This is a genomic window from Longimicrobium sp., from assembly GCA_036377595.1.
Taxonomy (GTDB): domain Bacteria; phylum Gemmatimonadota; class Gemmatimonadetes; order Longimicrobiales; family Longimicrobiaceae; genus Longimicrobium.
In genome coordinates this window covers 1-55,923 of sequence record DASUYB010000145.1, presented here as the reverse complement: position 1 = coordinate 55,923, position 55,923 = coordinate 1, and the positions used below count along the sequence as shown (strand labels likewise).

Genomic DNA, 55,923 nt, shown 5'->3' with positions numbered 1-55,923 from the left:
GCGCGCCTGGTGGAGCGCGGCGACCGGCCGACCACGACCAAGACGCGCGTGGTCGCCAAGCACCAGCAGGTGGTTCGCTTCGACCGCGAGCACGCCGACGAGCTGCCGGACGACTGCGCGGGCGAGCTCTGCGACGCGGTGCGCGCGGCGGTCGAGGCGAGTGACGCGCTGGTGCTGGAAGACTACAACAAGGGCGTGCTGGCGCCGGCGGTGATCCGCGCCGCGCTCGCCGCCGCGTCGGAGCGGGGCGTTCCCAGCGTGGTCGACCCCAAGTTCCGCAACTTCATGGAATTCGGCGGGGCCACGGTGTTCAAGCCCAACGCGCTGGAGCTGGGCGCCGCGCTGGGCGCGCGGGTGCGGCCGGACGACGACGCGTGGCTGGAGGACGCCCGCCGCCGCGTCGGCGCGCGCCACCTGCTGCTGACGCTGGGCGAGGAGGGGATGGCGCTGCGCTCCGAGGGCGCGCCCGCCACCTTCCGCATCCCCACCGTGGCCCGCGAGGTGTTCGACGTCAGCGGCGCGGGCGACACGGTGACGGCCTTCGTCGCCGTCGCCCTGGCCGCGGGCGCGAGCATCGAGGAAGCCGCCGTGCTCGCCAACCTCGCCGCGGGGATCGAGGTCGCCAAGCCCGGCGTCGCCGTCGTCACCCCCGACGAGCTCCGCGCGATGGTGGCGGATTGAACCAACGTCGCGGGCTCACGCGAATGCCGCGTCGGCTACCTCTCCCGGTACGGGAGAGGTGGCGAGCCTAAGCGAGCCGGAGAGGGCGCGATGGTGGCGGAGTAGCAGCAAAACCGCGACTGCCGGGGGTGAATCCGCCCGGCTCGCGAAGATTTGCGTGGCCGCGGGCAGGCCCCCTCCCCCGGCCCCTCCCCCGCTGCGCAGGGGAGGGGAGCACACAGCGCGGGGAGCGGATCTCCCACCCTCTCCCGTTATCGGGAGAGGGCGAGCTCCAAGGCGCGGGGTGAGGGCCTCCGCGCGGATGCAGGATCAGCAGACGTCCATCAACCCGGGGAAATCTCCGTCATGGCATCGTATCTCGAGCAGGTCCAGACCGACCAGGCGCCCGCGGCCATCGGCCCCTACAGCCAGGGGATGATCGCCGGCGGGCTGGTGTTCACCGCGGGGCAGATCCCCCTCGATCCGGCCACCATGCAGCTGGAGGACGGCGACATCGCCGCGCAGACGGAGCGGGTGATGCAGAACGTGGCCGCGGTGCTGCGGGCCGCGGGCGCCGACCTCTCCACCGTGGTAAAGACGACGGTGTTCCTGCGCGACATGGACGACTTCGCGGCCATGAACGAGGTCTACGGCCGCCACTTCGGCGACCACAAGCCGGCGCGCTCCACCGTGCAGGCCGCCCGCCTCCCGCGCGACGTGGCGGTGGAGATCGAGGCCATCGCCGTGGTGCGCAACAGCTAGCCCGGCGACGAGACGGGCGCCTTCCCGCCGCCGGGAGGGCGCCCCTTGCTTTTTTCTTTCGAGATTGGAACCTGGGATGGTCAATCCGCACATCTTCCGGCAGTACGACATCCGCGGCGTGGTGGGCACCGACGTCACGCCCGAGGTGGCCGAGTCCATCGGCCGCGGCTTCACCACGCTGGTGCGGCGCAAGCTGGGGACGGATTCGCCGGTCCTCGCCCTCGGCCGCGACAACCGCCTGAGCAGCAACGAGCTGGCCGACGCCGTCCGCCGCGGGATGATTGCCGCCGGCGCGCAGGTCATCGACGTCGGGCTCGTCCCCACGCCCGCGCACTCGTTCGCCATGGCGCACTGGGAGACCGACGGCGGGCTGCAGGTGACGGGCTCGCACAACCCGCCGCAGTACAACGGGTTCAAGATGGCCATCCGCGGCGGCTCCATCTACGGCGAGATGATCCAGGAGGTGCTGCGGATCATCCAGCAGGACGACTACGAGACGGGCGAGGGGCGCGCCGAGAACCGCGCCGTGCTGGAGACGTACGTGCGCGAGCTCGCCGCGAAGTTCCGGATCGCCCGGCCGGTGAAGGTGGTGGTCGACTGCGGCAACGGCACCGGCGCCGTCGTCGCCGTAGACCTTCTGCGCGCGCTGGGCGAGAACGTCGAGGTGGTCCCCATCTTCTGCGAGAGCGACGGGACGTTCCCGAACCACCACCCCGACCCCGTGGTCGACAAGAACCTCGCCGACATCATCGCGAAGGTGAAGGAGACGGGCGCGGACCTGGGCGTGGCGTTCGACGGCGACGCCGACCGCATCGGCGCCATCGACGACCGGGGCCGCATCGTGCGCGGCGACACGCTGCTGCTGCTGTACGGGCTGGACCTGCTGGAGAAGCGCGGGGCGGGGCAGAAGGTGGTGTTCGACGTGAAGTGCACGCAGGCGCTTCCCGAGGTGCTGGAGGCGCACGGCGGCGTCCCCGTCCTCAACGCGACCGGGCACTCGCTGATCAAGAAGCGGATGAAGGAGGAGCACGCGCTGCTGGCCGGCGAGCTCTCCGGCCACATCATGTTCGGCGACAACTACTACGGCTTCGACGACGCGCTGTACGGCGCCCTTCTGCTGATCGACATGGTGGCGCGGCGGCAGGGGACGCTTTCGGAGTGGGTCGACACCTTCCCGAAGTTCGTCTCCACCAGCGAGCTGCGCTATCCGGCCACGGAGGAGACCAAGTTCCCGATCGTGGCGCGCGCGGTGGAGCACTTCCGCCAGGGGCACGAGGTGATCGACGTCGACGGCGCGCGCGTGCTGTTCGGCGACGGCTGGGGGCTGATCCGCGCGTCGAACACCGAGCCCGTCCTCGTCGCCCGCTACGAGGCGCGCACCCCCGAGCGTCTCCAGCAGATCCGCGCGGAGATGGAGGGGTGGCTGCAGTCGCAGGGGATCGGCGGAGCCAGCGTGGGGCATTGAGACCGAATCCGCGGATTGGTTGTGCAATCGGACCAACAGAATGACTCACACGGAGGGAACGGAGGAAACGGAGATGATGAGCAAATCCTCCGTTTCCTCCGTTCCCTCCGTGTGAGACTGTTCTCATCAGATCCAATCGAGCGCACAGCCATTCGTATGATATGAGACGCGGGCCCGGCGGCTCGCGCGGGACGCGAACGAAGCGCGCCGGGCGGCGAGGGCCGCCCGGCGCGTCCTGCGCCGCGTGACGCGGGGACGCCGCTACCGGTAGGCGGGGTCCAGGCGCGAGAGCGGGGCGCGCATCGACGACCAGGCGCCCTGGACCTGCTGCGAGGTGCGCGAGCGCTGCATGGCGGCGTCGACCCGCCGCGCCGCCGAGACCAGCGCCGCCCCCGCCGCCTCGGACGCCTCGGCGTTCCCGGAGACGCGGACGAGCTGCTCGTACAGCGAGGCGTTGTCCGCGAAGCCGGAAAGCGCGAACCACAGCTCGATCTCGTCCGCGCCGTAGCTCCGCCGCGCGTCGAGCCGCCCGGTGGCGCCGACCGCCAGCTCCTGGCGGTAGCGCCCCACCAGGGCCTGCGCCGCCCGGCGCAGGAGAGACGCTTCCTCGGCCGAGAGGACCGCGCCGTCCGCGGCGCCCGCCCCGCCGGAGATGCCGAGCGCCTCCGCGGTCCTGCCGTCGAGGTTCCCGGTGGCCATGATCCCCCGGTCGACCTGGAACTCGAACAGGGCGCGCTGCGTGGCGTCGTCGAGCTGGCCGGTGAGCGGGCCGCGGTAGTAGTTCAGCCGCGCGAGCGCCTGCTGGGCCGCGCGGATCCGGTCGGCCGCGGTATAGAGGGTAAAGGCGTCGGGCGCCCGCGCGGCACCGCGGCGATTCAGCACCAGCTGCTGTTCCAGCTGCACCGCCAGCGGAGTGCCGGCCGGCACCCGGACGTCGCGGCCCTGCGAGAGCATCGTGCCCAGCGCCGCCAGGATCCCCGAGGCGGGGCTCCGCTCGGAGCCGGCGCCGGCGATCGCCGCGCCCACGCCGCCGCGCCCGCCCACCAGCACCACCCGCGGGTCGCCCTGCGCCTCGATCTGGCGCCGCTCGGCGGGGTCGGTGCTGGTCAGCTTCCCGCGCAGGGCGTACACCGTTCCGTTCGGCAGGGTCAGCCGGTCGAAGTCGACCTCCATGACGCCCGAGCGCTGCGCGTCCGCGGCCTGGGTGAAGGTCACCACCCCGCGGATCCGGCTTCCCGCCGGGATCACGGTGTAGTTGTCGACGCCGACGGAGTCGGCCACCACCGTCTCGAACGTGTTTCCGACCCGCGCCGTGCCCGATTCCAGCGGCGAAGTCGTCCGGACGATGATGACGCTGCCCGCGGGGAGGACGGCGCGTACCTGCGCAGCGAGGGTGGTCGCCGGGAGCGCCGCCAATACCAGGGCGCCCAGGCATCGCCACGCGGCCGAGGTTGGTCTGGCTCGCATCGAAAACTCCTTCCTTCAGGGTAACCAGTCTGTGATTTCCGCGGCCCCTGATAGCATCATCTGTTCCGCGAGCACATTTCCGTCTGTCGACGCGGAGGTGAGCACGCGGGTGGCGGATCGCGTTAGATTCCCATCGCCATCCGTTCCACGCCGCCCACCGCCACCGGCCGAGCGATGCGATCTCCCGCCAGCAGCCTCCACAACGTCCTCGGGTCCATCCTCCTGGTCCTCCCGCTGAACACCATCGCCTTCCCGGGGAAGCTCACCAGCAGCTGGGACATGCGCATCCTGGACGAGGCGCGCACACTGGCGGCGTCGTTCGCGGCGGGGAGGTGGGGCGCGGCCGTGGCGACGGCGGGTGCGTCATGAGACGGCTGACGCCGCTGGGCGGCGCCGGCCTGGTCTTCGCCGTGGCGTTCTTCGTCGCGGGCGTGGGCCGGGCCCTGTACGGCTTCGGGGTGATCGGCGGCCCCCGCGCGCCCGGAGACGTCACGGTGGACGACAGCCTGGGGATCATGATGGCGGTCTTCGGCATCGTGATTGGCTCGCTGTCCATCAACCTTTCGCCGGAGCCCCCGAGCCGCGAGCCGCCCCGCAACGCGGGCCCGGTGCTGGCGGAGTGGACGCTCGCGCCGGACGAGTGGCGCGCGTACAACGACCACGGCGCGAGGTTCATGCGGTCCAGGGCGGGATACAACACGCTCGTCGCCGCGACCCTCGCAGGGCTGCTCCCGTATCTCCTGCAGGTGCCATGGAAGATCTCGATCGCCAGCGGCGCGCTGCTGGGCCTGATCGCCTGCGTGTGGACGCTGGTCGACGCGCGCCGCTGGCAGACGCGGGTCCCGCGAAGCGGCGCGCACGTCGTCATCCGCCACGGCGCGGTGCAGGTCGACGGCGCGACGCGCGCGCTGAACGGTGACGGGAGCTGGCTCACCGCCGCGCGCCTGCGCGACGACCTGCCGGTCCCCGAGTTGGAGCTCGTGCGGCGGACCGCGTGGACCGTGCAGGGCAAGACGAGCACGATCGACCACCGCATCCACGTCCCCGTCGCGCGCGGCCGCGAGGCCGAGGCGCTGCAGGTGGCGGAAGCGCTGGTTCGCAAGGTGCCGAACAAGGGTGAGGAGGCGCCGCGGGCGCTGGGCGCGCACGATGAAAAGGGCGAGGATGAGTGAGGCGTTGAAGACGCTGGTCCGCCGCGTTCCCGCGCTGGTGGTGCTGTTCTGCATCGCGCTGTTCGTGGCGGGCGCGGGGACGGCGCTGTTCGGCTTCTTCGCCATCGGCTACGACGAGCCGCTGCGCGTGACCGCGGGCTTCATCACCGCGGGCGCGGTGCTGATGGCCGCCTCGATCGCGCTCACCGTCGCCATCGAGCGCCAGCTGCGGGCGGACGAGAAGCGCGCGCTCGCCGGGCAGGAGGCCACGGCGCCGAAGGTCGCGCGGAAGCCGAAGAAGCACGCCCCCATCCGCGCCGACGCGCTGCTCGGCGAGTGGACGCTGGCGCCCGACGAGTGGCGCGCGTTCGTGGAGCAGGAGGCCGACCGCCGCAGGCGCGGCGCGTGGGAGCCGGCGCTGCTCGGCGCGGCGTTCGGCGGCGTGGTCCCGTGGATCTTCACAGGATCGTGGCGCTACTCGCTGATCGGCGCGCCGCTGATCGCCGCGATCGCGTTCGCGGTGGCGCTGGTCCTGGCCGCGCGGATGCGGAAGCGCGTGCCGCAGGCGGGCGGCCGCGTCATCGTCCGCCGCAACGCGGTGGAGATCGACGGCGACGTGCGGCAGCTGGGGAGCGACAAGGGGTGGCTGACCGGCGCGAGGATGTTGACCGATCTCCCGCTCCCCGTGATGGAACTGACGGTGAGCAGCGTGCGTTACGAGCGAAACGGCAGCCGTCGCGCGATGGCAGGCGTCATCCGCGTCCCCGTCTCCCGCGCCCGCGAAGCCGACGCGCGCCGCATCTGCGACGAGCTCAGAAGCGGCATCGTCGATCACGACGAGGTGTGAATCGCGGCAGGATGACTGGGCCCGGAGTCCGCGAAGGCGGACTTCCCGAAGTTCCAGCCCCGGGTTTCAACCCGGGGACCTCAGTCGGCGCGGGTAGATTTCGGTTCTCGCGCAGATCTCTCCTGGGAGTCCGCGAAGGCGGACTTCGGGCCGTGGTTGCCGCGAATTCCATTCGCCCGACCCCGCCGACGGGTCCGACCCGTTCGTTTGCGAACCCCTCGCGCCGAGGCCGGGCGAGGGGTTCGCGTTGGAATGGAGATGGAGATTGGCTCAGATCAGGGCCTGAGCGTGATCAGCACCACGCCGTTGACCGCCTCGATGCCGTAGCGTTCCGTCGCGGAGGGACCCTTGATGATCTCCATGTTCTCGATCTTCGCGGGATCGATCGCCATGGCGTGGATGTCGTTGTGCGAGACCTTGCGGCCGTTCACCACGTACAGGGGCGGGTGCTCGGGCACCATCTGGACGTAGTTGCAGATCCGGATGCGCGCACCCGAACCCTTCGCCTGTTCCCTCACCTGTACCGAGGACACGCGCGCCTGCAGCAGTTCGGCGATGGACGAGGGCCGCGGCTTGGAGTCGGCGGCGGTCATGCGGTCGGCGCACGCCGCCGCGGCCAGCGGGAGCAGCACCAACCCGGCACGACAGGTCAGACGCTTCAGGGTCATGGGTTCATCCTCACGCTGCGGGGTGACCGGACGTCGGTACGTGCACTGGAAACGTTCCGCGCGCGGGGCCTATGACACATCGGGCGCATGGGCTAAGCGCTTGCTACGAATTCGGCTTGCCGCCCTCGCGGGGGCGGCTTAGAATGTCGCCCTCATTTTCACCCGGAGATCCGTGGCGGACGAGCACACCATCGTGATCGCGCTGGGCGGCAACGCGCTGGCGCAGCCGGGAGAGGAAGGGACCATCACCCAGCAGTTCCGGCACACGCGCGAGAGCCTGGGCGCGGTGGTGGAGCTGGCGCGCGACGGGTGGCGCATCGCCATCGTGCACGGCAACGGGCCGCAGGTAGGGAACGCGCTGATCCGCAACGAGCACGCGCGCCACCTCGTTCCGCCGCTCCCACTGGGCGTGCTGGTGGCGGCGACCGAGGGGTGGATCGGCTACATGATCCAGCAGTCGCTGCAAAACGCGCTGCGCCGCGCCGGCGTCGACCGCCAGGTGGTGAGCATCGTCACCCAGGTTCTGGTCGACCCGCGGGACCCCGAGTTGGAGCGGCCGACCAAGCCCATCGGCCGCACGATGGACGAGGAGACGGCGCGCGCGCTGGCCGCCGAGATGGGCGGCGACGTGGCGGAGGTGAAGGGCGGCTGGCGGCGCGTGGTTCCCAGCCCGCGGCCGCTGGAGATCGTGGAGCGGCCGATGATCCGCTCGCTCGTCGCCGAAGGTCATCTCGTCATCGCGGCCGGCGGCGGGGGATGCCCCGTCTACGCCGACCCGCGGTGGGGCGGGGGGCTGGAGGGGGTGGACGCGGTGGTCGACAAGGACCGCGCCGCCGCCATCCTGGGCCGCGACATCGGCGCCGCGGTGCTGGTGATCCTCACCGACGTCGACGCGGTCTACGCCGGCTGGGGGACGGAGCGCCAGCGCGCCCTCCGCCGTCTCACCGTGGACGAGGCGGAGGAGCTGCTCCGCGCCGGCGAGCTGGGCGAGGGGAGCATGGCGCCCAAGGTCGAGGCCGCGGCTGCGTTCGTGCGCAGCGGCGGCCGCCGCGCCGTGATCGCGCGGCTGGACCAGGGGCGGGAAGCGGTGGCGGGGGAGGCGGGGACGGAGATTTACAGTCCTGAGTCCTAAGTCCCAAGTCCTGAGTTGGTTCGGCGCATGCCAAAGCGCACCAGCGCGGCGGACGGACCGAAACCACTTAGGACTTAGGACCCAGGACTTAGGACTTCACTTCACTTTCAGCGCGGACGCAGAATCGCGTGAACATCCACGAATACCAGGCGAAGGAGCTGCTCGTCGCCCAGGGGATCCCCGTCCCCATGGGCGAGGTGGCCACCACGCCCGAAGAGGCCGAGGCCGCCGCCCGCAGGCTGGGCGGCACCGTCGTCATCAAGGCGCAGGTGCACGCCGGCGGCCGCGGCAAGGCCGGCGGCGTCAAGCTGGCCAGGAGCCCCGAGGAGGCGAAGGAGAAGGCCGCCGCCATCCTCGGCATGCAGATCAAGGGGCTCACCGTCCACAAGGTGCTGGTCGCCCCCGCCGAGGAGATCGCCTCCGAGGCCTACGTCGGCATCATCCTCGACCGCGCCACCAAGGCGCCGGTGTGGATGGTGTCGGCCGCCGGCGGCATCGACATCGAGGAGGTGGCGGCCAAGGAGCCGGAGAAGATCACCAAGCTGGCGGTCGACCCGCGCTTCGGCTTCCTCCCGCACCAGGCCTACTATCTCGCCACGCGGCTGTACGACGACGCCAGGCAGCAGCGCGCCGCCGCGCAGATCCTGCAGCAGCTCTACAAGGCGTTCGTGGAGGCCGGCGGCTCGCTGGCCGAGATCAACCCGCTCATCACCACCCCCGCGGGCGAGGTGAAGGCGATCGACGCCAAGTTCAACATCGACGACAACGAGCTCTTCCGGAAGCCGGCCATCGAGGCGCTGCGCGACGAGAGCTCCGATCCGCCGGCCGAGGTGATGGCGCGCGACGCTGGGCTCACCTTCATCAAGCTCGACGGCGACGTGGGGTGCGTGGTGAACGGCGCCGGGCTGGCGATGGCCACCATGGACCTGGTGAAGTACTACGGCGGCGAGCCGGCCAACTTCCTGGACATCGGCGGCTCGTCGAACCCCGAGAAGGTGGTCAACGCGCTCCGCATCATCACCGGCGACCCCAACGTGAAGGTGATCCTGTTCAACATCTTCGGGGGGATCACGCGGACGGACGACGTGGCCAACGGGATCGTGACGGCGATGGGGCAGATCCACATCGACGTGCCCATCGTCATCCGGCTGACGGGGACCAACGAGGAGATCGCGGTGAAGATCCTGGCCGACGCGGGCTTCACCGCGCTGACCGACATGGACGAGGCGGTGGAGAAGGCCGTCGAACTGGCGAAGGGAGCGCGCGCCTCGTGAGCATCTTCATCGACAACTCCACGAAGCTGGTGGTGCAGGGGATCACGGGCCGCGACGGCTCGTTCCACGCGAAGCAGATGATCGAGTACGGCACGCAGGTGGTCGCGGGCGTCACCCCGGGGAAGGGCGGGCAGACGTTCGAGGGGCAGGTGCCGATCTTCGACACCGTGGCCGACGCGGTGAAGGCCACCGGCGCCAACACCTCCGTCATCTACGTTCCCCCCGCCTTCGCGGCCGACGCGATGTACGAGGCGGCCGACGCGGGGGTGGACTTCATCGTGGCCATCACCGAGGGCGTGCCCGTGCTCGACATGACGCGCGTCCGCCCGTACGTGATGGAGAAGGGCGCGCGGCTGCTGGGCCCCAACTGTCCGGGCCTCATCTCCCCCGGCAAGAGCAAGGTGGGGATCATCCCCGGCCACATCACCGAGCCCGGCCCCGTCGGTCTGGTCTCGCGCTCGGGGACGCTCACCTACGAAGTCGTCTTCAAGCTCAAGCAGGCGGGGATCGGCACCACCACGTGCGTGGGGATCGGCGGCGACCCGATCAACGGCACCAACTTCATCGACTGCCTGGCCGCGTTCGAGGCCGATCCCGAGACGAAGGCCGTCGTGATGATCGGCGAGATCGGGGGGACCGACGAGCAGGACGCGGCGCGCTACGTGAAGGAGAACCTGAGCAAGCCCGTGGTCGGCTTCATCGCCGGGCAGACGGCGCCCCCGGGGCGGCGGATGGGCCACGCCGGCGCCATCATCTCCGGCAGCGCGGGAACGGCGGAGGAGAAGATGCAGGCCTTCCGCGACAACGGCATCGGCGTGGCGCGCCGGCCGCTGGACGTCGTGGGGCTGATCCAGGAGGCACTCTGAGCGAGGGCGGCGGTCCTCCCCCGCGGGGGCGCGAGATCCGGCTGACGGAGGTCCTCCGCGCGGAGCACGTGGTGGCTCCCCTTCCCGCCGACACCGTGCAGGCCGCGGTGTCGGCGCTCGCGCAGCGGCTGATCGACACCGGCGCGGTGGCCGACCCCGAGCGGCTGGCCAGGCTGTTCTCCGAGAGCCGCATTCGCGACCTGATCCACGTGGGCGACCGGGTGCTCCTCCCGCACGTGCGCACCGACGCCGTGCGCGAGCTGGTGGTCGCGCTCGGCGTGGCCTCCGTCCCGCTGGCGACCGCGACGGCGGGGGACGAGCCGGCGGCGCAGGTGGTGGTCCTCGTCCTGGCCCCGCCCTCGGCGACGGGGGTGTACCTGCAGACGGTGGCGGCGCTCGCGCGGGTGCTGCGCAGCGACGAAGTGGTCGACGCGATGCTGGCGGCGCGCTCGGCGGAGGAGATCCTGGCCATCCCCGGGGTGCGCGAGATCACCATCCAGCCGCGCCTGACCGTGCGCGACGTGATGACGCAGCGCGTGCACCGCGTGGGCCCCACGGCCACGGTGCGCGAGGTGCTCGACCTGGTCGCCGACCACAAGCTGCGCGCGGTGCCGGTGGTCGACGACGAGCGCGGCGTGCTGGGGATGGTGACCGACCGCGACCTGATGCGCTTCTTCCTCCCGGTGGTGCAGAAGACCACGGGGGAGAGCCCGGCGTCGCTCAAGGACACCCCCGTGCGCGAGGTGATGAGCCGCTCGGTGATCTGCGTGAGCGAGGACCAGGCGCTCACCGAGGTGATGTCGATCATGGTCAGCAAGGACATCGAGCGCCTGCCCGTCGTGAGCGAGGGCAAGCTCACCGGCTTCCTCACGCGGGGCGACATCCTGCGCAAGCTGTTCGCGTTCCCATGAAGAGAAGTCCTGAGTCCCAAGTCCTGAGTCCTAAGTGAAGTGCTTTTCAACTTAGGACTTAGGACCCAGGACTTAGGACTTCTCTTCCCAACTTTCAACCGAGACGAACCATCCGATGTCCCGTACCTTCGCCATCATCAAGCCCGACGCCGTGCAGAACGGCCATGCCGGGAAGATCATCGCCCACCTCCAGGACGCCGGCTTCCGCATCCTGGGGATGAAGCTCACGCAGGTCTCCATGCCGCAGGCGCGCAAGTTCTACGAGGTGCACGCGCAGCGGCCGTTCTACGGCGAGCTGACCGAGTTCATGTCCAGCGGCCCGTCCGTCGTGCTGGCGCTGGAGGCGGAGAACGCGGTGCAGAAGTGGCGCGACACCATCGGCGCCACCGACCCCGCCGAGGCGGCCGACGGCACCATCCGCAAGCTCTACGCGGAGAGCAAGGGCCGGAACGCCGTCCACGGCTCCGACAGCGACGAGAACGCGGAGATCGAGATCGCCTTCTTCTTCAGCGGCCTCGAGCTGGTCGGCTGATCTTACGCGCCGCCATGCATCGGCCCCGCTTCCAGGCATCGGAGGCGGGGCCGATTGTCTTGTTGGCTCACGCAGAGTCAGCAGAGTCAGCAGAGAACCAACCCCGGTACTGAGTTCCTCTGCTGACTCTGCTGACTCTGCGTGAGATTGCAGTTAGGATAGGCTTGTCCGCGCGAGGGCTTGTGCAACTCGCAGACGTTCGGTTTCGTAGATTTACTTCGACCCGCATGCCGTCCCGATCACCTGGACCCGCGTCCGTGCCGTGAAACTCATCCTCCGCTGGCTGATCACCGCCGCCGCCGTGTGGGCCGCGGCGCACTTCGTCCCCGGTATCCACTACTCCGGTGGGTTCAAGACGCTGCTGGTGGTGGCGCTCATCTTCGGGCTGGTGAACGCGCTCGTCCGCCCCATCGTCAAGGGGCTGGCGTGCGGTGTGATCGTGCTGACGCTCGGGCTGGCGATCTTCATCATCAACGCGCTGATGCTGCTGCTCACCAGCTTCCTGTCGCGCCATTTCGGCTACGACTTCACCGTCGACGGCTTCGTCCCCGCGCTGGTCGGCTCCGTGGTGATCAGCCTGGTCTCCTGGGTGCTGTCGATGGTGCTGGTGGACGACGACGATGAGCGCCGGTAAGTCGCTGCAGGCGCAGCTCGGCCTCCCCGACGGGAGCCCGATCCGCATCGTCCGCGCGTTCGCCTTCTCGCCGCCCCTGGCCGCCGCGCCGGAGCGGGTGCTCGACGAGGTGGCAAGCGCGCTGCGGAGATGCGGGAGCGCCTCCATCAGCCAGACGCCCGGACGGGTGCAGTTCGCCGGCGCGGACTGGTTCACTCCCGCGACGTACGGCGAACGGCGGCTCAGCCCGCTGATCGTCGGCGGGACGGTGACGTTCGACGCGCAGGGCGGCATCCGGCTGGAGCTCTGGATGAGCGCGGCGTGGTTCCTGGCGGCGCTCGGCCTCGCCGCGATCCTCTGCGTCGCGGCGATCCCGGCGTGGCTGCGCATCACCGGACTCCTCTCGCTCGCGAGCGGCGCCTGGCTCCTGTACGTCCACGCGCACCAGTCGTACGAGGCGCTGGTGGCCGAGGCGGCGCGCCGCGCCGAGCGGCCATGACGCGGCAGGATCGGAGAATGAGCGCCATCGCGGCCCAGAACGGCAATCGCGGCGTGCTGCCGCGGATCCACGTCACCCGCGAGCTCACGCTCGACCCACCCGTGGACGCGCCCGCCGACGCGATCCTCGCCGCCGTGGGGAACGAGATGCTCCGCGCCGGCAACGACGTGGTGCACGTCCGCGACGACTGCGTGGAGTTCTACGACGACGATCCGCCCAGCTTCCTGTTCGAGCTGCGCGGCGGCGAGCGCCTTCCGGTGGACGGGGGCGTCCTCTCGCTCGGCGGCGAATCTCCCGCCGCGCGGCTGCAGATGGAGATCTGGATGCCGCCGCGCGTCTATCTCGAGCCGCTCATCCTCACGCTGATCATTCTGGTCGCCCCGATGCTGCCGCTTACGAAGGCCGTGCTGCTCACCATCTTCCTGGGGCTCACGGGGATGCACTTCTGGGGCGCGTGGCAGGGCTACAGGGCGCGGATCGCCGCCGCCGCCCGCCGCGCCTCCGCAGGGTGACCGAGATGCAGCCGATCCGCATCTCGCGCGTGGTGGAGTTCCAGCCCGCGCTCGTCCCCGACTCGCAGGCGGTGCTGCGCGGGATCGAGACGGAGCTGATCTGGCGCGGCAACAGCACGCTGCGGATGACGCCGGACGAGTACGTCTTCCGCGGCCCCGGCGTGGCTCGCGCGCTCCTTCCCAGCGGCGGCTCCACCACGTGGCTGGTGCGCGGCGGCCGCATCTCGACGGTGGGGACCAGGACGGAGTTGCGGGTGGAGCTGGAGCTCGATCCCGTCTCCCTCTTCCTCGTCCCCCTGGCCGCCGCCGCCGTGCTGATGCTCCTGCCGATGGACACCGCGGAGCGCGCGATCGGGATGCTGTCCGGCGCGATCCTCTGGGGCTTCGCGGCCACGCACGCCTGGCGCCGCTACAGCGAGTGGATCTCCCGCAGCGCCCGCCGCCCCTGGTTCACCTGATCCGAATCCCCTGTAATACCGACCCGGGGTAGAATATTGGTGCGTCCGACCGAATCGCGTGCTGCCGCGGTGATAGATCCTTCGGCCTGCAAGCGATTGCGCAGACGCTGATTACGGTCTGGCCGGCCTCAGGATGACGTCAGCTTGGGATCGGCATGGGATGTGTCGACCAGGTTCCCTGAGCTGGAATGATCTCTCCGTGACCTCTGTGCCCTCCGTGAGAGCCCTCGTCTTTTCCTCCGCGCCTCCGCGTCTCCGCGTGAGACAGAGATGGTCGGAGGCTTGCGACAAAGCGCGGAGAGCGCGAGGTTGTGAGCGCCGTTCAGCGGACGGAGCGCACGGACGCGCCGACGCGGGGTATCATCCTCCCGGAACCCCGGCCCTTGGTTGACAAAGGGCGGTTTTCGGGATAGTTTTCTGGTTTATGCTGCATCTGAACCTCGCGGGCGTGGACCGCGGAGAAGTCTATCTGCGGGAGCAGGTTCCGGCCGACCACCCGATGTGGAACGACACCGGGGTGGAGCTGGTGGAGCCGCTGGACGTGGACCTGTCGGCGAGGTCGGTGGGCGACGGCGTGCTGGTGCGCGGCACCCTCCGCACGCGGGTGCGGCAGGCCTGCCGCCGCTGCCTTGCGCCCGTCGAGCAGGAGGTGGACGAGCACGTCGACCTGCTGTTCGCCCCGCCCGAGGAGGACGCGGAAGACGTGGACGACGGCGAGGTCTACCCGCTTCCCGCGCGCGGCGACGACCTGGACCTGACGGGCGCCGTCCGCGAGCAGGTGCTGCTGCAGGCGCCGGAGTTCACGCTCTGCCGGGAGGACTGCCCGGGGCTGTGCCCCACCTGCGGCAAGGACCTCAACGAGGGGGCGTGCGAGTGTGTTCCCGAAGCGGCCGAGAGCCCGTGGAACGCGCTGAAGAACGTCAAGTTCGACTGAACCTTTCAGAGCCCAGCCGGGATAGAGGCGACAGATGGCCGTACCGAAGAGACGCCAGAGCAAGCAGCGCCAGCGCAAGCGCCGCACGCACGTGAAGGCCGCCATGCCGACCGTGAACGCGTGCCCCCAGTGCGGCGACCCGCACCAGCCGCACCGCGTGTGCCCCAACTGCGGGTACTACCGGAAGCAGCAGCGCGTTGAAGTGGAAGAGTTCTGAGCGAACCTCCCACACAGGTAAAGATGCGGATCGCGGTAGACGCGATGGGCTCCGACCGTGCCCCGGCCATCGAGGTCGAAGGCGCGGTCGGAGCTTTGCACGACCGGCCCGACATCACCGTCGTGCTGGTGGGCGACCGCGCGGTGGTCGAGGCCGAGCTGGCCCGCCACCCCGACGCCGACCGCTCGCGGATCGAGGTGGTGCACGCCCCCGAGGTCATCGACCCCGGCGAGGCGCCCACCACGGCCGTGCGCCGCAAGCAGAACTCCTCCATCGTGGTCGGCACCCGCCTGGTCAAGCGCGGCGAGGCCGACGCCTTCCTGAGCGCGGGGTCCACCGGGGCGGTGATGGCCGCCGCGGTGCTCATGCTGCGCCCCATCGCCGGGGTCGACCGCCCCGCCGTGGGCTCGCCCATCCCCAGCGCGGTGGGCACCGTCTTCCTCATCGACATGGGCGCCAACGTCGACACGCGCCCCCAGCACCTCCTCCAGTTCGCGCACCTCGGCACCATCTACGCCCAGGACCTGATGGGCGTGGACGACCCGCGCGTGGGGCTGCTCAACATCGGCACCGAGCCGGGGAAGGGGAACGAGCAGACACTGGAGACCTACGGCCTCCTGGCCGACTCGCCCACGCTCAACTTCGTGGGCAACGTGGAAGGGCGCGAGGTGATCCGCGGCGCCTGCGACGTGCTGGTGTGCGACGGCTTCGTGGGGAACGTGCTGCTCAAGTTCTACGAGTCGATCGCGGGCTTCATGGCCGAGGAGCTGAAGCGCGAGATGGAGCAGCAGGGGGTGCGGCTGGACCTCAAGCGGCTGTACGCGCGGCTCGACTACTCGACCTACGGGGGGGCGCCCCTTCTTGGCGTGAACGGGGTGGTGGTGATCGCGCACGGCGGCAGTCCGCCGCAGGCCATCCGCAACGGCATCGGGGTTGCCGCGCGGGGCGTGGAGCGCAGGATGGTGGAACACATCGCCAAGCGGCTGGGAGACCTGGCCGGGACGGGTGAAGAGAGATGATCCAGGCAGCACGGCCCGCCCGGGCCCGCATCGTCAGCACCGGCCGGTGGAGCCCGCCGCGCGTCGTCACCAACCACGACCTGGAGTCGATGGTGGAGACGAGCGACGAGTGGATCCGCTCGCGCACCGGCATCAGCGAGCGCCGCATCGCCGACAAGGACACCGGCGCGGCCGACATGGGCGCCGCCGCGGCCCGCATCGCCATGGAGCGGGCGGGGATCACCGCCGGCGACGTCGACATCCTCCTGGTCTCCACCGCCACTCCCGACCGGCTCCTCCCCTCCACCGCGTGCGACATCCAGGCGCTGCTGGGCGCCGCCAACGCCGCGGCCTACGACTACGCCAGCGCCTGCTCCGGCTTCCTCTACGGCCTCTCTCTCGCGGAAGCGCACATCGCCGCCGGGCAGGCCGAGACGGTGCTGCTGATCTGCACCGAGAAGATGTCGTCGATCATCGACTGGACCGACCGCGCCACCTGCGTGCTCTTCGGCGACGGCGCGGGCGCGGCGGTGATCCGGGCGGCCGACGGCGACGGGCGCGGGATCCTGTCCGGCTACTTCAAGAGCGACGGGACGCTGGCCGAGCTCCTCTACCGCCCGGGTGGCGGCGCGAAGATCCCGCTGGACATCGCGGTGCTGGACGAGCGCAGCCACTACGTGAAGATGGCGGGCGCCGAGGTCTTCAAGAGCGCCGTGCGCTCGATGTGCGACGCGGCCGGGCACGCGCTGGAGCGCGCCGGCGTCACCGGCGACGACGTGGACCTGCTGGTGCCGCACCAGGCCAACGTCCGCATCATCGACGCGACCGCCAAGTACGCGCGCATCCCGCAGGAGAAGGTCTTCGTCAACGTGGACCGCTACGGGAACATGAGCAGCGCATCGATCCCCGTGGCGCTCGACGAGGCGGTGGAGCAGGGGCGCGTGGGCGAGGGGTCGCTGGTGCTGATGGTGGCCTTCGGCGCCGGCTTCACCTGGGCCGCCAACGTGGTGCGGATGTAGGGACGGCGACGGTCGGTCGGCACTCGGCGGGGGAGACGTTTGCGACTGAAGTCGCGGCTACGACGACGCACAGCCCGCCTTCGCGGACTTCGCGTGGCCGCGGTCTCTTCAGCGGGTGGCGAATCCCTCCGGGACGTCGTCCTGAGGCCGGTCAGATCGAAGTAAGCGTCTTCACCGTGGGTTGCAGGCCGAAGGATCTATTGCCGACGCGGCACGATAGCTCGAATCGCGCACGATCATTCAGACGACAAGGGTGGGGATGACGGGAGAGCGGATCGGCCTGCTGTTCCCCGGGCAGGGGTCGCAGGCGGTGGGAATGGGGAAGGACCTGGCGGATGCCTTTCCCGAGGCGCGCCACGTGTGGGAGGAGGCCGACGACGCGCTCGGCTTCTCGCTCTCCAGGCTGTGCTGGGAGGGCCCCGAGGACGAGCTGACGCTCACCCGCAACGCGCAGCCCGCGCTGCTGGCGCACAGCGCCGCCGTGTGGACGGTGATCCGCGCCGTCGACCTGGACGTGGTCTGCGCAGCGGGGCACTCGCTGGGCGAGTTCAGCGCCTACCACGCCGCCGGGTCGCTGAGCCTGGGCGACGCGCTGCGCACCGTGCGCCTGCGCGGCGAGCTGATGTTCGAGAGCGGCAGGCAGCGGCCGGGGGCGATGGCCGCGGTGCTGGGGCTGGACGACGACGTGGTCGAGGGCGTCTGCCGCGAGGCATCGGCGGACGCCTCGGTCGTCGTGCCCGCCAACTTCAACACGCCCGGCCAGGTGGTGATCAGCGGCGACGCCGACGCGGTGCACCGCGCCGCCAGCATGCTGAAGGAGGCGGGCGCCAAGAAGGTGCAGCCGCTGAACGTCTCCGGCGCGTTCCACTCGCCGCTGATGGCGGTGGCCGAGGCGGGCTTGCAGGCGCAGCTGGAGTCGGTGGAGTTCCGCGCGCCGGCCTTTCCCGTGATCAGCAACGTGACGGCGCGCGCGGTGAGCGACGCCGACGAGGCGCGGCGGCTGCTGATCGAGCAGCTGACCAGCGCCGTCCGCTGGTCGTACGCCGTGCGCACGATGCTGGAGCTGGGCGTGACGCGCTTCCTGGAGGTGGGCACCGGCAAGGTGCTGCGGGGGATGCTGAAGCGCATCGACCCCGCCGCCACCGAGATGGGCACCGAGCTCGGCACCGCCGCCCAGGTGCGCGCCTTCATGGAGACGGCCGCGGGGGTGGGGCAGGGGTGAGGCGGGAGGCACGGACGGCGGGCATCGGCGCGGCCGCGGGCTGGCCCCCTCCCCCGCTGCGCAGGGGAGGGGAGATGAAAAAAGCCGTGGCGGCGCTGAGTTGCGTGAGGGATGCGCGCCCGGAGGGCCGGGACACCGGCGCGCTCGCACAGACGCTGGCGGAATCGCGGGAATGACGGGCGCGCCGGGGGCCCGGCGCCGTTGGCAACAGCAGTATCGTTGCCTACGGCGCGCGCAGCCCGGCCCCCGCGCAGCGGGGGACACGCCCGCATCGCGCAGTTGAAGTTGCCGTTGCAGATGCTGTCTGAAGAACGAGAACCGGAGACGAGCACGGTGGAGCTACAGGGGCAGGTGGCGCTGGTGACGGGGGGCTCGCGCGGGATCGGGCTGGCGATCGCGGAGGAGCTGGCCGGCGCCGGCGCGAAGGTGGCCGTCGTGGCCCGCGACGAGGCGCGCGCGCAGCAGGCGGCCCAGGGTCTTTCCGGCGAGGGGCACCGCGGCTACGGCTGCGACGTGGCCGACTCCGAGGCCGTGAACGCGCTGGTCAAGCGGGTCGAGGAGGAGATGGGCAGCCTCGACGTGCTGGTCAACAACGCCGGCGTGACGCGCGACAACGTGCTGATGCGGGTGAAGGACGAGGACTGGGACGCGGTGGTCGACACCAACCTGCGCGGGGCCTTCAACACCATCCGCGCGGCCAGCCGCGGGATGATGAAGCGCCGCCACGGGCGGGTGATCAACATCACCAGCGTGGTGGGGATCACCGGCAACAAGGGGCAGTCGAACTACGCCGCCAGCAAGGCCGGGCTCATCGGCCTGACCAAGAGCGTGGCGAAAGAGCTGGCCAGCCGGGGGGTTCTGGTCAACGCCGTGGCCCCGGGGTACATTGAGACCGACATGACCGCCGAGCTCCCCGAGGCGGCGCGCGACGCGCTGATGCAGCAGATCGCGCTGGGCCGGCTGGGCCGGCCGCAGGACATCGCTCCGGCCGTCCGCTTCCTGGCGGGGCCGGGGGCGTCGTACATCACCGGGCAGGTGCTGGTGGTGGACGGCGGGATGGTGATGTAGGGCGGGCGGGCGGCCCCCGGACTGATGCGAAGGCCCCGAGAGAAACGCAAAGCGACGGACGCGAAGAACCCTTTCAGGAGCAGATCGCAATGGCGGACATCGAGCAGAAGGTCAAGGACATCATCATCAACGAGCTGGGCGTGGAGCCCGAGAAGGTGACCCCGGAGGCCTCGTTCGTGGAGGACCTGGGCGCCGACTCGCTCGACACGGTGGAGCTGGTGATGGCGTTCGAGGAGGAGTTCGGGATGGAGATCCCGGACGAGGAGGCCGAGAAGCTCCAGACCGTCGGCGACGCCATCAAGTACATCCAGAGCCACGCCCAGGCTTCCTGAGCGCGGGTCTCTTCCGCGTGCCGCGCTCCCGCACCCCGGGCTCGCGGCACGCGTTTTTTCGCCGCCGTCCCCCGCTGGACGGCGCTGACGGCGGTCTCCAGGCTGATGGTCCGGAGACCGCGAGATTCGGGAAACGGAGCGGTTGATGAATCGCCGAGTCGTGATCACGGGCACCGGGCTGCTGACGCCCGTGGGGCTGGACGTGGCGTCCACGTGGGAGGCCCTGCTGGGCGGCACCAGCGGCGCGGGCCCGATCACCCAGTTCGACGCCACCGACTTCAAGGTCCGCTTCGCCTGCGAGGTGAAGGGGTTCGAGCCGGAGCAGTACATCGACCGCAAGGAGGTGAAGCGCACCGACCGCTTCGCCCAGTTCGCCATCGCCTCCAGCGTGCAGGCCATGCGCGAGGCGGGGCTCGATGAGAGCCTGGGCGAGATCGACCCCACGCGCTTCGGGGTGATCATCGGCACCGGCATCGGCGGGATCTGGACCTTCGAGGAGCAGCACCGCAAGCTCATCGAGGCGGGACCTCGCCGCGTCTCGCCCTTCTTCGTCCCCATGTTCATCGGCGACATCGCCGCGGGTCTCGTCTCGATCCGCTACGGGCTGAAGGGGCCGAACTACTGCACCGTCTCGGCCTGCGCCTCGTCCGCCCACGCGGTGGGGAACGCCTTCCGGTCGATCAAGTACGGCGAGGCGGACCTGATGGTGGCCGGGGGCACGGAGGCCACGGTGAGCCCGCAGACGATCGCCGGCTTCGCGTCGATGACCGCGCTCTCGGAGCGCAACGATTCTCCCGAGACCGCCAGCCGCCCCTTCGACGCGACCCGCGACGGCTTCGTGCTGGGCGAGGGGTCGGGGATGGTGATCCTGGAGGAGCTGGAGCACGCCCGGGCGCGCGGGGCGAAGATCGTGGCCGAGGTGGTCGGCTACGGGCAGACGGCCGACGCGTACCACATCACCGCGCCGGCCGAGGGCGGGGAAGGGGCGGTGCGCGCGATCCAGCTCGCGCTGAAGGAGGCGGGGGCGACGCCGGAGGACGTGGATTACGTGAACGCGCACGGCACCAGCACGCCGGCCAACGACAAGAACGAGACGGCGGCGATCAAGACGGCGCTGGGCGAGCGCGCCTGCCACATCATCGTGGGATCGACCAAGTCGATGACGGGGCACACGCTGGGCGCCGCGGGCGGGGTGGAGGCGGTGATCAGCGCGCTCGTCTGCCGCGAGGGGAAGATCCCGCCGACCATCAACTTCCACGAGCGCGACCCCGACTGCGACCTGGACTACGCGACGAACGGGATGGTGGAGCGGCCGGTGCGGCTGGCCCTCAGCAACTCGTTCGGCTTCGGTGGCCATAACGTGTGCCTGGCGGTGAAGCGCTACGAGGCGTAGGACAGCGTGCAGGGTGACGCAGAGCGGCGGCGGGGCTTCGGCTCCGCCGCCGTTTTCGTCTGCGAGAGCCTGCGAGAGGGCGAGTGCGCGGGGATGGGGAGGTATGCGACTGAAGTCGCGGCTACAACTACACGCTGTCCGCCTTCACGGACATCAACCGCAAACCGCGCGGCGTCAGCAGTTCAGGCGATACAGCGCGTCGTACTGGCGGCGGGCGAGGCGCTCGGGCATCGCGCGGAAGAGGAGGTTGCGCGCCGCGCGGGCGATCGGGTTGGCGAGGTGCATCATCTTCCCGAAGCGCCAGGAGAGGTTCACCACCATCCGCGCCTTCGGCATGCGGATGCGCTCGTACTCGGCCAGCGCGGGCTCGATCCGCTGGTGCGCGGCCAGGCGGTCGGCCAGCACCCATGCGTCCTCGATGGCCTGGGCGCCGCCCTGGCCGAGGTTGGGCGTGGTGGCGTGGGCAGCGTCGCCGAGCAGGACCACGCGGCCGCGGTGCCAGGTCGCGATCGGCGCCAGGTCGACGAGGTCGGTGCGCGTGATCCGCGCCTCCTCAGTCGCCCCGATGAGCTGCGGGATCGGGGCGGGGAAGGGCTCCGCGAGCGCGGCCAAGTTCGCGGCGAGCGTCCCCGGCGCGTCGGTGCCGCCCTCGGGCGCGTCCATCGTCGCGTACCAGTAGACTTCGCCGTGGCCGATGGCGGAGAAGCCGACGCGGGCGCCCGCCGACCACACCTCCCATCCCACGGCGTCCATCTCTGCGGGGAGATGGTACTTCGCGACGCCGCGCCACGACGTCTGGCCGGAGTAGCGCAGCCGCGCGCCGGGGACGATCGAGGCGCGCACGACCGAGCGCAGGCCGTCCGCGCCGATGACGAGGTCCGCGTCCGTGCTCGATCCATCGACGAAGCGGACGATGGCGCGATCTCCATCCAGCTCCACGCCCGTGCACTGCTTGCCGGTGTGGATGGACGCCGGCGGAAGCTGCTTGGCCAGGATGCGCTGCAGGCGGCCGCGGTGGATAGCGATCGTCGGCCAGATGCGGCCATCCGTGGCGTACGACATGTCGGCGCGGCGGAGAAGGCCGGCGCGGGCGTCGCGCAGCTCGGCGATGCGCGTCGGCTGGCCCTCCGCGGCAACGGCTTCGGCGAGGCCGAGGCGGTCGAGCACCTGCACCGCGTTCGGAGGCACGCCGATCCCCGCGCCGACCTCGCGCAGCTCGGGCGCGGCCTCGTACAGCCGCGGCTCGAAACCGCGGCGGCGCAGCGCGATGGCGGCCGTCAGCCCGCCGATCCCGCCGCCGACGATCACCACGCCGGCCGCCACGCTCAATGCCAGTGGAGGTGCAGGATGCCCGCGAGGATGCGGTCGCGCGTGGTGGGGTCGGGAATCCAGCCGCTGAGCCAGCCGACCAGCACGCCGCTGTACAGCGCGTACGAGCTCTGCGCGGCCAGGGCCGGGTTGACCTCGGGGTGCACCTCGCCATCGGCCTGGCGGCGCGCGATGAGCTCGGCCAGGCGCGCGACGAAATCGAGCGTGAGCGGCGCCAGCGGGTTCTCGGGGTGCGTGGCGACGATCTGCTCCTTCACGAACTTCCGCGCCAGCGTCACGTCGCGCTCGTAGAGCTGGAAGAAGTGGCCGAAGATCTCCTCGAGCGTGCGCGCCATCGGCAGCGCGGGGTCCACGGCGGCGAGCGCGGCCGTCGCCGTCTCCACCACCTCGGCCTCGTAGGCCATCAGCAGCAGCCGCTCCTTCGAGCCGCCGTGCAGGAACACCGTCCCCTTGGCGACGCCCGCGCGCGCGGCGATCTGCTCGGCCGAGGTGGCGGCGAATCCCCGCTCGCGGAACAGCTCCCGCGCCGCCGCGACGATGCGGTCGCGAGTCTCGAAGCTGCGTTCCTGCCGAACTTTCTTCATCTTCATGACCCTGGTCAGTGACTCCGGTCAGGATATCCGCATCTGTCGAGCTGGGCAACGGATCGGGTTCGCGGCGGATTGCGATCCGGCGTTTACGGCGTATACTTCTCCGTCCCGAACATCGATCGATCCTGGAATCAGGAGGAGTTACACCGATGCGCGACCGGGTCGTGGAGCAGTACGAGGACGTTCTCCAGAACATCGAAGCCGCCATCGTCTCAGTGCACCGCCGGAATCCCGCGCTCCTCGACTACGACGTCGACGGCGCGCTCGAGGCGTTGGTCGGCGACTACTCGGCGGAGCTGCGCGGGCGCACGCCCCCTGAGCGCCAGCTCACCGATCTCCGCGGCGACGTCTACCACGCGATTCGCGCGATCTGCGAGTGGCGGCTGGGTCGTGACGCGGAGGGAATGCCCTCTGTCGTGGACGGCGCGAAGACGGCCGAGGAAATCGTCTCCTGCCTGAAGCGGATCCAGAAGTCGGTGCGGCGCTGGACAAAGGAAGGCGGGCGGCAGGGTTATCTCCGGTTCGTCAGCCAATACGTGTAGCGAGCCGGATTCCAACGTTCCGGGCGAACCATCCGTCGAACGCAGAGCCGCGGCACCGGGCCGCGGCTCTTCTCGTATCCCCATCCCGAAATCGACCGATGAAACGATACAGCACCCTCGCCGCGGCGGCGCTCGTCCTGTCCGCCGCGCCGGCCGTAGCGCAGGCGCCGGCGAACGTGGTCCCGTCCTCCGGCGCGCCGGCCGCGCTCCCCGCGTCGGCGATCGGGCGCATCGCGCAGGCGCTGCTCGACGCGATCAACAGCGGAGACAGCGCGCGCGTGCGCCGCTGGGCCGACACCTCGCTCTCCGAGTCGGCGCGGCGCCGCGAGCCGATCGAGGGCCAGGTGGCCTTCCTCCAGCGCGTGCAGGCGCAGAGCGGCGGGCTCGACGTCACCGGCATCTCTCGCGCGGCCGACCCGCTGCGCTTCGACGTGCGCGTGCGCCGCACCGGCCGCCCCGCGCACCTGCTGCTGGGCACCGGCCGGGGCGAGCCCAACCGCGCCGAGGGCGTGGGTGTGTTCGCCGCCGCGCCGCCGATGGAGCCGTGGACGCGCGGGCGCTTCTCCGAGGCGGAGATCCGCGACACCATCGCCGCGCGGGTGGCGGCCGCCGTGGCGCGCGACGAGTTCTCGGGGGTGGTGCGGGTGATGAAGGGCGACCGCGTGGTGCTGGAGCAGGCGTGGGGCGAGGCGGAGCGCGGCTTCCACGTGCCCAACAACGTGGAGACGCGCTTCAACATCGCCTCGATGGGGAAGATGTTCACCGCCGTGGCCATCGCGCAGCTGGTGGAGGCGGGGAAGCTGAGCTTCGACGACACGCTGGCGAAGGTGCTCCCCGACTACCCGAACGCCGAGGCGGCGCGGAAGATCACCATCCACCAGCTGCTGACGCACTCGGCCGGGCTGGGCCCCTTCTTCGAGCGTCCGGGCTACGACCGGCGGAAGGACTATCCCACCGCCGCGTCACTGCTGGAGGTGTTCGCGCGCGAGCCGCTGGCGTACGAGCCGGGGACGCGCGCCGAGTACAGCAACGAGGGCTTCGTGGTCCTCGGCGCGGTCGTCGAGCGGGTGTCGGGGGAGAACTACTACGAGTACGTCCGCCGCCACGTCTGGGCGCCCGCGGGGATGACGCGCACCGACGCGTACGCCATCAACGATCCGGTGGAGAACCTGGCGGTGGGATACGGCCGCTTCGACGACGACCCGCTGGGGATGAACCCGCGGCGGCCGAACTGGGCGTTCCTGGGGCTGCGCGGCACGCCGGCCGGCGGCTTCTACTCCACCGCAGGCGACATGGCTCGCTTCGCCCAGGCGCTGCGCGGCGGGAAGCTCGTGAGCGCCGCGATGGTGGAGCGGCTGACGACGGTGAAGGAAGGCGGGCTGCGCAACTACGGCTACGGCTTCCAGGTGTTCGAGGTCGATGGAGAGGGCGTGGTGGGCCACGACGGCGGTGGCGGCTCGTCCGGCATCAACTCGGACCTGTACTGGCTCGCCGACGGGAGCTGGACCGTGGCGGTGATGGGGAACTACGACGCCCCCGCCGCCCAGCGCGTCGCGAGGGCGATCATGGGATTCGTTGCGGGGCACTGAGAGGGCGGTGATGGTGAACCGCGCGCGGTTACCCAATCTGTCATTCCGAGGGCGCTGCCCCGAACCGTCGAAGTCCTCCCAAGTTGTTGCGCCCGAGGAATCTATAGCCGGTTTCCGCGAGAAAGTCTGAGGTCTGCGCGGGCCCCGTCTATAGATTCCTCAGGCGCCGCAGTATTCAGCGCGGACGCGAATACGGAGCGCGGCGCCTTCGGAATGACAGCCGTTGAGGTCAGTGTGTGACAACAAGCGGGGCGGACCGGCATCGGTTCGCCCCGTTCGCATCCCTTCGCCGACTGCGCCGCGGCATCCGGTTGGATCTGGCGAAGGCGCGCCGTATCATCTTCCCGCAGTCCGGTCTCGCGACATCCCGGTGAACGCGCACCGCTACGCGGAGGAGGCACCATGGGGACGATGCGGCTGGTGGTCGATGCGGGTGAGCGGGAAGTCCCGGCGGAAGCTGACTCGGGGCGGCTCGGCGAGCTGCTGGCGGAGCCCGGCAACCGGGTGTGGCTCGACATCGCCGATCCGGGCCCCGCCGAGGTGGAGCTGCTGCGGCGCGAACTCGGCCTGCACGAGCTCGCGCTGGAGGAGGTGACGCGGCCGCACGAGCGCCCCCGGTGCAGCGCCTTCCCCGGCTACTACTTCATTGTCGTCTACGCCGCGGAGCAGAGCGGCGTGGGCTTCGCGCCGCGCGAGCTGAACCTGTTCTGGGGCGAGCGCTACCTGGTGACTATCCACCGCCGCTCGCCCGCGATCCTGGATGTGCTGGAGCAGTCGCGCCGGCGGTGGGAGCAGCACGAGGGGCGGCATGGCCTGGGCGTGGCGTCGCTGGTGTACACGCTCTTCGAAAGCCTGGTGGACGGCTACTTCACCGTGGAGGACCGCGTCCGCGAGCGGATCGAGCGGATCCGCGAGGAGATCTTCACCGGCGCGGAAGGCGCGGCCGCCGACCTCTTCCGGCTGCGCGAGGAACTCCTGCGCGTCCCCCGCCTGCTGGCGCCCACGGGACACGTGCTCGGCGAGGTGCTCCGCCGCGAACGTGCCGTGCCCGACGCGCTGCGGCCGTACTTCGAGGACGTACAGGACCACGCCGAGCACCTGCTGGCCGAGCTCGACACCTACCGCGACCTGCTGGGCACCGCGCTGGACGTGCACGTCTTCTACGCGTTCAACCGCCTGGGCCTGATCATGAAGCGGCTGACGGCGGTCACCGTCATCATCATGGTCCCGAACTTCGTGGCCGGGATCTACGGGATGAACTTCACGCACCTCTTTCCGCCCGGCGAGTCGTACTGGGGCTTCTTCGTCGTCGTCGCGTTCCTCCTGTGCATGGTGGCCTGGGGCTTCATCCACTCCAGGATCCTCGGCTGGCTGTGACGGGGAGCGATAAGGGTGACGGAAGGACAATCTGTCATTCCGAGGGCGTTGCGCCGAGCTGTCGAAATGCTCCCAAGTCGTTGCGCCCGAGTAATTTATAGCCTGTTGCCGAGCGACAGGCCGCCGATTGCCCGGACGCTGGCCACAGATTCCTCAGGCGCCACAGAATTCGGTGCGGACGGAGGTCAGGAGCGCGGCGCCTTCGGAATGACATCATGGCGAACGGGGCGGACCGGCATCGGTCCGCCCCGCTGGTCTGCCCGGCATCGCGCGATGGCTACGGCTTCACGAGCAGGCAGGTGCTCGTCGCGTGGGCCAGGAGGCGGCCGGCGGCGTCGGTGAGGCGCGCTTCGGCCAGCGCGGTGGTGCGGCCGATGTGGATCAGCGTGCCCTCGCAGCGCACCGGGCCGGTGTCCATGGTGATGGCGCGCAGCAGGTTGACCTTCATCTCCAGCGTGGTGTAGCCCACGCCGGCGGGAAGGCGGGTGTGCACCGCGCATCCCATCGCCGAATCCAGCAGGGTGGCCGTAACGCCGCCGTGCACCATCCCGATCGGGTTGTAGTGATGCTCGGCCGGCTCCATCACGAACACCGCGCGCCCCTCCTCCGCCATCTCCAGCGTGAAGCCGAGCGTCATGGCGATGGGCGGCGGCGGGTACTCGCCGCGCAGCATGGCGTGCAGGTACTCCATCCCGCTCATCGTCCGCGCGGCGCGCGCGCCGACCAGCGGATCCTCCCACGCCACGGCGCGCTCGCGCACGGCTGCCTCGGTCGTCGTCATCCTCGTCCCCCCCTCACACGCGCTCGATGATGGTGGCGATCCCCTGGCCGCCGGCGATGCAGAGCGTGACCAGCGCCGTGGCGAGGCCGCGCCGCTCCAGCTCGTCCAGCGCGGTGCCGAGCAGGATCGCTCCCGTCGCGCCCAGGGGATGGCCGAGCGCGATGGCGCCGCCGTTCACGTTCACCTTCGCGGGATCGAGCTCGAGCCGCCGCATCACCTGCAGGGGAATGGCGGCGAACGCCTCGTTGATCTCCCACAGGTCGATGTCGCCCACTTGCATCCCCGCCTTGCGCAGCGCCTTGCGGCTGGTCTCCGCCGGCGCGGTGAGCATGATCAGCGGCTCCTCGGCGTGCGTGGCCAGCGCGCGGATGCGGGCGCGCGGCTTCACCCCGCGCGTGCGCACGTAGTCGGCGGACGCGAGGAGAACCGCCGCCGCGCCGTCCACGATGCCGCTGGCGTTCCCCGCCGTGTGCAGGTGCCGGATCTCGCCCGCCTGCGGGTAGCGCGAGAGGGCGATCTGGTCCAGCGTCTCGCCGTTCGGCCCCACCGCGGTCGCGCCGACCTCGGTGAACGCCGGCGCCAGCGCGGCCAGGCCCTCCAGCGTCGTCTCTGGCCGGAGATACTCGTCCTTCTCCAGCGCCACCGCGCCCGTCGCCGGGTCGACGACGGGGAAGAGGGCGCGCCCGAAGCGGCACTCGCGCTGCGCCTGCGCCGCCTTCATCTGCGACTCGAACGCGAAGCGGTCCAGCTCCTCGCGGGTGAAACCCTCCAGCGTGGCGATCAGGTCGGCGCTGATCCCCTGCGGGACCTGCGGATGCTTCGCGCGGAGGCGGAGGTTGTGCCCGTCGGGCCCGGCGCCGTCGCTTCCCATCGGCTGGCGCGACATGCTCTCCACGCCGCCGCCGACGACCAGGTCCTGCACGCCGCTCATCACCCCCATCGCGGCGAAGTTCACCGCCTGCAACCCGCTGCCGCAGAAGCGGTTGAGCGCCACGCCGCCCACGTGCACCGGCCAGTCGGCCGCGAGCACCGCCTGCCGCGCGATGTTGGCGCCCTGCTCGCCGGCCTGGCTCACGCAGCCGACGACGACGTCGTCCACCTCGCCGCGGTCGATCCCGGCGCGCTCGGCCAGCCGGTTGAGCGTCTGCGCCAGCAGCTCCTGCGGGTGAATCTCCGTCAGCGAGCCCTTTCCCTTCTTCCCGCGCCCGCGCGGCGTCCGCACCGCGTCGAGGATGTATGCCTCTCCCATCGTCCCATCTCCCCTGAAGGTGTTCTCCCGATCTCAAGAGACCGTTCGGTCTCAAAAATGGAGAATCGAGATGGCGCGCGCAATTGAACGAGCGTTCGAGATGCAAATACGCGCGGCACCCCGTCTCCAGGGTGCCGCGCGATGGATGACGCTCGGGTCAGCTTCGTCAGACGCAGCGCGCGTCGGTGGTGCAGGGCACAGGTTCGCAGGATACCAGGCAGGTGCACACGCCGGGGAGGGTGCACGCGATCGGGCCGGTGCAGGTGTGGGCGGGATAGCCCTCCTCCGTGTACTTCGGCTCCGCGACCGGCTGGTCGGCGAAGTCGCCATCCAGGGCGATCGCGTCGGCGAAGGCCCGCACGGTGCCGATCCGCGGCGACGCCGGCCCGACCACGAACGAATCGACCTCGAGCGTTTCGAGCAGCAGCTTCCTGCGTTGCATGGCGACGTCCTCCGGCAGGGGGGAGAGGGACCGCGCGCGATCCCTTGCAAGCTTGGCGTGCGTTCCTCATCACACAAGGATCTTTTCAGGGCGATGACTCACGTCGTGACGATCATGCTGCGTGGTTGCTGGCGGGTTGGGAGGGCGAATAAATTCGCGGCAACAACGACACGAAGTCCGCCTTCGCGGACTACCGGCGTCGGCGCAGCCGGGGCTTTCAAGCGCGCGGCCAGCATTCGACGAGTCTCGGCGGACGGATGCCTGTCGCGCGCACCGAAACCTCGCCCACACCACAGGCCGTAGTCCGCGCAGGCGGACTTCGTGTGGTTGTTGCCGCGGCTTCAGCCGCCCCATCCACTCAAGACGATCCACCGCAACCACATGCGCATCGGCCACGGCTACGATTCCCACCGCTTCGCCGCGGGGCGCAGGCTGATCCTGGGCGGCGTCGAGATCCCGCACGAGCGCGGGCTCGACGGGCACTCCGACGCGGACGCCGTGGCCCACGCGGTGACCGACGCGCTGCTGGGCGCGGCCGGGCTGGGCGACATCGGCCGCCACTTTCCGCCCTCCGACGCGGAGTGGAAGGACGCCGACTCGATGCAGCTGCTGGCGCGGGTCGTGCGCCTGCTGGAGGGCCGCAACTACCAGGCGGTGAACGTCGACATCACCGTCGTCGCCGAACAGCCGAAGATCGGCCCGCACGCGTCCGCCATGCAGCAGCGCATCGCGCAGGTCCTGGGGATCGCGCCCGACCACGTGTCCATCAAGGGAAAGACCAACGAGGGCCTCGGCTGGATCGGCCGCGGCGAGGGCGTGGCCTGCTTCGCCGTCGCCCTGATCGACGACATGGAGGGGGTTGACGAGGTCCACGCGCGCCATCGCCGCGACGCGGGGCTCTGACGCGTGATCGACTCGCTGCTCGAGTGGCTGAAGGGGCTCCCGCCGCTCCTGGTCTACGTCGTGGTGGGCGGGATTGCCGCGGTGGAGAACGTCTTTCCGCCCGTCCCCGCCGACGTGGTGGCGCTCTTCGGCGGCTTCCTGGCGGGGCAGGGGACGGGGAATCCGTGGCTGATGTTCCTCGTCGTCTGGCTCGGCAACCTCTCCACCGCCATCCTGATGTACTGGGTGGGGCGGAAGAAGGGTACGGCGTTCTTCCAGGGCCGCATCGGGCGGATGATCCTGCAGCCGAAGCAGATGGAGAAGCTCTCGCGCTTCTACCAGCGGCGCGGCACCATCGTGATCTTCATCTCCCGCTTCCTGCCGATGTTCCGCGCGGTGGTGCCGATCTTCGCCGGCACCAGCGACGTGGGCTTCTGGCGTGCCTCCATCCCCATGGCGCTCGCATCCGCGGCGTGGTACGGGCTGATCGTGTACCTCGGCGCCACCGCGGGCGAGAACTGGGAGGAGATCCGCTCCGCCGTCGAGGCGTCGGGGAAGTGGCTGGCCATCGCCGCGGCGGTGCTGGCGATCGGCGTGGGCTGGTGGTGGTGGAAGACGCGCCGTCACGCGAAGGACGAGACGTGAGCGCGCGCGCCGCGGAGCCGGAGCAGGCGGAGGACGCCACCGCGCGGCGCTTCCTGGTGGAGCCGTTCCTCGATCACCTGCGGTTCGAGCGCGGGCTGGCGGGGAACACGCTCGACGCGTACCGCCACGACGTGGTGCGAATGGCCGCCTTCGCGCGCCAGGCGGGACGGTCGTCTCCGGGCGACGTCACCACGGCGGACCTGCGCGGGCTGCTGATGGAGCTGAAGGACCTGGGGCTGGCGCCGTCGTCCATCGCCCGCAACCTGTCGTCCATCCGCACCTACTTCCGCTTCCTGCTGGGGGAAGGGGAGGTGACCGCGGACCCCAGCGACCGCATCTCCATGCCCAAGCAGTGGCGGCGGCTGCCGGAGGCGCTGTCGGTGGCGGAGATCGAAAAGCTGCTGGAGACGCCCGACCTGCTGCACCCGCTGGCCTGGCGCGACCGCGCGATGCTGGAGTTCGCGTACGCGACCGGCGTGCGCGTCTCGGAGCTGATCGGCGTGCGCATCCGCGACCTGCACCTGGACGAGCAGTTCGTGAGCGTGTTCGGCAAGGGCTCGAAGGAGCGGCTGGTGCCCATCGGCGCGCGGGCGATCGGCACCGTCTCCATCTACCTGCGCGAGACGCGGCCGCGGCTCGATCGCGGCAGGGGCGAGGGACGCGTGTTCCTGAACGCGCGCGGCGCGCCGCTGACGCGGATGGGCGTGTGGAAGATCCTGCGCGAGCACGTGGAGGCCGCGGGGATCGAGAAGCGGGTGACGCCGCACACGCTGCGGCACTCGTTCGCCACGCACCTGCTGGAGGGCGGCGCGGACCTGCTCGCCGTGCAGGAGATGCTCGGCCACGCGGACGTGTCGACGACGCAGATCTACACGCACGTGGACCGCAACTACCTGGCGCAGGAGCACCGCGCCCACCACCCGCGGGCGTGAGGCGTGGGATTCGCGGAGACGCGCGACACCCCGAGGGGTGTCATCCTGAGGCCGCGCAGCACGCAAGCTGCGTCCGCACCAGCGGTTGGCGCGGCCGAAGGATCTACTCGACCCCGCGTCGAAAGCGGTGCGGAGAGCGAGCATTGCGGCCGGGCAGGCAAGATCCTTCGGCCGGCGCCCGGGTACTGGTGCGGACGCGATGACGGCGCGGCGCCGGCCTCAGGATGACCTCGAGGCAGGTCGACGCTGGAGGATCGTGGCCGGCGAGAGTGATGCGACGAGACGAGGCAAACGATGATCCTGGTGATCGATAACTACGATTCCTTCACGTGGAATCTCGTGCAGTACCTGGGCGAGCTCGGGGCGGAGATGGAGGTGCGCCGCAACGATGAGCTTTCCGTGGACGAGATCGAGCGGATGGCGCCGGAGCGGATCGTGATCTCCCCCGGGCCGTGCACGCCCAACGAGGCGGGCGTCTCCGTCGACGTCATCCGCCGGCTGGGACCGACGACGCCGATCCTGGGCGTGTGCCTGGGTCACCAGTCCATCGGCGCCGCGTACGGCGGCGACGTGGTGCGCGCCGACCGGGTGATGCACGGCAAGACCTCGCCCATCCGCCACACCGGCGCGGGGATCTTCGCGGGGGTGCCGAGCCCGCTCACCGTGGCGCGCTACCACTCTCTGGTGATCGAGCCGACGACGCTGCCGGCCGAGCTCGAGGCGGTGGCGTGGACCGACGAGCCGGGGTTCGAGACCGAGATCCAGGCCGTGCGGCACCGCGAGCACCCGGTGTGGGGCGTGCAGTTCCACCCCGAGTCCATCGCCAGCGAGGCGGGGAAGGACATCCTGCGCAACTTCCTGGAGCTGTGAGATGACCTTCCGCCCGACCGCGCTGGCCGCGGCCGCGCTCCTGGCGCTGCTCGCGCGCCCGCTGGCCGCGCAGGAGATCACCATCTCCGGCGACGACCACTCGCCCGCCGCGCAGCTCGCGCGCGAGATCCTGGCGCGCGGCAACTACCTCCGCTTCGACCGCGACACCGTCCTCCCCGCCACCTTCCGCGCCCCGGGCGACGTGGTGGTCTACGACGCCGACGTGCGGCTGGAGGGGACGATCGACGGCAGCGTGGCGGTGATCGGCGGCGACTTCTTCATCCGCCCGCGCGCGGTGATCCGCGGCGACATCGCGAACCTGGGCGGCGGCGTGTACACCTCCGCGCTGGCCACGACGGGACGGATCCTGGAGACGACGCCGGGCGCGCAGGTCGCCATCGCCGGCGACAGCGCGGTGGAGGACACGTCGGCCTACGCCGCGCGCATCATCCCGCCGCCGCAGCCGGCGATGTTCGGCTTCTCGCTGCGCCCGCTGCCGACGTACGACCGGGTGAACGGGCTCACGCTCACTCTGCCGCTGCGCGTGCTCCTCGCCCGCAACGACAGCGGGCCGCGCATCGACGCGTGGGCGGCGTACCGCTTCGAGAACCCGGACCGCGCGGGCGGCGGCGTGCGGGTCACCGTCCCGCTCGGCTTCCAGAACGTGCGCGCGTCGCTCGAGGGGTCGCGCGCGACGCGGACCAACGACGCGTGGCAGCGCGCCGACCTCTCCAACTCGCTGTCGGTGCTGATCTCCGGGCGCGACTACCGCGACTACTGGGACGCCGACGTGCTGCGGCTGACGGTGTTCCGACCCGTCGGCAAGCCGCTCATCGCGGGGGAGAGCTGGCTGAACCCCATCGCCGGCTTGCAGTGGAGCAGCGACCGCTCGCTGCGCGCGAAGGAGGTGTTCTCGGTCTGGGAGTCGCTCGACGAGGGCCGCCCGAACCCGCCGGTGCTGGAGGGGCACATCCTCTCCGCCTTCGCGGGCGCGGAGGTGCGGATCGTGGGGCGCCTGTCGCAGCTGTTCGCCGGCGCGCAGGTGGAGCGGTCGTTCCCCGGCTCGTCGGACGCGGACTTCACGCAGCTGGTGGGGCAGGCGACGTACACGGCGACGACGTTCCGCACGCACACGCTGAGCGTCTACCTGCGCGGGGCGATGACGATCGAGTCGGACGCGCCGCCGCAGCGCTACCAGATCCTCGGCGGCCCGGCGACCATCCCCACGCTGGCGGTGGGCGAGTATCGCGGCGACCACCTGGCGTTCGTGGACGCGCGCTACGGGATCCCCCTGCCGCTGCAGGTGCCGTTCGTCGGCGCGCCGAGCCTGCAGGCGGCGTACGTGGCGGGCGCGGCGTGGACCGGCACCCACGCGCCGCCGTGGACGCAGAACATCGGCGCGGGGCTGGCCTTCCGCTTCGCCACGCTGCTGCTGTACGCCGATCCCACGCGCGGGCTCGACAAGTCGCGGCTGGTGTTCACGCTCGCGATCCCGCAGCTGTGAAGCGGTGGGGGATGGGGATAGAGGATGAGGAGCAGGATACGGAGCGGACGAGAATCGAGGCTTGCACGTATCCGCGGGGGGGACGATGCGACTGAAGTCGCGGCTACAACTACACGAAGTCCGCCTTCGCGGACTACGGGCCACGGTTCCGACGCGATGACGGTGCACGCAACGAAATGAAGTCCGCGAAGGCGGACTGGGTGTGGTTGTAGCCGCGAGTTCACTCGCATCGTCGCACAATAACCATCACCAACGATCACCAACGATCGACAGCAGAAGCCCCGCGCCGGCAGTCGGCGCGGGGCTTCGTCCATCGCCATCCCCCTGCGTTGATTGTTACCGGCGCGGGGCGGCAACCATCGCCTCGATGCGGTCCAGGCGGCGGCGGAGCTCGGCGTTCTCCGTCTCCAGTGCGTCGATGCGGGCCTGCTGGGCGGCGGTGCGGGCCTCCAGCGCCTTCACCGCGGCCAGGTTCACGCCGTCGATGTCACCCGTGTTGATGGTGAGCGAATCGGCGCTGAAGCCGAACGCCTGGTGCCAGTCCTGCGCCATGGGGCCCATGTGCCGCACCTGCCGCCCCTCGGCGATGTAGTTCCAGGTCGTTACCGGCACGTTGCGCAGCCGCGCCAGCAGGTCCTCTCCGTCGACTGCCAGGAAGTTCTGCTTGCGGTTGCGGTCCGACACCGTGTTCCAGCTGCCGCCCCCGGCCGTCACGTTCACGCCGGTGGTCAGCGTGCTGGAGGTGTAGATGTAGAAGCCGCCCGACACGCGCCAGGTAGCGGTGTTGTTCGCGAGGGGATTCACGTTGGTGGCGGTGGAGCGGTCGCCGAACACGAACGTGCCCTGGCGCGGGCTTCCGGCGCTGGTGCTGCTGCTGGCGTGGTAGCCCAGCACGACCGAGTTGGCGCCGGTGGCGGTCACGTCTTCGCCGAAGGCGAAGGTGCCGGTGTTCGCCGCCACGGCCCGGGCACCTCCCGCGAGCGAGTAGTCGCCCAGCGCGCGGACGTCCTGTCCCATGGCCACGGAATAGAGGCCGATGTTCGCGTCGTCCCACTGCGTGCCGCTGATCGACCCTGCGCGGAACGCCGCCTTCTGCGGATACCACATCAACCGCGTCCCCGCGCCGTCGACCGGAATGTTGCCGGAGCCGAAGCTGCCTACGGCGACGAAGCCGTTGTTGTTGGTCAGGTCGTACGAGCCGGCCGAGTTGGTGGACACCACGCCGTTGGCGCCCGCCGGGCCGGTGGGGCCCTGCGGACCGGTAGCGCCCGTCGCGCCCGTGGCGCCGTCGGCACCCTTGCAGTCCGCCGCGGTGAAGCTGCCGTCGCCGTTGGTGTCCTCGCCGCTGTCCTGCGTGCCGTTGCCGTTGGTGTCCCAGCACGACAGCCCGGCGGCGCCCTGCGCACCGGTGGCGCCCGTCGCGCCGGCGGGGCCGGTCTCGCCCTGCGGGCCCTGAGGACCAGCCGGACCCGTCTCGCCCTGCGGACCCTGAGGACCTGCGGGGCCGGTCTCACCCTGCGCGCCTGCGGGACCCGCGGGGCCAGTTTCGCCTTGAGGACCAGCAGGCCCAGTCGCACCCGTCTCACCCTGCGGACCTTGCGCGCCGGCAGGACCAGCGGGGCCGGTCTCTCCCTGCGGCCCGGCGGGACCCGTGGCACCGGCCGGACCCGTTTCACCCTGCGCACCGGCAGGACCAGCAGGACCAGTCTCTCCCTGTGGTCCGGCAGGTCCCGTCGCGCCGGCTGGACCCACGGGACCGGCCTCGCCCTTAGGACCGGCGGGGCCCGTAGCACCAGCAGGCCCTTGGGGTCCGGCGGGCCCCGTCTCACCCTGCGGCCCGGCAGGACCCATTGCGCCCGTCGCACCGGCAGGTCCGGCGGGGCCAGTTTCACCCTGAGGACCTTGGGGCCCGGTGGGGCCAGCGGGACCTGTCTCACCCTGGGGACCCGCGGGGCCGGCGGGGCCCGTCTCCCCCTGCGGGCCTTGGGGGCCGGCCGGGCCGGCGGGACCGGTGGCGCCGGCGGGGCCCTGCTCGTTGAAGCTGAACTCCACGTGCTGCGGCGAGTTGCAGGACTGCTTCAGCCCCGGCTCCTTGATGCGGTACACCGTTCCCGAGGCGGGGACGTAACAGGCGTGGATCACGCCGGTGGTCGTCTGGGCGTGCGCCTTCGCGGAGACGGCGGCCAGCGCGAGCGGAACGGCGGCGAGCAGCGCCAGCGCGCGGGCGCGCGCCGGGGTTGCGGCAATGCGAGTCATTGTCACTCCGGTGGTATGGACGCGGCACGCGGGCAGTGGCCGCGCGCGGTCCCATGTGGTTGGTAGGAGAGGAGATCGGGCTACTGCTGCGTGGAGCCGGTGAGCTCCGCCGCGGCCAGCCTGGCCTCGTCGAGCGTGAGCCGCACCGCGTCGATGTCGGGCAGGATGGGCTCGGCGCGGTCCGCCGGGATCGTGGCCAGCGCGCTCTCGGCGTCGGCCGCGGCGGCCAGGATCGCGGCCGCGTCGCTTGCGGCGATGCCGTCCGCCAGCCGCTGCAGCGCGACCGGCAGCGAGCCCGCCACGCCGACGTCGTTGCCCGTGACCGCGGGCACCAGGCGCAGCTGCGCGTCGGCGAGCGATGCGTTCAGCGCGTCGATCCGCTCCTGCGCCAGGAGCAGCACGGTCGACGCGGGCACCACGTCGGCCGCCAGCTCGGTGGGGTGGGCTTCCCTGGCCGCCGTCGGCGCGTCGGCGCACGCCGCCATGCCGATGGGAAGCGCAAGGGTGACCAGCGCGGTTGGTCTCATAGGCCTCGTCCTCGTGTGAGGGGGGATGATGCCCGCCGGAGCTTGGATGGGCGGGCGGGGAACTGCAGGTGGGACGCGTGATCAGACAACCGGAAGATGGATCTCATTCCATCTGCCGTAACTCACTTCTCCCCAAGTGGTTGGCCGGAAGATGGGATCTCCGCGGCCCAAGACGAGCGCGGATGAACAGATGGCGAGGTGATACGGAAAAGAGTAACAGCAGAAGTGTTGATCAGAGGATACGAAGGGAGATGGGTGGGGGCAATTGTTTCTTTGTTCCCCGCGTGAAAGCCGCCATCTGAGGTGAGATGCAGCCCGGACGAGTGCGAGAGTGTGAGAGTGGTTTCGCCTGGCTCCGCCTCACTTTCGCACTTTCGCACCTTCGCACTTTCGCACTTGCTCAACCACATCGGGGGATGACCGTAACGAAATCCTTCCCCGCATCGGCGAAGACCGTATGCTGTATCCGATCTGCATCTCCGCTCCCTCATCCGAGGAGATCGCCATGCGCTGGGTCACCCGCCGAAACGCGAACGTGGACCGGATCGCCTGCCCGTGGCTGATCCGCCGCTTCGTGGATCCCGACGCCGAGTTCCTGTACGTGCCGCCGGGCACCGTTCCGTCGTCCATTCCCGACGCCATCCCGTACGACATGCCGGGCGTGGAGCTGGGGCACGTGGACGGGCGGTGCAGCTTCGAGTCGATCCTGATGAGGTACGGCCTCGACGCCCCCGCGCTGCGGCTGCTGGGCGAGATCGTGCACGGCGCCGACATCCCCGCCGAGCTGCCGTCGGCGCCGCCGGAGGCGTACGGACTGCGCGCCATCGCCTACGGCTTCGCCACGCTGCACGGCGATGACGACCACGGGAAGATCGCGCTGGAGTCGCCGATGTACGACGCGCTGTACGCCTGGTGCCAGGAGCGCGTGGCCGCCGCCGCGCCGGCGGCCGCCTGAGCGTGGACGCCGCGGCGGGAACGAGGCTCGCGCGCGGGCTGGGGCTGGACCGCAACACCGGCGCGGTGGCCGCGGCGGTGTTCCTGATGGGGCTGGGCGAGCAGCTGTGGAAGCGCTTCGTGCCCAAGTACCTGGAGGCGATGGGCGCGCCGGTGCTGGCCATCGGCGGCTACGGCGCGGCGGGCGACTTCCTGGACGGCGTCTACCAGTATCCCGGCGGGTGGATCGCGGACCGGTGGGGGCGCCGCCGCGCGCTCACGCTCTTCGTCGCCCTGGCCGGGGCGGGGTACGCGGTGTACGCGCTGGCGCCGTCGTGGCCGTGGCTGTTCGCCGGGCTGGCGCTGTCGGCCGCGTGGGCGAGCATGGCCAGCCCCGCGCTCTTCGCCGCCATCGGCGACTCGCTCCCGCGCGGCCGCCGCGCCGTGGGCTTCGCCGTGCAGTCGCTTCTCCGGCGCGTGCCCATCGCCGTGGCCCCCGCGCTGGGGGGACTGGCGATCGCGGCGTACGGCGTCCGCGGCGGCGTGCGCGCGGGCCTCGCCGTCTCCCTGGCGCTGGCGCTGGCGACGCTCGCGGTGGTGTCGCGCGTGCGCATCCCCGTCGCGGCGGACGCGGCGCCGGTGCGGATGGCGGACGTGTGGCGCCGGCTGCCCGCCGCGCTGCGCTGGCTGCTGGTCTCCGACGTGTTCGTGCGCACCTGCGAGGGGATGGTGGAGGTCTTCCTCGTCCTCTACGCCACCAACGTCGTCGGCATCTCCGCGCCGCGGTACGGGCTGCTGGTGACGGTGGAGATGGCGGCGGCGATCCTCTGCTATCTCCCCGCCGCGCGGATGGCGGAGCGGACGGGGCAGAAGCCGTTCGTCATCGCCACCTTCCTGATGTTCTCCCTCTTCCCGCTGGCCGTCGTGCTGTCGCGGAGCTGGGCCGCGCTGGCGCTGGCGTTCGTGGTCGGCGGGCTGCGCGAGGTGGGCGAGCCGTCGCGCAAGGCGCTGATCGTGGACCTGGCCGAGCCGGGGCTCCGCGCGCGGACGGTGGGGCTGTACTACCTCGTCCGCAGCGTGGCCATCACCCCCGCGTCGCTGGTCGGCGGGCTGCTCTGGCGCGTGAGCCCGCAGCTGCCGTTCGCCGTGGCCTGCGGCATCGGCCTGGCCGGCACCGCCGTCTTCGCCGCGACCGTCCACGAGCGCCATCTCCGCGACCAATAGGTGAGGTCACACGCCGACCGTGGGGACGTCATCCTGAGGCCGGCCAGACCGTAACCAGCGTATGCGCAACAGCTTGCAGGCCGAAGGATCTATATTCGACGTTGCACCATCGTTGGATACAAACGAATCCGTCACGCTCCGATGCGTTACCCCGACTGTGGCGCGGCGTCGGTTACAGATCCTTCGGCCTGCAACCAATGGTGCCGACGTGATTCAGGCGTGGCCGGCCTCAGGATGACGTCTCTGTCTGTTTTTGATCATCCCATATCATGAAAAACACGGAAGCCGCGAAGGAGAGCGATCTCCTCCGCGGCTCCGCGTCTCCGCGTGAGACTTCGGTCAGGGCTTCGCGGCCTGCGCCTGCAGCAGGGCCTCGATACGCTCCAGCCGCGCGCGCAGCTCCGCGTTCTCGTTGCGCAGCGCGGCGTTGTCGCGCTCCAGCGCCTCGATGCGGGTCAGCTGCGACGTGGTGCGCGCGTCCAGCGCCTGGATGCCGGCCAGCGCCACGCCGCCTTCGTCGATCGGCGCGATGGTGGTGGAGTCCGAGCCCAGCCCGAACGCGGCGCGGAAGTCCTGCGCGGTGGGGCCGATGTGCCGCACGTAGTCGGGGTCTACGCGGTAGCTCCAACTCCGGACCGGTAGCGTCCGCAGCCGCGACAGCACGTCCTCGCCCGAGACGTCGGCGAACAGGTGCTTGCGGTTGACGTCCGAGACATCGTGCCAGACGCCGTCCGTGCCCAGGTACGCGCCGGTGCTGGTGCTGATCACCGCGTTCGACTGCCCCCAGTTGCTGACCGACGCGCCTGACTGGATGGTGACGCCGGTGCTCAGGTTGCTCGAGGTGAAGATCCGGAACCCGCCCGACACGCGCCAGTTGGCCGAGTGGTTCACCCCCGCGCGCAGCGTGTCGACCGACGAGCGGTCGCTGAACACGAACGAGCCCAACCGCGCGTTGGTGTGCGCGTGGTAGCCCAGCGCCACCGACGACGCGCCGGTCGCGCTCACGTCCTCGCCCGCCGCGAACGACGCCTGCGCGAACGCCCAGGGCCGCAGCCCCAGCGCCACGGAGTAGCTCCCCTGGGCCCTGGCGTCGTCTCCGGCGGCGAACGACCAGAAGCCGATGTTCGCCTCGTCCCAGAAGGTGCCGCTGACGTACCCGGCGCGGAAGGCGGCCTTCTGCGGATACCACATCATCCGTGCGCCGGCGCCCTCCACCGGCGCCACGCCGGGGGTGGTGGTGCCGTCGTAGGTCCCCCTCCACGAAGCGCCCCCGTCGACGTTCACGCGCATCAGGCTGCTGCCGGAGTAGTTGACGGCGAACGCCGAGTCGGCGACCTGCGCCGCGGCGGGGAGCGCGGCGACCAGTGCCGCCGCGGCCATCGGAATGCTGCGGGTCAGGATGCGATGCATGGGGACCGAACCGGTTTTGATGGAGGGCGCCAGCACCCGCGCCCGGGGTGTGAAGATGGAGCGAGTGGAGCGGCCCGCCGCGCGAGGTGCGTGCGCGGCGGGCCGGAGATCTCAGGGCTTCGGCGCGGCAGCCGTCACCGCGGCCTCGAGCCGGTCCAGCCGCGCGCGCAGCTCGGCCAGCTCGCGTCCCTGCGCGTCGATGGTCCGCTGCTGCGCGGCGATCGTCTCCTGCTGCCGGGCGATCGTCCACGCCTGCCCGGTGGTGCGCGCGTCCAGCGCCTGCGCCGCCGCCAGCGCCACGCCGTCGGCGTCCACGGTGGCGATGTGCGTGTCGTCCGAGCCGCCCAGCCCGAACGCGGCGTGGAAGTCCTGCGCCATCGGCCCCAGGTGCCGCACCCGGTCTGCCTCGCCGTTGTACGTCCAGGTGGAGATGGGCACCGACCGCAGCCGCGCCAGCACGTCCTCGCCCGACACCGCGGCGAAGCCGTGCTTGCGGTTCACGTCCGAGCTGTTGGTCCACGTCCCGCCGCTCGACAGGTAGGCGCAGTTGCTGGCGCTGATCATCGCGTTGGCGATCGAGCACCAGGGGCTGGTGGTGCTGCTCCCCGACTGGAAGCTCACCCCGCTGGCCAGGTTCGACGCGGTGTAGATGTAGAAGCCGTTCGCCACGCGCCAGGTGGCCGAGTTGGTGATGGTGGGGTGGACGGTGTCGCCGGTGGCGCTGGTGGAGCGGTCGCCGAACACGAAGGTGCCCAGGCGCGGGCTTCCGGCGCCCGTGCTGCTGCTGGCCTTGTAGCCCATCACCACCGAGTTGGCGCCGGTGGCGGTCACGTCCTCGCCGAAGGCGAAGGTGCCGCTGTTGGCCGCCACGGCCCGGGCACCTCCCGCGAACGCGTAGTCGCCCAGCGCGCGGACGTCCGTGCCCATCGCCACGGAATAGCTGCCGATGTTGGCGTCGTCCCACTGCGTGCCGTTGATGGCCCCCGCGCGGAACGCCGCCTTCCCCGGATACCACATCATCCGCGTCCCCGCGCCCTCGATGGGCACGGAGTTGGAGGAGCCGCTGTCGAAGGTGCCGACCGCCAGCACGCCGGCGTTGCGCGTCACGCGGAAGCGGTTGCTGCCGTTGCGGACGGTGAGGATCGAGTCCGCGTCGTTCGCGAGGCTGCTCACGCGCTCGACGATCACGTCGCCGCTCCCCAGCGTCGTCCTCCCCGCCACGGCCAGGCTGTCGAGCGTGGCCTTCCCGGCCGCGAAGCTCCCGTTGGCGTCGCGCTGTACGAGCGTGTTCGGCGTGTTGGCGCTCGTCCCCGTCGCGGAGGTCGCCGCCGTGGTCTGCACCGAGCCGTCGCCGAACTTGATGCCGACGGAGGTGGAGACGGTGTCGGAGGCGCTCAGCCGCCCCGTGCTCGTGGCGCCCAGCGCGCTGCGCCCGGCGACGGCCAGGCTGTCGAGCGTCGCCTTCCCCGCGGCGAAGCTCCCGGTGCTGTCGCGCTTGACCAGCGTGTTGGGGACGTTGCTGCTGGTGCCGCTGGCGGCGACGGCGGCGGTGGTCTGCACCGTACCGTCGGGAAACTTGAAGCCCGAGGCGGCCACGACGCTGTCGGCGCCGACGCTGCCGTTCACCGTCAGTTTGCGGTCGGGCGTGCTGGTGCCGATCCCCACGCGGCCGTCGACGTTCACCCGGAGGAGCGTCTCGCCGTTCTTGGTGACGGCGACGACGGAATCGGGAACCACCTGCGCCCGGGCCGCCGCGGGAACGGCGGCCGCGCAGAGCAGGGCGGGGAGGATGGCGCGGAACAGGAGCTTCATCGTCAGGCGGTGATTCAGGGGTTTCCGATCATGCGTCCGCCCTCACGAGGCGGGTTCGTTGCTCCGGCCGGCCGGAGCGCGCGCCGCCCCGGGGATCACCCGGAGCGGCGGAGATCCATCACCCGGCGTCGCTCAGGGGATGGAGATGGTGAGCGTCTGGCCGGCGGTGTTCAGCGAGCCGCTGACCGACACCGCGGCCGACGCCTTCACCGCGCCCTGCATCTTCGCGCCGCCGGACACCTGCAGCGCGCCCACGTTGCCGCGCAGCAGCGTGCCGGTGCCGCTGTTCCACACGTTGCCGCCGGAGATGGTACCCACCGCGTCGACGTTGCCCCGGACGCGCATCTGGTGGCCGGCCAGCCCCAGCGAGCTGCCGTAGCCCACGCGCAGGTGCGCCACGTCGGCGTCGGCGGTCAGCACCGGCTGGTTGTGCGCGCCGGAAAGGAGCGAGTCGGGTGGGATGGCGACGACGCTGGTCGAATCCGGCACCACGCCGCCCTGCCAGTTGCCGGCCGTCTCCCACGCCGTGCTGACCGCGCCCGTCCACACCTTGTCGACGATCGGCAGCGCCTCGTTCACCATCTGCGTCCACACGTAGACGGTGAAGGAGAAGGAGGTGACGGTGGAGGGGACGTTGAACTGCCAGTTGCGCGCGGTGGAGATCTGGTAGGGCGCCAGGATCTCGTTGTACAGGAAGTACGACTGGTTCGACGACAGGAAGGTGTCCATCCCGTCGGCGTTGGCCAGCGTCACCGACCCCGACCCCGCGGTGACCGTGGGGCCGGAGTTGAAGAACACCTTCACGCCGGTGACGGCGCTGCCGTTGGCGGTACCCATCGACTGCTGCCCGAGGTTCTGCACCGTCACGTTGCTCTGCAGGATCTCGGTATCCGAGTCCCAGCTCGTTCCCGAGCTCGACAGCTTCACGTAGACATCCTGGTTGCCGATGATGCGGTCGGCGTTCACGCCGGCCGGGCCCGCGGGCTTCACCGCGGCGCACGCCAGGGTGGCCGACGGCACGTCCACGGTGCACCGCATCTGCGCCATCGTCCCCGCCGGCGCCACCGCGGGCGGAAGGGTCGTCTGGTCGCTGCAGGCGGCCAGCAGCACCAGCGCGGCGCCGCACCCGGCGCGGGCGATCAGTTGCCGGTAATGCATGATGGGATGGGTCGGGTCGTTGCGGGTTGAGCGGCCCGCGAGGGGACGCACGAAGGTGCTGCGGGCGCCCCGGCTCTGTCGCGCGGGGCCGGGGCGCCGGTTCGGATCAGGGCTTCGCCTGCGCGGCGACCAGCGCCTCCAGGCGCTGCAGCCGTGCCTCGAGGTCGGTCACGCGTCCGCGCAGCTCGGTGTTCTCTTCCGTCAGCGTGTGCACCTGGGCGCGCAGCGCGTCGGTGCGGGCGGCCACCGCCTGCACGCCGGCCAGGTTCACCCCGTCGATGTCGACCGAGTTGATCATCAGGTTGCTCTCGCCCAGGCCGAAGGCGGCGAACAGGTCCTGCGCCATCGGGCCCATGTGGCGGATCGAGCGGTCCTGCGTCTTGTAGTTCCAGGTGCTCACGGGCACGTTCCGCAGCCGCGCCAGCAGCTCCTCGCCGTCCACCCCCAGGAAGTTCTCCTTGCGGTTGCGGTCCGAGATGCTGCTCCACGAGCCGCCGCCGGCCGCCACCTCCACGCCCGACGACAGGTTCTGCGAGGTGAAGAACCTGATCCCGCCGCAACCGCGCGCGACGAACTGGTTGTTGGCCGTGGCGTAGACCGAGTCCGACGAGAAGCCGGCGCAGCCGTCGCCCAGCACGACGGAGCCCTGCCGGTTGGCGGTGCGCGCGTTCTTGCCGATGGCGATGGAGAAGTTGCCGCTGGCGCTGTTCTGCAGCCCCATGGCCACGGCGTAGCTGCCGTTGGCGATGCTGGGGCCGATCACCGTCGCGCCCAGCCCGCCGGCGATGGAGCTCTGGCCGATGGCGGCGGACTCGTCGCCGGTGGCCTGCGCGCCGTCGCCAAGGGCCACGGCGCCCGCTCCCGACGCGGTGGCGGCGACCACGGCGAACGACCGGTCGCCGCTGGCGGTGGAGTTGTTCCCCAGGGCCGCCGACTGGGCGCCGCTCGCGGTGGTGGCCAGGCCGGCGGCGAACGAGCCGGCGCCGCTGGCGCGCGTGTTCTCGCCGAACGCGGCCGAGCCGGTCCCGACGCTGCCCAGGTCCCAGTAGGTGGCGCCGAAGCTGGACACCGATCCGGCACGAAAGGCGTACTTGTTGGGGAACCACATCATGCGCACGCCGGCGCCCGTCGCGGGAATGCTGCCCGTGCCGGAGGTGCCGTTGGCCACCAGGCCGGCGTCAACGTTCACGCGGAAGAGCTGGGTGCCGCCGCTCGACACGTACAGCGCGCTGTCGGCCTGGGCGTGCAGCGAGACGGTGCCGCCGAGCACCAGCGCGGCGGCAAGGGCGGTGGAACGCAGGGTCCTGGGCATGTGCGGGCGGGGCGGAGTCCGGATGTTGTTCGGGTCAGGGGCTCCGGGTGGATACCCGGGCCGGAGCAGGGTGGATCGTCGGACGCGCGCGAACGAAGCGCGGACCCGGCGAAGGGTCCGTGGAGGCGGTCGTGCGTGTCTGGTGCAGGGGTGTGACAGAGCTCGTCACGGGGGGGTGCGGTATGATAACCCCTGCTACAGCTTCGCACAACAGTTCGCGTGGTACACGCGCTACAAAGCATGGACGGGAGATTGGACAACGCGACGGCGCCATCGATTCCATCTTCTTCCAACCCGTTGCAGTGGTGATACTTGGGAGATCTGCACCGCGTCTCCGCCTGTGCAGGACGGAATCCGGCGGCTGCGTTTCGGACGAAGCATTTCTGCTACGCCGTCTCCTCACGCCCGCTTCGTCGTGATCGCGGCGGGTCGGACGGTGTACGCGTTCCGGCGCGATCGGATGCGCCGCGGCCGCGTTCGGTCGCGTCGGCGGCGTCCCGTTTGCCCGGGAATGGGATCGTGATCCGGGTCCGCGGACGGCCCGCGCCGAACGCGCCAGCGGCGGATCGGAGCCGCCGCGGATGAGCGGCGGATGAGGACGAAAATCCGTGCTTTGACAATCGGACGAGCGCGAGTTAGGTTGGATGGCGTGATTATTGCAATCGCCCGCCGCGCTCTCACCGCCCCACAGGGGCCGGCAAGCCGATGACTCCCGGAGTCCTCGGCGTGATCCCGGCCCGCCTCGCGTCGGTCCGTCTCCCCCGCAAACCGCTGCACCCCATCGCCGGCAGGCCGCTCATCGAGTGGGTCTGGCGCCGCGCCGTGGAGAGCGGTGTTTTCGACGAAATCGTGATCGCCACGGACAGTCCGGAGGTCGAGTCGGCCGCCCGGGCATTCGGCGCGTCCGTCGCCCTCACGCGCGCCGACCACCCGTCGGGGACCGACCGCGTCGCGGAGGTCGCGCGGCGGCCCGAGTGGCGGGGGTTCGAGGCGATCGTCAACGTGCAGGGCGACGAGCCGTTCGTGCGCACGGACCACCTGGAGATGGCCATCTCCCTCGTCCGCGAGGGGGGATGGGACGCGGGCACGGTGGCGACGCCGATCGCGTCCGCGGACGAGTGGCGGGACCCGGCGGTGGTGAAGGCGGTGCGCGGCGACGATGGCCGCGCGCTCTTCTTCACCCGCGCGCCCGTCCCGCATCCCCGCGACGCGGCGCCGGACTTCGCGTCGGGCGCGTACCTGCGCCACGTGGGCATCTACGCCTACACGCGCACCGCGCTGCTGCGCTGGGTGTCGCTCCCCGAGTCGCCGCTGGAGCGGATTGAGAAGCTGGAGCAGCTGCGCCCCCTGGCCGCGGGCGTCCGCATCGGCATCGCCGTGGGCGAGCCGGCGGAGGGCGGGGTCGACACCCCGGCCGACGCGGCGCGCGCCGAGCGCATCATCCTGGAGACCATGGCCCCCCACGCCCTGGAGCGAGCATGACCGCCCTGAACACCGCACCCACCAAGTACATCTTCGTCACCGGCGGCGTGGTTTCGTCACTGGGGAAGGGGATCGCCGCGGCGTCCATCGGCCGGCTGCTGGCCGAGCGGGGGCTGCGCGTGACCATCCAGAAGTTCGACCCCTACATCAACGTCGATCCCGGCACCCTCTCGCCCTTCCAGCACGGCGAGGTGTTCGTCACCGACGACGGGGCGGAGACGGACCTCGACCTCGGCCACTACGAGCGCTTCGTGGGCGAGTCGATGACGCGGCTGAACTCCATCACCACGGGGCGCATCTACCAGGACGTGATCAACGCCGAGCGGCGCGGCGAGTACCTGGGCGCCACCGTGCAGGTCATCCCCCACATCACCAACGCCATCAAGGACGCCATCCGCCGGCTGGCGCCCAACCACGACGTGGTGATCACCGAGATCGGCGGCACGGTGGGCGACATCGAGTCGCTGCCGTTCCTCGAGGCCATCCGCCAGTACCGGCAGGAGGTGGGGCGCGAGCACACGCTCTTCGTCCATCTCACGCTGATCCCCTACATCGCCGCCGCGGGCGAGCTGAAGACCAAGCCCACGCAGCACTCGGTGCGCGAGCTGATGGAGATCGGGATCCAGCCCGACGTGCTGATCTGCCGCGCCGAGCACCAGATCAGCTCCGAGATGAAGCGCAAGATCGCGCTCTTCTGCAACGTCGACGTGCACGCGGTGATCGAGGCGCGCGACGTGGAGACCATCTACGAGGTTCCGCTGGAGTACGCGCGCCAGCGGCTGGACGAGCTGGTGTGCCAGAAGCTGGGGCTGGACACGGAGCGCCCCGAGCTGCTCGAGTGGCGCCGCCTGGTCGACCGGGTGAAGACGCCGCGCAACGGCGAGGTGCGCATCGCGGTGGTCGGCAAGTACGTCTCGCTGGTCGACAGCTACAAGTCGGTGCAGGAGGCGCTGATCCACGGCGGGATCGCCAACGACGTGAAGGTGCGGATCGACTGGCTCAGTTCGGAGGACTTCGAGAACGGCCAGAGCGCCGACAAGCTGCGCGCCTACCACGGGCTGCTGATCCCCGGCGGGTTCGGGGTGCGCGGGGTGGAGGGGATGCTGGCGGCCATCCGCTGGGCGCGCGAGAACGGGCTCCCCTTCTTCGGCATCTGCCTGGGGCTGCAGACGGCGGTGATCGAGTTCTCGCGCACCGTCTGCGGCATCGAGGGCGCGCACTCGGCCGAGTGGGACGCGAAGACGAGCGACCCGGTGATCTGCCTGATGGACAGCCAGCGGCAGGTGACGGATCTCGGCGGCACGCAGCGGCTGGGGGCGATGACGGCGCGGCTCAAGTCCGGCTCGCGCAGCGCGGAGATCTACGGCGCGCAGGAGATCAGCGAGCGCCACCGCCACCGCTACGAGGTGAACAACGCCTACCGCGAGACGCTTGAGGAGCAGGGCCTCCGCATCAGCGGCGTGTCGCCGGACGGGAACCTGGTGGAGATGATCGAGATCCCCGACCACGCGTGGTTCGTGGCGACCCAGGCGCACCCCGAGCTCAAGAGCCGCCCCGACCACCCGCACCCGCTCTTCGCCTCGTTCGTCGAGGCGGCGGTGAAGCGCCGCGGGCCCGTCGCCGCGTCGGCCGAGAAGCCGGCGGAAGCGCGCGAGCGGACGGGCATCGCCGCGCTGGCGGGAGATTGAGATGCGTTCCCCGATACGGACCGGAGCCGGTGATATGACAGAGGCCGTGATCCGGTACGGTTTACTGGAGGAATACGCTGAGTCGATGACTCGTTTCCTCGAGAGCGAAGGGAAGGCATTGGGCGACATCGCTCGTAGATATCAGGCACTCATCCGCGGCGATGATGTGAGTTTTGTCCAAAGGGACGTGGAACTCCTCAACGAGCACGCCAAGGTGATGCTCCGGCGTGCGGGAGACCTGCGGGATAGTGAGCACCAGCGAATTCGTTCCGCTGTGCAAGAAGACGAACGGGTGGGTGGGGCGTTGGCACAGATTCGAGACGATATCCGCGCCGTGCTTGGAGCTGCTGGATGAGTGTCGTTTCTACCCACGCGCAGGCGGTACAAGCGAGACCGACGAATGACATTCGGGCGCTCTTCCGCCTGGGCGCGCCGTTCTGGGTGATCGCGGGGCCGTGCGTGCTGGAGAGCGACGCGCTGAACGTCTGCGTGGGCGAGGCGCTGGCGCGGATCGCGGACGACCTGGGGGTGCCGATCGTGTTCAAGGCCAGCTTCGACAAGGCCAACCGCTCGTCCCCCGGCTCTCCCCGCGGGCCGGGGGTGGACGAGGGGCTGGAGAAGCTGGCGAAGGTGCGCGCGGAGACGGGGCTGCCGCTGATCACCGACGTCCATCTCCCCGAGCAGTGTGGACCCGTCGCCGACGTGGTGGACGCGCTGCAGATCCCCGCCTTCCTCTGCCGGCAGACGGACCTGCTCGTCGCCGCCGGGGCGACGGGGAAGCCGGTGAACGTGAAGAAGGGGCAGTGGATGGGGCCCGCGGAGATGAAGGGCGCCGCGGCCAAGGTGCGCGGCGCGGGCGCGCCCGGCGTGGCGGTGACGGAGCGCGGCACCTTCTTCGGCTACGGCAACCTCGTCGTCGACATGCGCTCGTTCGCGCTGATGCGCGAGGCCACGGGCGCGCCGGCGGTGTTCGACGGCACCCACTCGGTGCAGCGCCCCGGCGAGGGCGCGGGCGTCAGCGGCGGCGAGCCGCGGCACATCCCCGCGCTGGTGCGGGCGGCGGTGGCGGCGGGCGCGGACGCGCTCTTCCTGGAGACGCATCCCGACCCCGCGAAGGGGCTGAGCGACACCACCAACATGCTCCCGCTGGCCCGCCTTCGCCCGCTGCTGGAGCAGGTGCTGGAGATCCGCGCCGCCGCGCGCGTGCTCGACTGGGAGGCGGCGCCGCGTGGCTGAGCGCATCGATCCGGCGCTGGCGCGGCGCATCCGGCTGGTGATCCTGGACGTGGACGGGGTGATGACCGACGGCGGCATCTACCTCGGCGCCACCGAGAGCGGGGAACCCGTGGAGCTGAAGCGCTTCGACATCCAGGACGGGCTGGGGATCCGGCTGATGAAGGAAGCCGGCCTCCACGTGGCCATCGTCACCGGCCGCGAATCGCACGCCGTGCGCATCCGCGCCGAGGAGCTGGAGATCGACGAAGTGCACCAGGACCGCACGGCGGCCAAGCTGCAGACCATCGAGGCGATGCTGGAGCGGCTGGGGATCGGCTGGGAGGAGACCGCGTTCGTGGGCGACGACCTCCCCGACCTTCCCATCCTCCGCCGCGTCGGCTTCCCCGCCGTGGTCGGCAACGCGACGGCGGATGCGCGGGCGTGCGCCGCCTGGGCCGCGGAGCGCGAGGGCGGGCGCGGCGCGGTGCGCGAGTTCGCCGAGGCGCTGCTGGGCGCGCGCGGAGAGTGGGCCGAGCGGGTGGAGGCCTACGTGCGCGACCGCGAGGCCGCCGTCGCGCGGAGGGCCGGATGAGCGTGGAGACGCTCGCCGCGCCCGAGGGGATGGTGGCGCTGTCGCTGGAGGAGACGCTGGAGCGCGCCCGCCGCGTGATCCGCCAGGAAGCCGCCGCCGTGGCCGCGCTCGAGGCGCGCATCGGCGACGACTTCGCCGGCGCGGTGGAGGCTATCCTCGACGCCGACGGCCGCGTGATCGTCTCCGGCGTGGGGAAGAGCGGGATCATCGCCCGCAAGATCGCGGCGACGCTGACGTCCACCGGCACGCCGGCGACCTTCCTCCACCCGGTGGAGGCGCTGCACGGCGACCTGGGGATCGTGGGAACGGGCGACGTGGCCATCCTCCTCTCCCGCAGCGGCGAGAGCGAGGAGCTGCGCGGGCTGGTGGAGCACCTCGGCCGGATGGGCGTGCGTCTCGTCGCGATGACGGGGCGACGCGATTCGTCGCTGGAGCGGCAGTCGGAGTTCGTGCTCGACTGCTCGGTGGCCGAGGAGGCCTGCCCGCACGATCTCGCCCCCACATCGTCGACGACGGCCGCGCTGGCGATGGGCGATGCGCTCGCGGTCGCCCTGCTGCTGCGCCGCGGCTTCGGGCGCGACGACTTCGCCCGGCTGCACCCGGGCGGCTCGCTCGGCCGGCGGCTCATCCTCCGCGTCGCCGATGTGATGGTGACGAAGGATCTCCCGCTCCTCGGACCCGCGGCGACGATGCGGGAAGCGGTGGTCCTCCTGGCCGAGCGCCGCGGCACCGTCGCCGTCGTGGACGGGGAGGGGAAGCTCCTCGGCGTGGTCACCAGCGGCGACCTGACGCGGCTGATGGAGCGCGAGGAACAGTTTTTTACGATCGCCGTATCCGGGATCATGACCCGGCAGCCCCGCACCGCCGAACCCGACCAGCTGGCCGCGTCAGCCGTGGGCGTGATGGAGCGGCACGGGGTGATGGCGCTGCCGGTGCTCGACGAAACCCGTCGCGTGGTGGGGATGGTGCACCTGCACGACCTGATGCGCGCGGGGGCGGTGTGATCTCCATGAACCCGAAGCAGATGCGTATCTCCCGATCCGTTCGCTGGCTGCCGATGCTCGGCCTCGTGGCCCTCGCCGCGTGCGGCGGCGCGCCGTCGGGGCCGGCCGTGGCGCTCGACGCCAACAGCAACCAGGTGACGGTGGGGATGAACCTGAAGATCAGCGAGGAGGGGCGGCTGAAGGCCGACCTCGACGCCGACACCGCCATCACCCCCGAGGGCGAGACGCGCTCGCAGCTGCGGCGCGTGCGGCTGACCTTCTTCGAGCCCGGCCGCGCGCCCAGCAAGCTGACCTCGAAGACGGGCGAGTACGACCAGTCGAACGGGATGATGACGGCGCGCGACGACGTGGTGCTGATCACCCAGGGCGACAAGGGGATGCGCACCATCAAGAGCGAGGAGCTGCACTGGGACCAGCGCGCCGACCGCGTGTGGAGCGAGAAGCTGACCACCATCGAGGAGAACGGGCAGACGCTCATCTCCGACGGCTTCACCTCGAACTCGGCCTTCACCAACGTGCAGGGGAAGAACAGCCGGGCCACGGGGGTGAAGGTGGGAAGCGGAGGGCTGACCTTCTGATGAGGCGCCTCCTCCTCTCCCTCGCCCTGCTCCTGCCGACGGTGGCCACGGCCGCCGCCGCGCAGAACACCTGCGAGCTGGTGTCCCAGCGCGGCAACTGGACGGCGGTGGGCGACCCGCGCAACCGCGTGATCAGCGCGCAGGGGCCGCTGCTGGTGCGCTGCAGCAACGGCGAGGAGCTGCGCGCCGACAGCGCGGTGATCTACTCGGCGCAGAACGAGGTGCAGCTCTTCCGCCAGGTCGACTTCCAGGACCCCACGCGCTCGCTGACCTCCGAGAACGCGACCTACAACTCGCAGACGGGGCGGCTGTACGCCACGGGAAACGTGGTCTTCACCGACAAGCAGAAGGGAAGCACGCTGCGCGGGCCCGAGCTGGAGTACTTCCGCGCCATGCAGGGCCGCCCCGAGTCGCAGACGACCGCGACGCAGCGCCCGCACGTCACCGTCGTCCCCAAGAACAGCGGCGGCGGCAGCAATCGCCGCAACCCGATGGAGATCGACGCCGACCGCGTGACCTCCGTCGGCGACCGGTACATGACGGCGACCGGGAACGTGGTGATCAACGACAACGGCACCCGCTCGACCGCCGAGGAGGCGTACTACGACCAGGTGGCCGACCACGTGGAGCTGCGCCGTCAGGCCAAGGTCGACAACGAGAAGTACCACCTCTCCGGCGACCTGATCACCAGCGACCTGCAGAACGGCTCGGTCTCCCGCGTCGTCGCGCAGAACAACGCACGGCTGGAGAGCGAGCGGCTGACGGTGACCGGGCCGCTGCTGCGCATGTTCTTCGAGCGCGACCTGCTGCAGCGCATGACCGGCGGCCAGGTGCCGGGATCGACGACGACCGGCCGCTCCATCGCCGTGGCCAAGGGCTTCCGCATCGAGGCGGATTCGATCGAGGCCATCCTCCCCGACCAGCGGCTGCGCCAGGTGAACGCGGTGGGGAAGGCGCGGGGGGAGAGCTGGGACACCATCCCCGTGCGCAGCGTGGTGGCGGACAGCGGGGCGATCGCCACCACGGCGCCCGCGCGGCCGATGACGGTGCCGCCCGAGGAGCTGTCGGAGAAGGACGTCCTCACGGCCGACACCATCTTCGCCTTCTTCAAGACCGACTCCGTCCGCCCGGACAGCGCGCGCGGCCGCAGCGCGCGGGGAGACAGCGTCCGCCTCGCCGGCCGTCCCGCGCGGCCGGACACGGCGCGGGGGGATACGACGAAGACGGAGATCGAGCGGCTGCTGGCCATCGGCGACGCGCGCTCGCTCTACCGGATGAAGCCCGACTCCGCGCACCCGCTGCAGCCGGGGCAGAAGCAGGCGCTGAACTACCTGATCGGCGACCGCATCGACCTGACCTTCAAGGAGGGCGAGGTCGACGTGGCCCACGTGCGCGGGCTGAAGCAGGGCGTCTACCTCGACCCCGAGACGCGCACGGCCTCCAACGACACCGCGCGCGCGGCGAGGCCGGGCGCGCAGGCGCCGCCGGGCGGAGCCGCGCGCCCGGGACAGACGCAGACGCAGTCGCGCCCCGCGACGACGACGGGGAGCGGGCCGCGCTCGGGGACGGCGCCGAACAGCCGCCCTCCGGCCAATCCCCCCGCGCCTCCGCCGGCGCCGGCGCCCACCACGCCGCAGGCGTCGTCGACGGTCGGACGGGGTTACGGGACCGCGGGAGGCGCGCCTTGACGGAGCCCAGGCTGGAACGGATCGTCAGCGCCACCGGCGCGGGCGGGCTCTCGGCGCTGATCGCGCTGCGGGCGCTGATCGAGGCCGACGACGGCGCGCACCCGGTGGACCGCGCCCGCTGGCTGACCCGCGTGCGCGAGGAGTACCACCGTTGGTATGCTGGGGACGGGCAGGCGCCGGAGAACTTCCCCGCGCCCGAGACGGTGCGCTACCTGGACGAGCAGGTGATCCGCCAGCTCTCCGCCGCCGGCGTGGCCGAGTTCCTGGTCGACGGCGACGCCGAGCCCGTGTCGCCCAACGGCGGCGCGCCCTGGGCCTTCGTCCGCCTCCCCGCCTGGGCGCTGGGCGAGGTGCAGGGCGCCGGGACCGGGGAGATGCTGCAGCACATCGACACGAGGATACGGGCCATTCTGCACGAGACACACGGAAGCCGGCACGACGGCGGCGCCGCCGTCGCCGCCGCGGAGGCGGAGGGTGACGTCGCCGACATCGCCCTGTCGGAGCACGACTTGGAGGTGCTGCACCCCGAGCGGCGGCGCTCGATGCTCGTCCCCGGCGGGCTGACGCTCTCCGCCAAGGGGCTGGTGAAGACCTACCGCGGCCGCAAGGTGGTCAACGACGTGGACGTCCACGTGGCGCAGGGCGAGATCGTGGGGCTGCTGGGGCCGAACGGGGCTGGGAAGACCACCAGCTTCTACATGATCGTCGGCCTGATCCGCCCCGACCGCGGCAAGGTGTACATCGGCCAGCGCGAGCTGACCGGGGTGCCGATGTACCGCCGGGCGCGCGCGGGGATCGGGTACCTGGCGCAGGAGCCGTCCATCTTCCGCCGGCTGACGGTGGAGGAGAACGTGATGGCCATCCTGCAGATGATGAAGCTGACCAAGGCCGAGCGAAAGCGGCGGCTCGAGGAGCTGCTCGACGAGCTGGGGATCAAGCATCTCCGCAAGACGAAGGCGTACGCGCTCTCGGGCGGCGAGCGGCGGCGGCTGGAGATCACCCGCGCGCTGGTCTCGCAGCCCAAGTTCATGCTGCTGGACGAGCCTTTCGCCGGCGTGGACCCCATCGCCGTGCACGACATCCAGCAGATCGTGAGCGACCTGCGCCGCCGCGGGATCGGAGTGCTGATCTCCGACCACAACGTGGAGCAGACCTTGGACATCGTCGATCGCGCCTACATCATGTACGAGGGCCGCGTGCGGGTCAGCGGCACGGTCAGCGAGCTGGTCTGGAACGACGAAGTCGCGGAGATCTACCTGGGTCCCACGCTGACCGCCCGGATGCGCGAGCGGTACGATCACCCTGAATCGGAAGACGCGGTATGAAGACGGGCCTGTACCAGGGGACAACCCTCAAGCAGGAGATGAAGATCAACCCTCGCCTGTACCAGGCGATGGATCTTCTCTACATGCCGCTCCTGGATCTGCAGCAGCACCTCAAGCAGGAGCTGCTGAACAACCCCTTCCTGGAGATGGTGGAAGGCGACGTCGAGGAGCAGGTGGAGCAGCCCAAGGACGAGAAGGAGCAGGAGAAGGACGACGAGATCGACTGGGAGGAGATCCTCCTGAACGGCTTCGAGACCGGCGGCCGCCGCGAGGAGTACGAGGAGCGCGAGTACTACGAGCCCGTGTCGGTGGACACCCCCGAGCTGGGCGATCACCTGCAGGACCAGCTCACGCTCCTGCGCCTGTCGGACCGCGAGCTCCTGCTGGGCGAGGAGATCATCGGCAACATCAACGACGAGGGATACCTCGAGGCGCCGCTCGACGAGATCGTGCAGTCGCTGAACGACTTCATGCACGGCACCGACGGGTGGGACCGCGAGACGCCGTTCAGCGTGGAAGAGGCCGAGCGGATGCTGCAGGTGATCCAGCTCTTCGACCCGCCGGGGATCGGCGCGCGCGACCTGCGCGAGTGCATCCTGCTGCAGCTGCGCGACTCCGTCGTCCAGGAGCTGGTGAAGGAGACGGGCGAGGGCGAGCCGGCGCACGCCGAGGTCGAGGAGCGCCTGGCCGGGTCGCTGGCCTACCGCATCGTCGACCAGTACTTCGACCAGCTGATCAACCACCGCTGGAGCGAGATCAGCAAGGAGCTGTCGATCACCCCGCGCGACGTGCAGGACGCGGCCGACGAGGTGGCCAAGCTCGACCCCAAGCCGGGCCTCAAGTACGCGAGCCACGGCGACAACTACATCATCCCCGACCTGATCGTGGAGAAGATCGAGGGCGAGTACCTGGTCTTCCTCAACGACACGTCGCTGCCGCGGCTGAAGCTGTCGCGGACATACCGCGACATCGCCAAGGACAAGAAGAAGTTCCAGGGCGAGAACAAGGAGTTCATCTCCAACAAGCTGAACTCGGCCAACTGGATGATCCAGGCGATCGAGCAGCGCCGGCAGACGATGCTCAAGGTGATGAACTACATCGTCGAGCGGCAGCGCGAGTTCTTCGAGAAAGGCGTGCAATACCTCAAGCCGCTCACCCTGCGCGAGGTGGCCGAGGTGATCAACATGCACGAGAGCACGGTGAGCCGCGTGACGACCGAGAAGTTCGTCCAGACGCCGCGCGGCGTGCTCCCGCTCAAGTTCTTCTTCTCGTCCGGCCTCTCCACCACCGCCGGCGAGGACGTGTCCGCCCGGGGCATCAAGGCGCAGATCCAGAAGCTCGTCGCCGATGAGGACCCGAAGCATCCCCTCACCGACCAGGCGATCGTCAACATCCTGAAGGAAGGCGGCGTGCAGATCGCACGGCGCACCGTCGCCAAGTACCGCGACCAGCTGGGCGTGCTGTCGGCACGCATGCGCAAGCGCGTATGACGACCGGGCGCCGCGAAGCAATCGTGGCGTATGCACCGCTTGCCGAACCGCGGCGCGCCGAGGTGTCGGTGCTCGTGCCGGCGAAGGACGAGGCGGAGAACCTTCCGCTGTTCATGCAGCTCGCGGCGGAAGCGTTCGCCTCGCATCCGGAGACCTCCTACGAAGTCGTCGTCATCGACGACGGCTCGGCTGACGACACGTGGGCCGTGCTGCAGCGCCTACGTGGACAGTATCCCTTCCTTCGCACCGTCCGTCACCGCGCGAAGCGCGGCATCGCGGACGCGCTGCGCACCGGCTACCTGAACTCGTCGGGTTCGGTGCTCGTGTTCTATCCCGCTGACCTTCAGTTCAAGCCGGAAGACATCCCGCGCCTCGTCGCGCCGATCCTCGCCGATTCGGCGGACATGGTCACGGGATTCAAGGAAGGGAAGTACGAGAAGGCGTTCGTCTCCGGCATCTACAACGGCCTGAGTCGAGCGCTCTTTCACGTGCCGGTG

General features: G+C 70.8%; 55 protein-coding genes and 2 pseudogenes (1 of these 57 only partly in view). 44 read left to right on the top strand and 13 right to left on the bottom strand.

Annotated features, from left to right (window positions below; genetic code table 11):
* The 3 genes from VF092_26070 to VF092_26060 form a co-directional block, all read left to right on the top strand.
* On the top strand, window positions 1-681 hold the 3' portion of the coding sequence (locus VF092_26070; GenBank protein ID HEX6750780.1) for a PfkB family carbohydrate kinase. It extends 309 nt beyond the left edge of the window; 681 of the gene's 990 nt are visible here — the last part of the coding sequence; its start codon lies beyond the left edge, outside the window; it ends in the stop codon at window positions 679-681.
* A 345-nt stretch (window positions 682-1,026) separates the two neighbouring features.
* On the top strand, window positions 1,027-1,422 hold the full coding sequence (locus tag VF092_26065; protein ID HEX6750779.1) for a RidA family protein: 396 nt from the start codon (window positions 1,027-1,029) through the stop codon (window positions 1,420-1,422).
* 76 nt (window positions 1,423-1,498) lie between these two features.
* Window positions 1,499-2,887: a phosphomannomutase/phosphoglucomutase gene (locus tag VF092_26060; protein HEX6750778.1), complete on the top strand. Its 1,389-nt coding sequence runs from the start codon at window positions 1,499-1,501 to the stop codon at window positions 2,885-2,887.
* Window positions 2,888-3,148: 261 nt separating this feature from the next.
* Here VF092_26060 and VF092_26055 read toward each other — a convergent pair whose 3' ends face one another.
* Entirely contained in the window at window positions 3,149-4,354 is a 1,206-nt protein-coding gene (locus VF092_26055) for a peptidoglycan-binding domain-containing protein (GenBank protein HEX6750777.1), read from the bottom strand.
* Window positions 4,355-4,528: 174 nt separating this feature from the next.
* Between VF092_26055 and VF092_26050 the strand changes: the two genes are divergently transcribed.
* The 3 genes from VF092_26050 to VF092_26040 are packed head-to-tail and all read left to right on the top strand — an operon-like array spanning window position 4,529 to window position 6,352.
* Complete coding sequence (locus VF092_26050) at window positions 4,529-4,723, top strand: hypothetical protein (protein HEX6750776.1); 195 nt, start codon at window positions 4,529-4,531, stop codon at window positions 4,721-4,723.
* Window positions 4,720-5,526, top strand: coding sequence for a hypothetical protein (locus VF092_26045; protein HEX6750775.1), 807 nt, complete (start codon window positions 4,720-4,722; stop codon window positions 5,524-5,526). Before VF092_26050 ends, VF092_26045 begins: the two co-directional genes overlap by 4 nt.
* A 4-nt stretch (window positions 5,527-5,530) precedes the next feature.
* Window positions 5,531-6,352, top strand: coding sequence for a hypothetical protein (locus VF092_26040; GenBank protein HEX6750774.1), 822 nt, complete (start codon window positions 5,531-5,533; stop codon window positions 6,350-6,352).
* Between the two features lie 275 nt (window positions 6,353-6,627).
* Here VF092_26040 and VF092_26035 read toward each other — a convergent pair whose 3' ends face one another.
* Window positions 6,628-7,020, bottom strand: coding sequence for a TonB-dependent receptor plug domain-containing protein (locus VF092_26035; GenBank protein ID HEX6750773.1), 393 nt, complete (start codon window positions 7,018-7,020; stop codon window positions 6,628-6,630).
* A gap of 172 nt (window positions 7,021-7,192) precedes the next feature.
* On the opposite strand from VF092_26035, the gene arcC reads away from it, so the two are divergent.
* The 17 genes and pseudogenes from arcC to fabF all read left to right on the top strand — a co-directional run bounded on the left by arcC (window position 7,193) and on the right by fabF (window position 21,000).
* On the top strand, window positions 7,193-8,152 hold the full coding sequence (gene arcC / locus VF092_26030; GenBank protein HEX6750772.1) for a carbamate kinase: 960 nt from the start codon (window positions 7,193-7,195) through the stop codon (window positions 8,150-8,152).
* A gap of 122 nt (window positions 8,153-8,274) precedes the next feature.
* Window positions 8,275-9,426: pseudogene (gene sucC, locus VF092_26025) on the top strand (ADP-forming succinate--CoA ligase subunit beta).
* On the top strand, window positions 9,423-10,292 hold the full coding sequence (sucD, locus tag VF092_26020) for a succinate--CoA ligase subunit alpha (GenBank protein ID HEX6750771.1): 870 nt from the start codon (window positions 9,423-9,425) through the stop codon (window positions 10,290-10,292). The pseudogene sucC and the gene sucD overlap by 4 nt, the downstream one beginning before the upstream one ends.
* Window positions 10,289-11,203, top strand: coding sequence for a CBS domain-containing protein (locus tag VF092_26015; GenBank protein ID HEX6750770.1), 915 nt, complete (start codon window positions 10,289-10,291; stop codon window positions 11,201-11,203). Before sucD ends, VF092_26015 begins: the two co-directional genes overlap by 4 nt.
* A gap of 115 nt (window positions 11,204-11,318) precedes the next feature.
* Window positions 11,319-11,735 (top strand): nucleoside-diphosphate kinase, encoded by a 417-nt coding sequence (gene ndk, locus VF092_26010; GenBank protein HEX6750769.1) that lies wholly within the window; start codon window positions 11,319-11,321, stop codon window positions 11,733-11,735.
* Between the two features lie 262 nt (window positions 11,736-11,997).
* Window positions 11,998-12,369 (top strand): phage holin family protein, encoded by a 372-nt coding sequence (locus VF092_26005; protein HEX6750768.1) that lies wholly within the window; start codon window positions 11,998-12,000, stop codon window positions 12,367-12,369.
* On the top strand, window positions 12,356-12,847 hold the full coding sequence (locus tag VF092_26000; GenBank protein ID HEX6750767.1) for a hypothetical protein: 492 nt from the start codon (window positions 12,356-12,358) through the stop codon (window positions 12,845-12,847). The genes VF092_26005 and VF092_26000 overlap by 14 nt, the downstream gene beginning before the upstream one ends.
* Before the next feature lie 17 nt (window positions 12,848-12,864).
* Window positions 12,865-13,359, top strand: coding sequence for a hypothetical protein (locus VF092_25995; protein HEX6750766.1), 495 nt, complete (start codon window positions 12,865-12,867; stop codon window positions 13,357-13,359).
* A 5-nt stretch (window positions 13,360-13,364) separates the two neighbouring features.
* Window positions 13,365-13,817: a hypothetical protein gene (locus VF092_25990; GenBank protein ID HEX6750765.1), complete on the top strand. Its 453-nt coding sequence runs from the start codon at window positions 13,365-13,367 to the stop codon at window positions 13,815-13,817.
* 499 nt (window positions 13,818-14,316) lie between these two features.
* On the top strand, window positions 14,317-14,751 hold the full coding sequence (locus VF092_25985; GenBank protein ID HEX6750764.1) for a DUF177 domain-containing protein: 435 nt from the start codon (window positions 14,317-14,319) through the stop codon (window positions 14,749-14,751).
* 34 nt (window positions 14,752-14,785) lie between these two features.
* Window positions 14,786-14,968 carry a 50S ribosomal protein L32 gene (gene rpmF, locus VF092_25980; GenBank protein ID HEX6750763.1) on the top strand — a complete coding sequence of 61 codons (183 nt, stop codon included), beginning with the start codon at window positions 14,786-14,788 and terminating at the stop codon, window positions 14,966-14,968.
* 23 nt (window positions 14,969-14,991) lie between these two features.
* Complete coding sequence (plsX, locus tag VF092_25975; protein ID HEX6750762.1) at window positions 14,992-15,987, top strand: phosphate acyltransferase PlsX; 996 nt, start codon at window positions 14,992-14,994, stop codon at window positions 15,985-15,987.
* Complete coding sequence (locus VF092_25970) at window positions 15,984-16,985, top strand: beta-ketoacyl-ACP synthase III (GenBank protein ID HEX6750761.1); 1,002 nt, start codon at window positions 15,984-15,986, stop codon at window positions 16,983-16,985. The genes plsX and VF092_25970 overlap by 4 nt, the downstream gene beginning before the upstream one ends.
* A gap of 259 nt (window positions 16,986-17,244) precedes the next feature.
* The gene (gene fabD, locus VF092_25965; protein HEX6750760.1) at window positions 17,245-18,207 is read left to right on the top strand and encodes an ACP S-malonyltransferase; all 963 of its coding nucleotides are present in this window, start codon (window positions 17,245-17,247) and stop codon (window positions 18,205-18,207) included.
* Between the two features lie 333 nt (window positions 18,208-18,540).
* Complete coding sequence (gene fabG / locus VF092_25960; GenBank protein HEX6750759.1) at window positions 18,541-19,275, top strand: 3-oxoacyl-ACP reductase FabG; 735 nt, start codon at window positions 18,541-18,543, stop codon at window positions 19,273-19,275.
* An 89-nt stretch (window positions 19,276-19,364) separates the two neighbouring features.
* Window positions 19,365-19,607, top strand: coding sequence for an acyl carrier protein (locus VF092_25955; GenBank protein ID HEX6750758.1), 243 nt, complete (start codon window positions 19,365-19,367; stop codon window positions 19,605-19,607).
* Between the two features lie 145 nt (window positions 19,608-19,752).
* Window positions 19,753-21,000 (top strand): beta-ketoacyl-ACP synthase II, encoded by a 1,248-nt coding sequence (gene fabF / locus VF092_25950; GenBank protein ID HEX6750757.1) that lies wholly within the window; start codon window positions 19,753-19,755, stop codon window positions 20,998-21,000.
* 174 nt (window positions 21,001-21,174) lie between these two features.
* On the opposite strand, the gene VF092_25945 is transcribed toward fabF, so the two are convergent.
* Both VF092_25945 and VF092_25940 read right to left on the bottom strand, forming a co-directional pair.
* A complete protein-coding gene (locus VF092_25945) occupies window positions 21,175-22,323 on the bottom strand; it encodes an FAD-dependent monooxygenase (protein HEX6750756.1) in 1,149 nt (382 codons plus the stop codon).
* Between the two features lie 2 nt (window positions 22,324-22,325).
* Window positions 22,326-22,913, bottom strand: a complete 588-nt coding sequence (locus VF092_25940) for a TetR/AcrR family transcriptional regulator (GenBank protein ID HEX6750755.1) — start codon at window positions 22,911-22,913, stop codon at window positions 22,326-22,328.
* Window positions 22,914-23,068: 155 nt separating this feature from the next.
* Between VF092_25940 and VF092_25935 the strand changes: the two genes are divergently transcribed.
* From VF092_25935 to VF092_25925, 3 genes are all read left to right on the top strand, one after another.
* Entirely contained in the window at window positions 23,069-23,461 is a 393-nt protein-coding gene (locus tag VF092_25935; protein ID HEX6750754.1) for a hypothetical protein, read from the top strand.
* A 98-nt stretch (window positions 23,462-23,559) separates the two neighbouring features.
* Window positions 23,560-25,050, top strand: coding sequence for a serine hydrolase domain-containing protein (locus VF092_25930; GenBank protein ID HEX6750753.1), 1,491 nt, complete (start codon window positions 23,560-23,562; stop codon window positions 25,048-25,050).
* A gap of 402 nt (window positions 25,051-25,452) precedes the next feature.
* A complete protein-coding gene (locus tag VF092_25925) occupies window positions 25,453-26,427 on the top strand; it encodes a magnesium transporter CorA family protein (GenBank protein HEX6750752.1) in 975 nt (324 codons plus the stop codon).
* Between the two features lie 277 nt (window positions 26,428-26,704).
* On the opposite strand, the gene VF092_25920 is transcribed toward VF092_25925, so the two are convergent.
* From VF092_25920 to VF092_25910, 3 genes are all read right to left on the bottom strand, one after another.
* Window positions 26,705-27,208 carry a PaaI family thioesterase gene (locus tag VF092_25920; protein HEX6750751.1) on the bottom strand — a complete coding sequence of 168 codons (504 nt, stop codon included), beginning with the start codon at window positions 27,206-27,208 and terminating at the stop codon, window positions 26,705-26,707.
* A gap of 13 nt (window positions 27,209-27,221) precedes the next feature.
* Entirely contained in the window at window positions 27,222-28,457 is a 1,236-nt protein-coding gene (locus VF092_25915; protein ID HEX6750750.1) for an acetyl-CoA C-acetyltransferase, read from the bottom strand.
* Between the two features lie 166 nt (window positions 28,458-28,623).
* Entirely contained in the window at window positions 28,624-28,899 is a 276-nt protein-coding gene (locus VF092_25910) for a hypothetical protein (GenBank protein HEX6750749.1), read from the bottom strand.
* Window positions 28,900-29,280: 381 nt separating this feature from the next.
* On the opposite strand from VF092_25910, the gene ispF reads away from it, so the two are divergent.
* The 5 genes and pseudogenes from ispF (at window position 29,281) to VF092_25885 (ending at window position 33,732) form a co-directional block, all read left to right on the top strand.
* Window positions 29,281-29,802 (top strand): 2-C-methyl-D-erythritol 2,4-cyclodiphosphate synthase, encoded by a 522-nt coding sequence (ispF, locus tag VF092_25905; protein ID HEX6750748.1) that lies wholly within the window; start codon window positions 29,281-29,283, stop codon window positions 29,800-29,802.
* A 3-nt stretch (window positions 29,803-29,805) separates the two neighbouring features.
* Window positions 29,806-30,426: a DedA family protein gene (locus tag VF092_25900; GenBank protein HEX6750747.1), complete on the top strand. Its 621-nt coding sequence runs from the start codon at window positions 29,806-29,808 to the stop codon at window positions 30,424-30,426.
* Window positions 30,339-31,330: pseudogene (gene xerD / locus VF092_25895) on the top strand (site-specific tyrosine recombinase XerD). Before VF092_25900 ends, xerD begins: the two are co-directional and overlap by 88 nt.
* Window positions 31,331-31,652: 322 nt before the next feature.
* Window positions 31,653-32,228 carry an aminodeoxychorismate/anthranilate synthase component II gene (locus tag VF092_25890; GenBank protein ID HEX6750746.1) on the top strand — a complete coding sequence of 192 codons (576 nt, stop codon included), beginning with the start codon at window positions 31,653-31,655 and terminating at the stop codon, window positions 32,226-32,228.
* Window position 32,229: 1 nt separating this feature from the next.
* Window positions 32,230-33,732, top strand: a complete 1,503-nt coding sequence (locus VF092_25885; GenBank protein HEX6750745.1) for a polymer-forming cytoskeletal protein — start codon at window positions 32,230-32,232, stop codon at window positions 33,730-33,732.
* 336 nt (window positions 33,733-34,068) lie between these two features.
* Here the strand turns inward: VF092_25885 and VF092_25880 are convergent, their stop codons facing one another.
* On the bottom strand, window positions 34,069-34,950 hold the full coding sequence (locus tag VF092_25880; protein HEX6750744.1) for a tail fiber domain-containing protein: 882 nt from the start codon (window positions 34,948-34,950) through the stop codon (window positions 34,069-34,071).
* Between the two features lie 1,118 nt (window positions 34,951-36,068).
* Window positions 36,069-36,515 (bottom strand): hypothetical protein, encoded by a 447-nt coding sequence (locus tag VF092_25875; protein HEX6750743.1) that lies wholly within the window; start codon window positions 36,513-36,515, stop codon window positions 36,069-36,071.
* A gap of 505 nt (window positions 36,516-37,020) precedes the next feature.
* Between VF092_25875 and VF092_25870 the strand changes: the two genes are divergently transcribed.
* Both VF092_25870 and VF092_25865 read left to right on the top strand, forming a co-directional pair.
* Window positions 37,021-37,470: a chromate resistance protein ChrB domain-containing protein gene (locus VF092_25870; protein HEX6750742.1), complete on the top strand. Its 450-nt coding sequence runs from the start codon at window positions 37,021-37,023 to the stop codon at window positions 37,468-37,470.
* Window positions 37,428-38,672: an MFS transporter gene (locus VF092_25865; protein ID HEX6750741.1), complete on the top strand. Its 1,245-nt coding sequence runs from the start codon at window positions 37,428-37,430 to the stop codon at window positions 38,670-38,672. The genes VF092_25870 and VF092_25865 overlap by 43 nt, the downstream gene beginning before the upstream one ends.
* Before the next feature lie 339 nt (window positions 38,673-39,011).
* Here the strand turns inward: VF092_25865 and VF092_25860 are convergent, their stop codons facing one another.
* The 4 genes from VF092_25860 to VF092_25845 form a co-directional block, all read right to left on the bottom strand.
* A complete protein-coding gene (locus VF092_25860; GenBank protein ID HEX6750740.1) occupies window positions 39,012-40,082 on the bottom strand; it encodes a tail fiber domain-containing protein in 1,071 nt (356 codons plus the stop codon).
* Window positions 40,083-40,193: 111 nt separating this feature from the next.
* Window positions 40,194-41,894 carry a tail fiber domain-containing protein gene (locus VF092_25855; protein HEX6750739.1) on the bottom strand — a complete coding sequence of 567 codons (1,701 nt, stop codon included), beginning with the start codon at window positions 41,892-41,894 and terminating at the stop codon, window positions 40,194-40,196.
* 132 nt (window positions 41,895-42,026) lie between these two features.
* Window positions 42,027-43,052, bottom strand: a complete 1,026-nt coding sequence (locus VF092_25850; protein ID HEX6750738.1) for a hypothetical protein — start codon at window positions 43,050-43,052, stop codon at window positions 42,027-42,029.
* A 106-nt stretch (window positions 43,053-43,158) separates the two neighbouring features.
* Complete coding sequence (locus tag VF092_25845) at window positions 43,159-44,364, bottom strand: tail fiber domain-containing protein (GenBank protein ID HEX6750737.1); 1,206 nt, start codon at window positions 44,362-44,364, stop codon at window positions 43,159-43,161.
* A gap of 726 nt (window positions 44,365-45,090) precedes the next feature.
* Between VF092_25845 and kdsB the strand changes: the two genes are divergently transcribed.
* From kdsB to VF092_25790, 11 genes are all read left to right on the top strand, one after another.
* The gene (kdsB, locus tag VF092_25840; GenBank protein ID HEX6750736.1) at window positions 45,091-45,846 is read left to right on the top strand and encodes a 3-deoxy-manno-octulosonate cytidylyltransferase; all 756 of its coding nucleotides are present in this window, start codon (window positions 45,091-45,093) and stop codon (window positions 45,844-45,846) included.
* The gene (locus VF092_25835; GenBank protein HEX6750735.1) at window positions 45,843-47,534 is read left to right on the top strand and encodes a CTP synthase; all 1,692 of its coding nucleotides are present in this window, start codon (window positions 45,843-45,845) and stop codon (window positions 47,532-47,534) included. The genes kdsB and VF092_25835 overlap by 4 nt, the downstream gene beginning before the upstream one ends.
* A 34-nt stretch (window positions 47,535-47,568) precedes the next feature.
* Window positions 47,569-47,889 carry a hypothetical protein gene (locus tag VF092_25830; protein ID HEX6750734.1) on the top strand — a complete coding sequence of 107 codons (321 nt, stop codon included), beginning with the start codon at window positions 47,569-47,571 and terminating at the stop codon, window positions 47,887-47,889.
* Window positions 47,886-48,770 carry a 3-deoxy-8-phosphooctulonate synthase gene (gene kdsA / locus VF092_25825; protein ID HEX6750733.1) on the top strand — a complete coding sequence of 295 codons (885 nt, stop codon included), beginning with the start codon at window positions 47,886-47,888 and terminating at the stop codon, window positions 48,768-48,770. Before VF092_25830 ends, kdsA begins: the two co-directional genes overlap by 4 nt.
* Complete coding sequence (locus VF092_25820; protein ID HEX6750732.1) at window positions 48,763-49,341, top strand: HAD family hydrolase; 579 nt, start codon at window positions 48,763-48,765, stop codon at window positions 49,339-49,341. Before kdsA ends, VF092_25820 begins: the two co-directional genes overlap by 8 nt.
* A complete protein-coding gene (locus tag VF092_25815; GenBank protein HEX6750731.1) occupies window positions 49,338-50,345 on the top strand; it encodes a KpsF/GutQ family sugar-phosphate isomerase in 1,008 nt (335 codons plus the stop codon). Before VF092_25820 ends, VF092_25815 begins: the two co-directional genes overlap by 4 nt.
* Window positions 50,346-50,365: 20 nt before the next feature.
* On the top strand, window positions 50,366-50,923 hold the full coding sequence (gene lptC, locus VF092_25810) for an LPS export ABC transporter periplasmic protein LptC (GenBank protein ID HEX6750730.1): 558 nt from the start codon (window positions 50,366-50,368) through the stop codon (window positions 50,921-50,923).
* Complete coding sequence (locus VF092_25805; GenBank protein ID HEX6750729.1) at window positions 50,923-52,611, top strand: OstA-like protein; 1,689 nt, start codon at window positions 50,923-50,925, stop codon at window positions 52,609-52,611. The genes lptC and VF092_25805 overlap by 1 nt, the downstream gene beginning before the upstream one ends.
* Window positions 52,608-53,936, top strand: a complete 1,329-nt coding sequence (gene lptB, locus VF092_25800; GenBank protein ID HEX6750728.1) for an LPS export ABC transporter ATP-binding protein — start codon at window positions 52,608-52,610, stop codon at window positions 53,934-53,936. Before VF092_25805 ends, lptB begins: the two co-directional genes overlap by 4 nt.
* Entirely contained in the window at window positions 53,933-55,426 is a 1,494-nt protein-coding gene (gene rpoN / locus VF092_25795; GenBank protein ID HEX6750727.1) for an RNA polymerase factor sigma-54, read from the top strand. Before lptB ends, rpoN begins: the two co-directional genes overlap by 4 nt.
* Window positions 55,423-55,923: glycosyltransferase family 2 protein (locus tag VF092_25790; GenBank protein HEX6750726.1), on the top strand; the 501-nt coding region annotated here is incomplete at its 3' end. The genes rpoN and VF092_25790, both read left to right, overlap by 4 nt.

Excerpts from the sequence above, each read along its gene's own strand:
- VF092_26065 (HEX6750779.1), top strand. The coding sequence starts at position 1,027 with ATGGCATCGTATCTCGAGCAGGTCCAGACCGACCAGGCGCCCGCGGCC.
- VF092_26060 (HEX6750778.1), top strand. The coding sequence starts at position 1,499 with ATGGTCAATCCGCACATCTTCCGGCAGTACGACATCCGCGGCGTGGTG.
- VF092_26055 (HEX6750777.1), bottom strand. The coding sequence starts at position 4,354 with ATGCGAGCCAGACCAACCTCGGCCGCGTGGCGATGCCTGGGCGCCCTG.
- VF092_26050 (HEX6750776.1), top strand. The coding sequence starts at position 4,529 with ATGCGATCTCCCGCCAGCAGCCTCCACAACGTCCTCGGGTCCATCCTC.
- VF092_26045 (HEX6750775.1), top strand. The coding sequence starts at position 4,720 with ATGAGACGGCTGACGCCGCTGGGCGGCGCCGGCCTGGTCTTCGCCGTG.
- VF092_26035 (HEX6750773.1), bottom strand. The coding sequence starts at position 7,020 with ATGACCCTGAAGCGTCTGACCTGTCGTGCCGGGTTGGTGCTGCTCCCG.
- ndk (HEX6750769.1), top strand. The coding sequence starts at position 11,319 with ATGTCCCGTACCTTCGCCATCATCAAGCCCGACGCCGTGCAGAACGGC.
- VF092_26000 (HEX6750767.1), top strand. The coding sequence starts at position 12,356 with ATGAGCGCCGGTAAGTCGCTGCAGGCGCAGCTCGGCCTCCCCGACGGG.
- VF092_25995 (HEX6750766.1), top strand. The coding sequence starts at position 12,865 with ATGAGCGCCATCGCGGCCCAGAACGGCAATCGCGGCGTGCTGCCGCGG.
- VF092_25990 (HEX6750765.1), top strand. The coding sequence starts at position 13,365 with ATGCAGCCGATCCGCATCTCGCGCGTGGTGGAGTTCCAGCCCGCGCTC.
- VF092_25985 (HEX6750764.1), top strand. The coding sequence starts at position 14,317 with ATGTGGAACGACACCGGGGTGGAGCTGGTGGAGCCGCTGGACGTGGAC.
- rpmF (HEX6750763.1), top strand. The coding sequence starts at position 14,786 with ATGGCCGTACCGAAGAGACGCCAGAGCAAGCAGCGCCAGCGCAAGCGC.
- plsX (HEX6750762.1), top strand. The coding sequence starts at position 14,992 with ATGCGGATCGCGGTAGACGCGATGGGCTCCGACCGTGCCCCGGCCATC.
- VF092_25970 (HEX6750761.1), top strand. The coding sequence starts at position 15,984 with ATGATCCAGGCAGCACGGCCCGCCCGGGCCCGCATCGTCAGCACCGGC.
- fabD (HEX6750760.1), top strand. The coding sequence starts at position 17,245 with ATGACGGGAGAGCGGATCGGCCTGCTGTTCCCCGGGCAGGGGTCGCAG.
- VF092_25955 (HEX6750758.1), top strand. The coding sequence starts at position 19,365 with ATGGCGGACATCGAGCAGAAGGTCAAGGACATCATCATCAACGAGCTG.
- fabF (HEX6750757.1), top strand. The coding sequence starts at position 19,753 with ATGAATCGCCGAGTCGTGATCACGGGCACCGGGCTGCTGACGCCCGTG.
- VF092_25940 (HEX6750755.1), bottom strand. The coding sequence starts at position 22,913 with ATGAAGAAAGTTCGGCAGGAACGCAGCTTCGAGACTCGCGACCGCATC.
- VF092_25935 (HEX6750754.1), top strand. The coding sequence starts at position 23,069 with ATGCGCGACCGGGTCGTGGAGCAGTACGAGGACGTTCTCCAGAACATC.
- VF092_25930 (HEX6750753.1), top strand. The coding sequence starts at position 23,560 with ATGAAACGATACAGCACCCTCGCCGCGGCGGCGCTCGTCCTGTCCGCC.
- VF092_25925 (HEX6750752.1), top strand. The coding sequence starts at position 25,453 with ATGGGGACGATGCGGCTGGTGGTCGATGCGGGTGAGCGGGAAGTCCCG.
- VF092_25920 (HEX6750751.1), bottom strand. The coding sequence starts at position 27,208 with ATGACGACGACCGAGGCAGCCGTGCGCGAGCGCGCCGTGGCGTGGGAG.
- VF092_25915 (HEX6750750.1), bottom strand. The coding sequence starts at position 28,457 with ATGGGAGAGGCATACATCCTCGACGCGGTGCGGACGCCGCGCGGGCGC.
- VF092_25910 (HEX6750749.1), bottom strand. The coding sequence starts at position 28,899 with ATGCAACGCAGGAAGCTGCTGCTCGAAACGCTCGAGGTCGATTCGTTC.
- ispF (HEX6750748.1), top strand. The coding sequence starts at position 29,281 with ATGCGCATCGGCCACGGCTACGATTCCCACCGCTTCGCCGCGGGGCGC.
- VF092_25890 (HEX6750746.1), top strand. The coding sequence starts at position 31,653 with ATGATCCTGGTGATCGATAACTACGATTCCTTCACGTGGAATCTCGTG.
- VF092_25885 (HEX6750745.1), top strand. The coding sequence starts at position 32,230 with ATGACCTTCCGCCCGACCGCGCTGGCCGCGGCCGCGCTCCTGGCGCTG.
- VF092_25875 (HEX6750743.1), bottom strand. The coding sequence starts at position 36,515 with ATGAGACCAACCGCGCTGGTCACCCTTGCGCTTCCCATCGGCATGGCG.
- VF092_25870 (HEX6750742.1), top strand. The coding sequence starts at position 37,021 with ATGCGCTGGGTCACCCGCCGAAACGCGAACGTGGACCGGATCGCCTGC.
- VF092_25860 (HEX6750740.1), bottom strand. The coding sequence starts at position 40,082 with ATGCATCGCATCCTGACCCGCAGCATTCCGATGGCCGCGGCGGCACTG.
- VF092_25855 (HEX6750739.1), bottom strand. The coding sequence starts at position 41,894 with ATGAAGCTCCTGTTCCGCGCCATCCTCCCCGCCCTGCTCTGCGCGGCC.
- VF092_25850 (HEX6750738.1), bottom strand. The coding sequence starts at position 43,052 with ATGCATTACCGGCAACTGATCGCCCGCGCCGGGTGCGGCGCCGCGCTG.
- VF092_25845 (HEX6750737.1), bottom strand. The coding sequence starts at position 44,364 with ATGCCCAGGACCCTGCGTTCCACCGCCCTTGCCGCCGCGCTGGTGCTC.
- VF092_25835 (HEX6750735.1), top strand. The coding sequence starts at position 45,843 with ATGACCGCCCTGAACACCGCACCCACCAAGTACATCTTCGTCACCGGC.
- VF092_25830 (HEX6750734.1), top strand. The coding sequence starts at position 47,569 with ATGACAGAGGCCGTGATCCGGTACGGTTTACTGGAGGAATACGCTGAG.
- kdsA (HEX6750733.1), top strand. The coding sequence starts at position 47,886 with ATGAGTGTCGTTTCTACCCACGCGCAGGCGGTACAAGCGAGACCGACG.
- VF092_25815 (HEX6750731.1), top strand. The coding sequence starts at position 49,338 with ATGAGCGTGGAGACGCTCGCCGCGCCCGAGGGGATGGTGGCGCTGTCG.
- lptC (HEX6750730.1), top strand. The coding sequence starts at position 50,366 with ATGCGTATCTCCCGATCCGTTCGCTGGCTGCCGATGCTCGGCCTCGTG.
- VF092_25805 (HEX6750729.1), top strand. The coding sequence starts at position 50,923 with ATGAGGCGCCTCCTCCTCTCCCTCGCCCTGCTCCTGCCGACGGTGGCC.
- rpoN (HEX6750727.1), top strand. The coding sequence starts at position 53,933 with ATGAAGACGGGCCTGTACCAGGGGACAACCCTCAAGCAGGAGATGAAG.